53 protein-coding genes and 2 pseudogenes (2 of these 55 running past the window's edge) are annotated in these 57,671 nt (G+C 42.2%); 47 read left to right on the top strand and 8 right to left on the bottom strand.

The window, feature by feature from the left end; genetic code table 11:
- The 11 genes from EJP82_RS10045 to EJP82_RS09995 all read left to right on the top strand — a co-directional run.
- Positions 1 to 139 carry the 3' portion of a YqzE family protein gene (locus EJP82_RS10045; RefSeq protein WP_127191916.1) on the top strand. The gene continues 77 nt to the left of window position 1, outside the view, so only the last 139 of its 216 coding nucleotides appear in the window; its start codon lies beyond the left edge, outside the window; it ends in the stop codon at positions 137 to 139.
- A 311-nt stretch (positions 140 to 450) separates the two neighbouring features.
- Positions 451 to 1,824: a nitrogenase cofactor biosynthesis protein NifB gene (gene nifB / locus EJP82_RS10040; RefSeq protein WP_127191915.1), complete on the top strand. Its 1,374-nt coding sequence runs from the start codon at positions 451 to 453 to the stop codon at positions 1,822 to 1,824.
- Positions 1,825 to 1,830: 6 nt separating this feature from the next.
- Entirely contained in the window at positions 1,831 to 2,703 is an 873-nt protein-coding gene (gene nifH, locus EJP82_RS10035; RefSeq protein ID WP_127191914.1) for a nitrogenase iron protein, read from the top strand.
- A gap of 47 nt (positions 2,704 to 2,750) precedes the next feature.
- Positions 2,751 to 4,199, top strand: coding sequence for a nitrogenase molybdenum-iron protein alpha chain (gene nifD, locus EJP82_RS10030; protein WP_127191913.1), 1,449 nt, complete (start codon positions 2,751 to 2,753; stop codon positions 4,197 to 4,199).
- On the top strand, positions 4,196 to 5,728 hold the full coding sequence (gene nifK / locus EJP82_RS10025) for a nitrogenase molybdenum-iron protein subunit beta (RefSeq protein ID WP_127191912.1): 1,533 nt from the start codon (positions 4,196 to 4,198) through the stop codon (positions 5,726 to 5,728). The genes nifD and nifK overlap by 4 nt, the downstream gene beginning before the upstream one ends.
- 6 nt (positions 5,729 to 5,734) lie before the next feature.
- Positions 5,735 to 7,090, top strand: coding sequence for a nitrogenase iron-molybdenum cofactor biosynthesis protein NifE (nifE, locus tag EJP82_RS10020; RefSeq protein WP_127191911.1), 1,356 nt, complete (start codon positions 5,735 to 5,737; stop codon positions 7,088 to 7,090).
- The gene (gene nifN, locus EJP82_RS10015) at positions 7,090 to 8,412 is read left to right on the top strand and encodes a nitrogenase iron-molybdenum cofactor biosynthesis protein NifN (RefSeq protein WP_127191910.1); all 1,323 of its coding nucleotides are present in this window, start codon (positions 7,090 to 7,092) and stop codon (positions 8,410 to 8,412) included. The genes nifE and nifN overlap by 1 nt, the downstream gene beginning before the upstream one ends.
- Positions 8,393 to 8,803 (top strand): nitrogen fixation protein NifX, encoded by a 411-nt coding sequence (gene nifX / locus EJP82_RS10010; protein WP_127191909.1) that lies wholly within the window; start codon positions 8,393 to 8,395, stop codon positions 8,801 to 8,803. The genes nifN and nifX overlap by 20 nt, the downstream gene beginning before the upstream one ends.
- Positions 8,787 to 9,254: a DUF269 domain-containing protein gene (locus EJP82_RS10005; protein ID WP_127191908.1), complete on the top strand. Its 468-nt coding sequence runs from the start codon at positions 8,787 to 8,789 to the stop codon at positions 9,252 to 9,254. Before nifX ends, EJP82_RS10005 begins: the two co-directional genes overlap by 17 nt.
- A gap of 24 nt (positions 9,255 to 9,278) precedes the next feature.
- Positions 9,279 to 10,028: a HesA/MoeB/ThiF family protein gene (locus EJP82_RS10000; protein WP_246054028.1), complete on the top strand. Its 750-nt coding sequence runs from the start codon at positions 9,279 to 9,281 to the stop codon at positions 10,026 to 10,028.
- A 16-nt stretch (positions 10,029 to 10,044) separates the two neighbouring features.
- Positions 10,045 to 11,193, top strand: a complete 1,149-nt coding sequence (locus EJP82_RS09995) for a homocitrate synthase/isopropylmalate synthase family protein (protein WP_127191907.1) — start codon at positions 10,045 to 10,047, stop codon at positions 11,191 to 11,193.
- 82 nt (positions 11,194 to 11,275) lie between these two features.
- Here EJP82_RS09995 and EJP82_RS09990 read toward each other — a convergent pair whose 3' ends face one another.
- The 3 genes from EJP82_RS09990 to EJP82_RS09980 form a co-directional block, all read right to left on the bottom strand.
- Positions 11,276 to 12,235: a hypothetical protein gene (locus EJP82_RS09990; protein WP_127191906.1), complete on the bottom strand. Its 960-nt coding sequence runs from the start codon at positions 12,233 to 12,235 to the stop codon at positions 11,276 to 11,278.
- Between the two features lie 187 nt (positions 12,236 to 12,422).
- A complete protein-coding gene (locus EJP82_RS09985; RefSeq protein WP_127191905.1) occupies positions 12,423 to 13,424 on the bottom strand; it encodes a YqhG family protein in 1,002 nt (333 codons plus the stop codon).
- Positions 13,425 to 13,430: 6 nt separating this feature from the next.
- Positions 13,431 to 15,200 (bottom strand): DEAD/DEAH box helicase, encoded by a 1,770-nt coding sequence (locus EJP82_RS09980; RefSeq protein ID WP_127191904.1) that lies wholly within the window; start codon positions 15,198 to 15,200, stop codon positions 13,431 to 13,433.
- Between the two features lie 449 nt (positions 15,201 to 15,649).
- On the opposite strand from EJP82_RS09980, the gene EJP82_RS09975 reads away from it, so the two are divergent.
- The 4 genes from EJP82_RS09975 to EJP82_RS09960 all read left to right on the top strand — a co-directional run bounded on the left by EJP82_RS09975 (position 15,650) and on the right by EJP82_RS09960 (position 21,200).
- Complete coding sequence (locus EJP82_RS09975; protein ID WP_127191903.1) at positions 15,650 to 18,247, top strand: adenosylcobalamin-dependent ribonucleoside-diphosphate reductase; 2,598 nt, start codon at positions 15,650 to 15,652, stop codon at positions 18,245 to 18,247.
- Positions 18,248 to 18,877: 630 nt separating this feature from the next.
- Positions 18,878 to 19,678, top strand: coding sequence for a MerR family transcriptional regulator (locus tag EJP82_RS09970; RefSeq protein WP_211350073.1), 801 nt, complete (start codon positions 18,878 to 18,880; stop codon positions 19,676 to 19,678).
- Positions 19,675 to 20,487 (top strand): ABC transporter ATP-binding protein, encoded by an 813-nt coding sequence (locus tag EJP82_RS09965; RefSeq protein ID WP_127191901.1) that lies wholly within the window; start codon positions 19,675 to 19,677, stop codon positions 20,485 to 20,487. The genes EJP82_RS09970 and EJP82_RS09965 overlap by 4 nt, the downstream gene beginning before the upstream one ends.
- Positions 20,484 to 21,200 (top strand): ABC transporter permease, encoded by a 717-nt coding sequence (locus tag EJP82_RS09960; protein ID WP_127191900.1) that lies wholly within the window; start codon positions 20,484 to 20,486, stop codon positions 21,198 to 21,200. Before EJP82_RS09965 ends, EJP82_RS09960 begins: the two co-directional genes overlap by 4 nt.
- Positions 21,201 to 21,361: 161 nt before the next feature.
- Here the strand turns inward: EJP82_RS09960 and EJP82_RS09955 are convergent, their stop codons facing one another.
- The gene (locus EJP82_RS09955; RefSeq protein ID WP_127191899.1) at positions 21,362 to 22,405 is read right to left on the bottom strand and encodes a LacI family DNA-binding transcriptional regulator; all 1,044 of its coding nucleotides are present in this window, start codon (positions 22,403 to 22,405) and stop codon (positions 21,362 to 21,364) included.
- Between the two features lie 285 nt (positions 22,406 to 22,690).
- Here EJP82_RS09955 and EJP82_RS09950 point away from each other — a divergent pair, with 285 nt between their 5' ends.
- The 4 genes from EJP82_RS09950 to glpK all read left to right on the top strand — a co-directional run bounded on the left by EJP82_RS09950 (position 22,691) and on the right by glpK (position 27,527).
- Positions 22,691 to 24,154, top strand: a complete 1,464-nt coding sequence (locus EJP82_RS09950) for an L-fucose/L-arabinose isomerase family protein (protein ID WP_127191898.1) — start codon at positions 22,691 to 22,693, stop codon at positions 24,152 to 24,154.
- Positions 24,155 to 24,237: 83 nt separating this feature from the next.
- Positions 24,238 to 25,083, top strand: a complete 846-nt coding sequence (locus EJP82_RS09945; protein ID WP_127191897.1) for a transketolase — start codon at positions 24,238 to 24,240, stop codon at positions 25,081 to 25,083.
- A 2-nt stretch (positions 25,084 to 25,085) separates the two neighbouring features.
- Positions 25,086 to 26,021 carry a transketolase family protein gene (locus EJP82_RS09940; RefSeq protein ID WP_127191896.1) on the top strand — a complete coding sequence of 312 codons (936 nt, stop codon included), beginning with the start codon at positions 25,086 to 25,088 and terminating at the stop codon, positions 26,019 to 26,021.
- A 12-nt stretch (positions 26,022 to 26,033) separates the two neighbouring features.
- Complete coding sequence (glpK, locus tag EJP82_RS09935) at positions 26,034 to 27,527, top strand: glycerol kinase GlpK (protein ID WP_127191895.1); 1,494 nt, start codon at positions 26,034 to 26,036, stop codon at positions 27,525 to 27,527.
- A 92-nt stretch (positions 27,528 to 27,619) separates the two neighbouring features.
- On the opposite strand, the gene EJP82_RS09930 is transcribed toward glpK, so the two are convergent.
- The gene (locus EJP82_RS09930) at positions 27,620 to 28,513 is read right to left on the bottom strand and encodes an AraC family transcriptional regulator (protein ID WP_127191894.1); all 894 of its coding nucleotides are present in this window, start codon (positions 28,511 to 28,513) and stop codon (positions 27,620 to 27,622) included.
- 120 nt (positions 28,514 to 28,633) lie between these two features.
- Between EJP82_RS09930 and rhaB the strand changes: the two genes are divergently transcribed.
- From rhaB to EJP82_RS09870, 12 genes and pseudogenes are all read left to right on the top strand, one after another.
- Positions 28,634 to 30,091, top strand: coding sequence for a rhamnulokinase (gene rhaB, locus EJP82_RS09925; protein WP_127191893.1), 1,458 nt, complete (start codon positions 28,634 to 28,636; stop codon positions 30,089 to 30,091).
- Positions 30,092 to 30,125: 34 nt separating this feature from the next.
- Positions 30,126 to 31,382, top strand: coding sequence for an L-rhamnose isomerase (gene rhaA / locus EJP82_RS09920; RefSeq protein WP_127191892.1), 1,257 nt, complete (start codon positions 30,126 to 30,128; stop codon positions 31,380 to 31,382).
- Positions 31,382 to 31,537: a DUF418 domain-containing protein gene (locus EJP82_RS28820; RefSeq protein ID WP_170220168.1), complete on the top strand. Its 156-nt coding sequence runs from the start codon at positions 31,382 to 31,384 to the stop codon at positions 31,535 to 31,537. Before rhaA ends, EJP82_RS28820 begins: the two co-directional genes overlap by 1 nt.
- 258 nt (positions 31,538 to 31,795) lie before the next feature.
- Positions 31,796 to 32,563 carry a DeoR/GlpR family DNA-binding transcription regulator gene (locus EJP82_RS09910; RefSeq protein WP_307393060.1) on the top strand — a complete coding sequence of 256 codons (768 nt, stop codon included), beginning with the start codon at positions 31,796 to 31,798 and terminating at the stop codon, positions 32,561 to 32,563.
- 56 nt (positions 32,564 to 32,619) lie between these two features.
- Positions 32,620 to 33,531, top strand: coding sequence for a 1-phosphofructokinase (gene pfkB / locus EJP82_RS09905; RefSeq protein ID WP_127191891.1), 912 nt, complete (start codon positions 32,620 to 32,622; stop codon positions 33,529 to 33,531).
- Between the two features lie 39 nt (positions 33,532 to 33,570).
- Positions 33,571 to 35,520, top strand: a complete 1,950-nt coding sequence (locus EJP82_RS09900) for a PTS fructose transporter subunit IIABC (RefSeq protein WP_127191890.1) — start codon at positions 33,571 to 33,573, stop codon at positions 35,518 to 35,520.
- 278 nt (positions 35,521 to 35,798) lie between these two features.
- Positions 35,799 to 36,723: pseudogene (locus EJP82_RS09895) on the top strand (TauD/TfdA dioxygenase family protein).
- Positions 36,724 to 36,763: 40 nt separating this feature from the next.
- Positions 36,764 to 37,768, top strand: a complete 1,005-nt coding sequence (locus tag EJP82_RS09890) for an ABC transporter substrate-binding protein (protein WP_127191889.1) — start codon at positions 36,764 to 36,766, stop codon at positions 37,766 to 37,768.
- Positions 37,769 to 37,842: 74 nt separating this feature from the next.
- On the top strand, positions 37,843 to 38,613 hold the full coding sequence (locus EJP82_RS09885; RefSeq protein ID WP_127191888.1) for an ABC transporter ATP-binding protein: 771 nt from the start codon (positions 37,843 to 37,845) through the stop codon (positions 38,611 to 38,613).
- 29 nt (positions 38,614 to 38,642) lie between these two features.
- Positions 38,643 to 39,527: an ABC transporter permease gene (locus EJP82_RS09880; RefSeq protein ID WP_127191887.1), complete on the top strand. Its 885-nt coding sequence runs from the start codon at positions 38,643 to 38,645 to the stop codon at positions 39,525 to 39,527.
- A gap of 197 nt (positions 39,528 to 39,724) precedes the next feature.
- Positions 39,725 to 40,111: a CidA/LrgA family protein gene (locus EJP82_RS09875; RefSeq protein ID WP_127191886.1), complete on the top strand. Its 387-nt coding sequence runs from the start codon at positions 39,725 to 39,727 to the stop codon at positions 40,109 to 40,111.
- Positions 40,111 to 40,800, top strand: coding sequence for an LrgB family protein (locus EJP82_RS09870; protein WP_170220167.1), 690 nt, complete (start codon positions 40,111 to 40,113; stop codon positions 40,798 to 40,800). Before EJP82_RS09875 ends, EJP82_RS09870 begins: the two co-directional genes overlap by 1 nt.
- A 116-nt stretch (positions 40,801 to 40,916) precedes the next feature.
- On the opposite strand, the gene EJP82_RS09865 is transcribed toward EJP82_RS09870, so the two are convergent.
- The gene (locus EJP82_RS09865) at positions 40,917 to 41,333 is read right to left on the bottom strand and encodes a MarR family winged helix-turn-helix transcriptional regulator (RefSeq protein WP_127191884.1); all 417 of its coding nucleotides are present in this window, start codon (positions 41,331 to 41,333) and stop codon (positions 40,917 to 40,919) included.
- A gap of 137 nt (positions 41,334 to 41,470) precedes the next feature.
- Here EJP82_RS09865 and EJP82_RS09860 point away from each other — a divergent pair, with 137 nt between their 5' ends.
- The 12 genes from EJP82_RS09860 to EJP82_RS09805 all read left to right on the top strand — a co-directional run bounded on the left by EJP82_RS09860 (position 41,471) and on the right by EJP82_RS09805 (position 50,331).
- Positions 41,471 to 41,947 (top strand): DUF2798 domain-containing protein, encoded by a 477-nt coding sequence (locus EJP82_RS09860; RefSeq protein WP_127191883.1) that lies wholly within the window; start codon positions 41,471 to 41,473, stop codon positions 41,945 to 41,947.
- Between the two features lie 82 nt (positions 41,948 to 42,029).
- Positions 42,030 to 42,746 (top strand): PadR family transcriptional regulator, encoded by a 717-nt coding sequence (locus EJP82_RS09855; protein WP_127191882.1) that lies wholly within the window; start codon positions 42,030 to 42,032, stop codon positions 42,744 to 42,746.
- Positions 42,747 to 42,836: 90 nt separating this feature from the next.
- Positions 42,837 to 43,595 (top strand): ABC transporter ATP-binding protein, encoded by a 759-nt coding sequence (locus EJP82_RS09850; protein WP_127191881.1) that lies wholly within the window; start codon positions 42,837 to 42,839, stop codon positions 43,593 to 43,595.
- 4 nt (positions 43,596 to 43,599) lie between these two features.
- Positions 43,600 to 44,340 carry an ABC transporter permease gene (locus EJP82_RS09845; protein WP_127191880.1) on the top strand — a complete coding sequence of 247 codons (741 nt, stop codon included), beginning with the start codon at positions 43,600 to 43,602 and terminating at the stop codon, positions 44,338 to 44,340.
- Positions 44,340 to 45,359, top strand: coding sequence for an ABC transporter permease (locus EJP82_RS09840; protein ID WP_127191879.1), 1,020 nt, complete (start codon positions 44,340 to 44,342; stop codon positions 45,357 to 45,359). The genes EJP82_RS09845 and EJP82_RS09840 overlap by 1 nt, the downstream gene beginning before the upstream one ends.
- A gap of 231 nt (positions 45,360 to 45,590) precedes the next feature.
- Positions 45,591 to 46,229, top strand: coding sequence for a GGDEF domain-containing protein (locus EJP82_RS09835; RefSeq protein WP_127191878.1), 639 nt, complete (start codon positions 45,591 to 45,593; stop codon positions 46,227 to 46,229).
- A gap of 88 nt (positions 46,230 to 46,317) precedes the next feature.
- Positions 46,318 to 46,995, top strand: a complete 678-nt coding sequence (locus EJP82_RS09830; RefSeq protein ID WP_127191877.1) for an HAD family hydrolase — start codon at positions 46,318 to 46,320, stop codon at positions 46,993 to 46,995.
- 51 nt (positions 46,996 to 47,046) lie between these two features.
- The gene (locus EJP82_RS09825) at positions 47,047 to 47,694 is read left to right on the top strand and encodes an HAD family hydrolase (RefSeq protein WP_127191876.1); all 648 of its coding nucleotides are present in this window, start codon (positions 47,047 to 47,049) and stop codon (positions 47,692 to 47,694) included.
- An 18-nt stretch (positions 47,695 to 47,712) separates the two neighbouring features.
- Entirely contained in the window at positions 47,713 to 48,552 is an 840-nt protein-coding gene (locus EJP82_RS09820) for a P-loop NTPase family protein (RefSeq protein ID WP_127191875.1), read from the top strand.
- A 30-nt stretch (positions 48,553 to 48,582) separates the two neighbouring features.
- Entirely contained in the window at positions 48,583 to 49,116 is a 534-nt protein-coding gene (locus EJP82_RS09815) for a DUF4269 domain-containing protein (RefSeq protein ID WP_127191874.1), read from the top strand.
- A gap of 135 nt (positions 49,117 to 49,251) precedes the next feature.
- The gene (locus tag EJP82_RS09810) at positions 49,252 to 49,668 is read left to right on the top strand and encodes a YjdF family protein (RefSeq protein ID WP_127191873.1); all 417 of its coding nucleotides are present in this window, start codon (positions 49,252 to 49,254) and stop codon (positions 49,666 to 49,668) included.
- A 123-nt stretch (positions 49,669 to 49,791) separates the two neighbouring features.
- Positions 49,792 to 50,331, top strand: coding sequence for a GNAT family N-acetyltransferase (locus EJP82_RS09805; protein WP_127191872.1), 540 nt, complete (start codon positions 49,792 to 49,794; stop codon positions 50,329 to 50,331).
- Between the two features lie 36 nt (positions 50,332 to 50,367).
- Here the strand turns inward: EJP82_RS09805 and EJP82_RS09800 are convergent, their stop codons facing one another.
- Complete coding sequence (locus tag EJP82_RS09800; protein ID WP_127191871.1) at positions 50,368 to 51,261, bottom strand: helix-turn-helix domain-containing protein; 894 nt, start codon at positions 51,259 to 51,261, stop codon at positions 50,368 to 50,370.
- A gap of 175 nt (positions 51,262 to 51,436) precedes the next feature.
- Here EJP82_RS09800 and EJP82_RS09795 point away from each other — a divergent pair, with 175 nt between their 5' ends.
- Positions 51,437 to 53,215, top strand: a complete 1,779-nt coding sequence (locus EJP82_RS09795) for an ABC transporter ATP-binding protein (protein WP_127191870.1) — start codon at positions 51,437 to 51,439, stop codon at positions 53,213 to 53,215.
- Between the two features lie 166 nt (positions 53,216 to 53,381).
- On the top strand, positions 53,382 to 54,494 hold the full coding sequence (locus EJP82_RS09790) for a DUF4349 domain-containing protein (RefSeq protein WP_127191869.1): 1,113 nt from the start codon (positions 53,382 to 53,384) through the stop codon (positions 54,492 to 54,494).
- A gap of 136 nt (positions 54,495 to 54,630) precedes the next feature.
- On the opposite strand, the gene EJP82_RS09785 is transcribed toward EJP82_RS09790, so the two are convergent.
- Positions 54,631 to 55,881, bottom strand: coding sequence for a methyl-accepting chemotaxis protein (locus EJP82_RS09785; protein ID WP_127191868.1), 1,251 nt, complete (start codon positions 55,879 to 55,881; stop codon positions 54,631 to 54,633).
- A gap of 209 nt (positions 55,882 to 56,090) precedes the next feature.
- Here EJP82_RS09785 and EJP82_RS09780 point away from each other — a divergent pair.
- A pseudogene (locus EJP82_RS09780) lies at positions 56,091 to 56,969 on the top strand (glycoside hydrolase family 5 protein); the annotation flags it as partial.
- A 48-nt stretch (positions 56,970 to 57,017) separates the two neighbouring features.
- Positions 57,018 to 57,671, top strand: partial view of a class I SAM-dependent methyltransferase gene (locus EJP82_RS09775; RefSeq protein WP_127191943.1) — the 5' portion only. 102 nt of this gene lie beyond the right edge of the window; only the first 654 of its 756 coding nucleotides appear in the window; it begins with the start codon at positions 57,018 to 57,020; the stop codon falls past the right edge of the window.

The following is a 57,671-nucleotide window of genomic DNA, read 5'->3' as shown; positions in this document are numbered from 1 at the left end:
CCGGGAACAACGCTCAAAGACAAAGGAACCCTGGGCAAATCTGTGGTTTGGCATGATTCCTTTCTCGATCACGTTATGGTTGAAACGGTTTCCGACAAGACGTAAACGGGATAAGCAAGAATCCTCCCGTCATTTGTAGATGGGATTGAAAATAGGGTTCACAAAAAAACACAATGGTCGCTCCCCAGAATTATGGGATGCGACCATTGTGTTTTTTTGTTCTATCCATTTGACGAAAATCAAAAATGTAAGTGTTACCATGTTATGTACATGTAATAATTACTTACATAAAAATTGACAAAACGCCGAACTGGGTTCTTTTACGGGGGTTAATCGTGGAAAGTAAGTTGACGTTATAGTCACACGAAAATATACTTAATGTAAATAAAAGTAATATATTTACAAAAACATGACATCGGTAAGTAGAGAGTAGGAGGGAGGGAAGGGAAGTTGGAGCCGCGAACTTGCAGTGAAAGTGTGGAATTAGAAGAAATCAGTCGGCATCCCTGCTACAACGAAGAAGCTCATCGGTATTTCGCTCGAATGCATTTACCAGTTGCTCCGGCATGTAACATTCAATGTCGTTACTGCAATCGGAAGTTCGATTGCGTAAATGAGAGTAGACCTGGAGTAGTTAGTGAAGTTCTCACACCAGAGCAAGCAGGTCGGAAAGTAAAAGGAGTGGCAGCTCAATTACTGCAGTTATCTGTAGTAGGAATTGCGGGTCCAGGTGATCCACTCGCAAACGCAGACAAAACGTTTGATGCTTTCAACAGGGTAAAGGAAAGTTTCCCTGACGTGTCCCTCTGTCTAAGTACGAACGGTCTAACTCTTCTGCGTCATGTCGATACGATTGTAGAAATGGGCATCCGACATGTGACGATCACGATTAACGCCATTGATCCCGACATTGGAAGCAGGATCTATGCATGGGTATATGACGAAGGGATTCGTTATGAAGGAAGAGTAGGAGCAGAGCTGCTCATATCTCGCCAACTAGCCGGACTTAAAGCGCTCAGTGAGAGGGGGATTTTATGCAAAGTCAATTCGGTCCTGATTCCAGGTATCAACGACTCTCATCTACTGGAAGTATCCAAGACAGTGAAACTGTATGGAGCTACTCTGCACAATGTCACGCCGCTCATCGTCGCGCCGGGCAGTCAGTTCGAAATAGAGGGCCAGCGGGCACCTCGTCCCAAGGAACTTCATGCTCTGCAGGAAAGCTGTGCGGGGGAAGGGATGAAGGTGATGCGTCACTGCAGACAATGCCGAGCCGACGCCATTGGACTTCTGGGTCAAGACCGTAGCGCAGATTTTACATGGGATAACATTGAGCAGGCGCCACCCTTGAATAATGAAGCGCGGGAACAATTTCAAGCAAGTCTGGACGAGAAAATAAGGCAGAGAATGTTCAGAACAAAGAATAAGGATGTTTCGACAATGCAGGATAACCAGTCCATTCGTGTAGCTGTAGCCTCAAGAGGTGCGGGGAAAATTAATCTACATTTTGGGCATGCGCAGGAGTTCATGATATATGAGAGTGACGGCAATGCTGTAAAGTTCCTCGGTATTCGTAAAGTGCAGGCTTATTGCCACGGTCGTGCAGATTGCAATGGGGACAAAGAAGAGACGCTACGAGAAATATGCTCCATCTTAAAGGATTGTGGAATTCTTCTCTGTTCAGGTATAGGAGATTCCCCGCGCAAACTCTTGCACAGAAGTGGTGTTTTGCCGCTTGTTCGCAAAGGGGATATCGAAACTCTGATTCTAGAGAGTGTTAAATATAATAATTATTTTCAAAATACAACCATTTCGAAAGGATGATGAAACATGCGGCAAATCGCTTTTTATGGTAAGGGTGGAATCGGAAAGTCAACAACTTCGCAGAATACTTTAGCTCAATTAGCTACGAAATATGGTCAAAAAACGATGATCGTTGGTTGTGACCCAAAGGCAGATTCTACTCGGTTAATTTTGAATACGAAAGCTCAACAAACGGTGCTTCATTTGGCGGCGGAACGAGGAACTGTAGAGGATTTGGAACTTGAGGAAGTAGTGCAAGAAGGATTTGGGGATATCACTTGTGTGGAATGTGGCGGTCCAGAACCTGGGGTAGGTTGTGCAGGTAGAGGAATCATAACGGCGATTAACTTTTTGGAGCAACAAGGTGCATATGACGGACTTGATTTTGTTTCTTATGATGTACTGGGTGATGTCGTCTGTGGTGGGTTCGCAATGCCAATTCGCGAGAATAAAGCGCAAGAGATTTACATTGTTTGTTCGGGTGAAATGATGGCCATGTATGCAGCGAACAATATTGCGCGTGGAATTCTGAAATATGCAAATACCGGTGGGGTGCGTCTAGGTGGATTAATATGCAACAGTCGTAATACGGACCGGGAAGATGAGCTCATCATGGAATTGGCTCGGAGGCTCAACACGCAGATGATTCATTTCATTCCTAGAGATAATGTGGTACAGCATGCGGAGCTAAGAAGAATGACTGTGGCTCAATATGCACCAGATCACGCTCAAGCTAAAGAGTATGAAATTTTGGCTAACAAAATCCTTCATAACGATATGATGACGATCCCAACACCTATTACGATGGAGGAACTTGAGGATCTGCTCATTAACTTTGGAGTAATCGAGAATGAAGAAGAGCATGTCAAGAAAATAATTGCTCAACAAAAGGCGGTATAGTAGATCATTACGTCAATTACCGGAGAGAGATGAGGAGGGAACCCCGTATGAGTACAGACCTCGGCGGCAAACGGCAATTAATTGATGACATGTTGGAAGCTTATCCGGCCAAAGCAAAAAAAGACCGTAGTAAGCATTATGAGGTAAACAACGAAGAATTAATTAATTGCGGAAAATGTGCAATCAAATCCAATATGAAATCCCGTCCAGGTGTGATGACAGTCCGAGGATGCGCTTATGCAGGTTCAAAAGGCGTTGTGTGGGGACCCATCAAGGACGTAGTTCATATTAGTCACGGACCTGTTGGTTGCGGACAGTATAGTTGGGGGACTCGGCGGAATTACAGCAGTGGGACACTAGGGGTCGACAACTTTACAGCGATGCAAATCACGAGTGATTTTCAAGAGACGGATATCGTATTTGGTGGGGATAAGAAACTAGAAGTGATGTGCAGGGAGATCAAAGAGATGTTTCCGCTAGCCAAGGGGATATCTATTCAAACGGAATGTCCAGTGGGGTTAATTGGTGATGATATCGAAGCAGTCGCCAAAAAGATGTCAAATGAGCTGGGCATTCCGATTATCCCCGTACGCTGTGAAGGATTTAGGGGAGTCAGTCAGTCGCTTGGTCATCATATTGCCAACGATGCGATTCGTGATTTCCTCATGGGAAAAGGCGAACTAGAAGAGTGTGGACCTTACGATGTCAACATTATCGGAGACTATAACATCGGGGGGGATGCATGGGCTTCACGGATTCTGTTGGAAGAGATGGGGCTACGAGTAATTGCTCAGTGGTCTGGCGATGGAACGATTAATGAACTGATGATTGCTCATAAATCAAAACTGAATTTGATTCACTGCCATCGTTCGATGAACTATATGTGTACAACGTTGGAGCGGGAATATGGAATCCCGTGGATGGAATATAATTTCTTTGGTCCGACCAAAACGATCCAGAGTCTACGTGCAATTGCGGATCGGTTTGATGATCACATCCGTGCAAATTGTGAGAAAGTGATTGCTAAATATCAGGTTGAAATGGATGCCATTATCGGTAAATACAGACCACGTTTGGAAGGTAAAAAGGTGATGTTATTAATCGGGGGGTTGCGTCCTCGTCATACGATTGGTGCTTACGAAGATCTTGGAATGGAGATCGTAGCTTCCGGTTATGAATTCGGTCATAAGGATGATTACGAGCGGACCTTTCCTGAGCTGAAAGACGGCACAATCATTTATGACGATCCTTCTGCTTATGAATTAGAGGAGCTCGCTCAGAAGTTAGATATTGATCTCATGGGAGCTGGTGTAAAGGAGAAATATGTATACCACAAGATGGGTATTCCGTTTCGACAAATGCATTCTTGGGATTACAGTGGGCCCTACCATGGGTTTGATGGATTTAAAATATTCGCCAGGGATATGGATATGACTGTGAACAGCCCTGTATGGAATCTGATGGGCACTCCAGACAGGAAGACGGTGAGTGTATGAGAGATAAATTGGACATTGTAGACTTTAATACGTTGTTCAAAAGTGAGACATACGAGCAACAACGTGAGCGGAAAAGGGAATTTGAAGCCCCTTGTTCACCTTCACAAGTCACGGAGACATTAGAATATTCGCAGTCTCAAGAATACAAAGATAAGAATTTCTCTCGTAGTTCACTGGTTGTGAATCCTGCGAAAGCGTGTCAACCTCTTGGGGCAGTTATGGCCGCTCTCGGCTTCGAGAAGACACTCCCATTTCTACACGGATCCCAAGGGTGTGCCGCTTATTTCCGCAGTCATCTATCCCGGCACTTTAAAGAACCCGTACCGGCGGTTTCCTCATCGATGACGGAAGATGGAGCTGTATTTGGTGGTTTGAGAAATTTAGTCGACGGTTTGGAGAACTGCATGGCTTTGTATAAGCCAGAAATGATTGCAGTATCCACAACATGTATGGCGGAAGTGATCGGCGACGATTTACAAGCCTTTATTGAAACAGCCCGCCAAGAGGGAGTTATCTCGAGAGATATACCCGTGCCTTATGCTAATACCCCTAGTTTTTCTGGTTCTCACATTACGGGATATGATGCGATGTTGAAGTCGATTCTAAGCTTTTTATATAACGAATCTAAGGTGAAGTTGTCTACGGAAGAAGATTTGACCAAGTTAAATGTCATTCTTGGATTCGAACCCTATACCGGTAATTTTGCGGAAATCAAAAAGATACTCAGTGCTTTTGGACTTGAATATACCGTGCTTGGCGACCATAGCGGTAATTTCGACTCTCCTGCTGCTGGCGAATATAGCTATTATTATGGCGGGACAAAACTGACTGATGTGCCTAAAGCCGCCAGTGCTACAGGAACGATTTCTTTGCAGAAGTATGCAGTGAAGAAAACTATCGAATATATCCAAGGGGAATGGAATCAGCAAATAGTATCCACATATACTCCGATAGGTATAGGGGCTACAGATCGATTGTTGCAATCCATTGCTGATTTAACGGGCTCAGAAATTCCTGCAGAGCTACAAGAGGAAAGAGGAAGAGTTGTAGATGCATTAACTGACTCGCACAGTTATTTGCATGGTAAACGGGTAGCTCTTGTAGGTGACCCAGATTTGCTTCTTGGATTGATCGGTTTCTGTTTAGAGGTTGGGATGGAGCCTGTGCATATTGTATGCACTAACGGAGATAAGGAATTTCTTCAAGAAGCGGAGGAATTGCTAGCTTCTAGTCTATATGGTGAAGAAGCTACAGTGCATAATGGCCACGATTTATGGCATATGCGGTCTCTGTTGATTAGTAATCCCGTTGATCTGGCTATTGGTAGTTCGCATTTAAAGTATGCAGCGAAAGATGCCAATGTCCCGTTGATCAGAATTGGTTTTCCTATTTTTGATAGACATCATATGCATCGTTATTCAATTATTGGGTATCAAGGGACTCTAAATATATTATCCTTGATCGTGAATACAGTACTTGAGCAATTGGATCAGAATGCGCCTGAATACGGATTTGATCTCGTGAGGTGATGGAAGGTGGAGGAGAATTCTGGAATTCCAATTAATGATAATGATTGTTTGAAATTGGAGCCTAAGTCCAAAGCATGCCCTCGTCCCAAACCGGGGGAAGCAGCGGGTGGTTGTGCGTTTGACGGGGCACAAATTACTCTTCTTCCTATATCGGACGCAGCACATCTGGTGCATGGCCCTGCAGCCTGCATAGCGAATAGCTGGGAGAGCCGCGGGAGTCACTCCAGCGGCCCTCGGCTGTCAGCTTACGGATTTGGGACATCCCTAAGTGAACAAGATATTATATTCGGTGCAGAAAAGAAGTTAACTCGTAGCATCGAATATATTGCAGAACGATTTAAACCTCCAGCTATTTTTGTCTATTCCACATGTGTTACCGCCTTGATTGGGGAGGATCTGGACACAGTATGCGCAGATGTAAGTGCCAGGCTCGGGATTTCGGTCATTCCCGTTAATAGTCCTGGATTCGTTGGCAGTAAAAACTTGGGGAATCGATTAGCCGGAGAATCCTTAATCCAGTATGTCATCGGTAGAACTGAACCAGAGCGAATTAGCGCATACGATATCAATTTGATTGGTGAGTACAATATTGCTGGAGAGATGTGGGATATAGAGCGATTGCTGAACCGAGTAGGTATTTCGATCATGTCTAGAATTACCGGGGATGGCCGATTCAACGAGATTGGGCATGCACATAGGGCAAAGGTTAATATGGTCGTCTGTAGCCGGGCATTGCTAGGATTGGCAAAACGGATGGAGCAAACCTATCATATCCCTTATTTTGAGGGTTCATTCTATGGCGCAAAGGAGACTAGTTACTCCTTGCGCCAAATGGCATATCTACTGAATGATCGAGATTTAGAACGAAGAGTAGACCGTTTAATTAAACGTGAAGAAGCTAGACTCGCAATAGAGCTCCGGCCATATCGTCAAATTTTAAAGGGAAAAAAAGCGGTTCTTTATACAGGGGGGGTGAAAAGCTGGTCCGTTATTTCCGCATTGAAAGAGTTGGGAATCAAGGTTGTGGGGGTAGGAACGAATAAAAGCACGGCTGAAGATATTAACCGGATAGAGGACCGGGTCGGGGAAGACGTAGATTATATTGCAGAAGGTGGAGCGAAAAGCATAATCAAAGCTGTCAAGGATCGGAAAGCGGATCTGATGATTGCTGGGGGTAGAAATATGTATGTCGCACTGAAGGAGCAAATCCCATTTGTGGATATCAATCAGGAGCGGCATACCGCCTATGCGGGATATGACGGGTTACTTAGATTAGCGAAACAAATTACTTTCGCAATAAATCATCCGGTATGGGAGATGGTCGAACGCCCAGCTCCGTGGGATGTAGGAGGAGATAGGTAATGACGGTTAAGCATACAATGAAGCCGGTCTCCGTTAATCCGCTAAAAATCGGTCCGTCTTTGGGCAGCGTTCTGGCCCTACAGGGATGTTACCGGGGGATGGCTATTTTACATGGATCACAGGGTTGCTCTGCATTCTCTAAATCGCTGCTTACGCGCCATTTCCGAGACACGATTGCGGTTCAGACTTCGGCGTTACAGGAAATGGATGTCATTTTTGATACGGACCGTAATTTAGAAGAAGCATTAAATACGGTTATTACTAAACATCATCCTGACATCATCGGCGTGATTGGAACGGAACTGACAGATGTTGCGGGAAGTGATTACCCCTCATTTGTGAAGAAGTATACTCGTGAACGCGGAGTTAAGAACTGTCTTATTATCCCTGTTATTCTTCCGGATTTCAGCGGTTCATTGGAATCTGGATACAATGCAATGGTGGAAGGTATTCTTGATGCGGTCATTCAGGAGGAAGGATGCAAAGCACCTACTAAGCAGATCTACAGTCAAGTTAATTTACTGCCAGGCTCCTTCCTCACTGCAGGGGATATAGCCGAACTAAAAGAGATGATTAGTGATTTTGGTTTTGAAGTCATTACGATTCCTGATATATCAACGTCTTTGTCCGGACATTTGTTAACGGGTTTCTCTCCGCTGACACGCGGAGGGGTCCCGCTAGACTCCATCCGTCAGAGTTTGCGTTCCAGCTATACGATTGCTGTTGGCTCCAGCATGGAACGCCCTGCGAGAAGACTTCAGAATGCGGTGGGGATCCCTTATAAAGTATTTCATGGGATGAGTGGCCTTCGTGCAACTGACGAACTTTTATTATTCCTTCAGCAACTAAGTGGAGCCTCTGTTCCACAACGCTATCGGTGGCAACGTGAAAACTTGCTTGATAGTATGCTTGATGCTCACTTCCATTATGCGGGATCATCGGCGGTCGTCGCATTAGAACCGGATCACTTGATGTCGGTTGGATCTTGGTTGGGGGAGATGGGGGTGGAGATTAAAGCATTAATTGGTTCTTGTGAAACAGCTTTGATCCGGGAAACGGAACAGGAAGTTTGGGTTGGAGATTTGGATGATGCGGAGAACTTAGGGAATGGAGCGGATATTTGGGTTAGTAATTGTCATGGTAGACAAGGAGCCAAACGAATCGGTGCCTCTTTTCTATCAGCGGGGTTCCCGATCACCGATGAATTAGGATCCTATATGTCTGTGAGTGTGGGGTATAAAGGTGCAATGAATTGGGTTAATAAGGTAGGGAATTTACTGATCAGAAGGGAGGAGGCACGGAATGAAAGTCGCCTTTGCTAGTCATGATGGTGTCACAGTGAATGCCCATTTTGGTCAGTGTATACAGTTTGCCATATTCGAAGTTATTAAGGGGAGTTCCGTGCTTCTCGAAATAAGGCATGTGAGTGATATCCAGGGCGGTGATGAGAATGGGCGTATTGAGAGCAGAATTGGAGCGATTGGGGACTGTACGCTTGTTTTTATAATGCAGATTGGGGCTTCAGCTGCTGCTCGTGTCACTCGCAGAAAAATTATGCCCGTTAAAGTTCCAATGGGGAGCTCTATTGAAAGTCAACTGGGGCGCCTACAGGAATTGTTGTCTGGAAGGCCCCCTCTTTGGTTAGAAAAAATATTAAACAAGGAAAATAACGCCTTGGAAGAAAGGGAGGATTTAAATGATACAGCACGATGAGCATCTTGGAGAACTATTTTCACTGAGTCTGAATCGTTGTCTACATTTATGTGATCCATGGGGGAAGTACGACGATTTGCCCGTGGAAGAGAGAATAGCAAAGTTGTTCTTGTGTTCACCAGAGCAGAAACGAGAGCTTGCATCAGCATGCAGTGTTTCACCGGTTGTTAAAAAACAGGTCTCCTTCTTCTTCCAAACTGTTGCTACCGTGCTTGAACAACTAAGTGGAGAGATAATCCAAAGTATGGTGGAAATCAATGAGGAGGGTTTTGGGAGAGCGATTGTTTATTCTGGACGTACGGTCCTAGTGTCGGATAGTTTTCGTGGGGGTTCTTCATTTCCATTTGCAGAGTATTTGAAAGTACAGGTATATGGAGTCTCTTGTATTCGCGAAGGGTTGCAAAATCGGGAAAGATATCGCGAGTTGTTTTTGTTCGCTAATAAAGCTTAGTCGGACGTTAGGATAGGCGGTGAGATGATGAGTGGACATGGGATAGCTGAAATGGAGCAGGCCAGATTTACACGGCAGATTAAGCTGGTTGGCAAAGATGGACAGAGGAAATTGCAGGAAGCGACCGTAATGATTGCTGGTATTGGAGGACTGGGCGGAACTGCAGCTATTTATCTGGCGGCGGCGGGAATTGGACGGTTGATTCTGGCACACGAAGGTGAAATAGCTCTCCCTGATCTGAATCGACAAATTTTGATGGATTCTTCTCGGGTTGGAGAGCAGAGGATGGAAACCGCGATAGGGCAGCTTCAAAGATTGAACCCAGATGTCTGTATCGAAGGCTACCCACTGAGGATTGCTTATGAAACGGCAAGGCCATGGGTTGAGTCAGCTGATATCGTCATCGATGCTCGCTATGACTTTCCTGAGAGGTATGTGCTAAATAGCCTATGTGTGGACTGTCGTAAGCCGATGGTTGAGTCAGCTATGTACGGATTTGAGTTATCGCTCACAACGGTGGTGCCAGGAGAAACGCCTTGCCTTACCTGCATTTATCCGCATCAATCTTCTGAATGGGAGCCACTAGGGTTTCCTGTACTAGGGGCTACTTCTGGAATGGCGGGATGTTTAGCAGCGATGGAAGCCATTAAATATATAACTGGTATCGGCGAACCTTTTCTGGGGGTTATGTACCGAATGAATACATTGAATTTACAGAGCTACAGCTTTGGTTTGCAGCGTGATCCGAACTGTAGCTGCTGTGGAACTCTATAGAAAGGAGATGGGGAGTGTGAAGAGGCTTCGTATTTGTGACACTACGCTTCGGGATGGTGAACAATCGGCGGGAGTATCGTTCAATCGAAAGGAAAAGCTAAGTATTGCAACTCAGCTAGCTGAGTGTGGTGTTGAGCAAGCAGAGATTGGAATACCGGCGATGGGCAAGCGCGAGCAACTGGACATTTACGCTATTATGGATTTGAATCTTCCTATCACATTATTAACCTGGAATAGGGCGGTTATTTCCGATATCGACCGGGCTAAAGAGACGGGGGTGCCGTGGTGCCACATTTCAATCCCCGTCTCACTTCTTCAGCTTCAATCCAAGCTTGGATGGTCACAAGAACAAGGATTAAGAAGTATTCTAATGGCTGTCGAATATGCTAGAAATCGTGACATGATTGTGTCTGTTGGGATGGAGGACGCATCGCGAGCGAACTTGTCTTATTTGGTAGAACTCATCACATCAATACATCAGGAACAGGGAATTACTCGGTTCCGTTATGCAGATACAGTATCAATGCATCAACCGGTTGAGATGATGGGTCGCATTTCTGCTCTACTAGGTGAAGTAAGCTCAGAAATTGAGTTGGAAGTCCACTGTCATAATGATTTCGGACTGGCTACGGCTAATACTTTATGTGGAATTACAGCGGGTGCAGTATGGGCTAGCACGACAGTGTTAGGGTTAGGTGAACGCGCTGGAAATGCCGCACTTGAAGAAGTTGTAATGGCATGGTGCCATCTCTATGATGGGGAGTGCGGAGTGAGAAGAGATGCTCTTCAAGCATTGGCAGAGACGGTAACAAAGGCATCAGGTCGTAGACTTCCCGAAGCGAAACCAATAGTAGGATCGCTTGTGTTTACCCATGAATCTGGTATCCATGTTGATGGATTACACAAATGTGCCAGTACTTATCAAAGCTATGATCCAATTGAACTGGGGCGTGAGCACAAGGTGGTGCTTGGAACACATTCAGGAAGGAGTGCTCTTAGATATGTGTTGGACAAGGAAGGGATTAAACCTAATTCCCTTATCTTCGATAAGCTACTGTACCGAGTGCAACGATATGCCCGAAAGCAGAAACGTAATGTGGACCTCGCAGATTTAAAACAGTGGTGGGAAGAAGAGTACCAGGGCACAGAGATAGCATCATTTTGAAATCAAAAGCAGCTATCCCACAAGTAGCAATACTACTTAGGGGATAGCTGCTTTTAGTATTTCTCTTATTTATAGAAATAAATTATTCTTTATAAGCGACAAAATAGCCACAATCAATAAGTGCATGAAGTGAAATCCAGCGAGAAGAGGATTCTGATCCAGTAAGTACGTAAATGGCTTCATTGGAGTTTAATGAGGAATCTTCTGTCCATTTCTGATAGCCGTGTATAGGTAATGGGATGTTATAAGTGCGTTCCGCTCCGGAGGAGACAAAGACAAGTTTCTTACTAGCATTTAGTATGGCTTCGAAAGATTCCTTCTTAAATTTTAGGGATTTCTCCGTCATCCATAATATGTTGTCATAGGGATCGAACACTTTGGAAGTATATATGGTGCCTTCAGGTGACAGTCCTCTCTGGTTACTTCCAACTGCGAGCTCCGGGGCATGGTATTTAGCAGCTTGTTTGTCCCAGCTTTCTTTACTTTCCGGTAGAAGTTCCCCGGTTAAGGCATCCAGAAATTGAATCGAGTTTGCTACGCTCGGTTTGACTTTCCATTCTGCAAGAACCGGACCACCGTATAAAGGTACTACATTTTCGTTAGTTATTCCTTGTTTGGAGATTCCGCTAGCCTTGAGAGCGGAATCTAAGTTGGAACGAACGTATAAGGAATCGGGACCGCTCCCGTACTCGACGAGCTTGTATTCGTTATTTTCTGTAGAAGAAATGATGATATAACCGGGTGGAGCGTTCTTCTCTGTCTTCACAGTAACAAGCCAACTGCGTGTCCCTGGACCGAGTGGCTCAATCACATAATCTGCGTTTTTCCAAGAAGTTAATGGTTCACTTAAGGCTAGTTGTTGGATCACTTCAGCTGTATATTGGCGTAGATCTTCGGGTGCTGTGTCTGCTCGTTTCGTTGTTTGAGAAACATTTGCCTGTACGGGAATTGCTCCTGCTTGAAATTGGAGGACAACAGGCAGGAGTAGGGCAGTACACACCAATATTTTTACTAAAATTGAAGTCGGCTTCCAGATGTTCATGTCTCTACACCTTCATTTCATTGGAATGGTATATGGTATCCATCACAGCATTAAAAACTGCTGAAGCTCGGACCGCTTGTCCATTGTATTGGAGACAGCTCAAAAATGGTGTTACAACGTGTCGGGTTCGGGCAAGTTATTCTGCTTCTATTTTTGCGATCTTTTAGCGAGCAGGGTCAATTCATGGTTACCACGGCGAACGTAGATGAAAGATGCCGTAGTTTACGGTAGATACGACAATTCTCGGCTGGTACTGCCAGCGGATTTCTCCCTGTCTAGATTCGAATTGCTCTTGAATGGCCTTATTTTGTTCTTCGTCAGGTTGTTCCAACAGATCTCTATAGTAAGACTCAATGAGTGTAAGTTCGTCCTGAAGACGTTCGGAGGCTTCTTCGGCCCAGCTATGATCATATGACTCGACTTTGGTTCTTAATTTAGATTCCAGAACATCGCGGCCATCCGCGAGAGATAATCTTGAAGGTTCAATGTGAATATTCTCGGGTACACGTGGCATCCAGTTTTTATCTAATAATTGTGAATTGAAATCTTCATCCACCTTGCCATTTAGTAAGGATATTCCGTAGAAATGCAATTCCTCACGTTTCACATCACAGGAAAGTTCAACTTTGAAGCAGACACCAAGCCAAGGTTCGTAGGCAGCTGGGAGCAAAGTCATTCGCTGCTTTTGTCCAGGGTCTTCAAATAAGTAGACGCAGCGCCCCGAACGCTGAGCAGCAGCAAAGATTTGTTTAAGCCTGGGACTACCATAGGTTAACTCCTCACGCTGAATTCTGCCGGGTCCAAGTATAGGTAGGGGGCGAACCACCCCAAAGTACCTTCCGAGAATGCTGTCTTCCTGTGGTTGTGCATTTACTGGTGTTTCAATAGGATTAGAGGCTTCTCCCTCAGCAGCAATTCTCGAAGTTCGTTCTGACTCTGCTTTGGTTTGCCGATCGAGATCGGCCTGATGCCTCTCAGGATCAAAGATGAAAGAGAATGACATGGTCTCAGGTTCAGCTCCAGTGCGCTCAATAAAACCCCAATAATAAGGGCGATTCGTCAAATCACGATCCGCTTGGGGTGATAGTTTTACGGTGACGTGGGAGGGTGATTTTTCGATAATTTGACACTCTGTCGTTTCTAAATAAGTCATGACAAATTTCTGGATTTGCTCCGTTGTCATTGTCAATGTATGTTAACCTCCTAGCAATTGTTTGAAATCGCTACCATTATCAGTAACGGATAATTCCTCATTATCTAACTCATTCTTGATGGAATGAATGCTACGGCCAAGGGAATCCACGCGACTGGCAATTTCTTGGTCATCTTGAGATTCCAGTAGTATTTTATAGATGCTTTTTTCCAAAGATTCTTTTTTCTCGAAGCGCTCTAAAATCACGTCGAGTTGACCGATTACCATCTCAAACATGTTGATCTTCTCGTGCAGAAGATTGAGAATATGCTCCTCAATCGTCCCTTGGGTGGATAGGTTGTAAATCATGACATCATGCTCTTGGCCTAATCGGTGTATACGTCCGATTCGCTGTTCTACGCGCATAGGATTCCAGGGTAAATCAAAATTGATCATCTGATGGCAGAACTGTAAGTTGATACCTTCACCGCCAGCTTCGGTGGCAATCATAACTTGAGTCCGTCCACGGAAGAGATCCATCATCCAATCTTTCTTTCCTCTGTTCATTCCACCACGATACGGAACTGCAGTCATATTACGGTCTCTGAAATATTTCATTAAGTATTCTTGAGTGGCACGGTATTCGGTAAAGATGATCACTTTTTCGTTCATTCCTTGAATGATCTCCATTGTTTTTTCAGCTTTACTATTCGTTTGAATGGTCTTAATGATGTCTACGAGTCCCCATATTCTTTCCCGAAGCGGAGAATCTAGAGGTAATTTCTTCGATAAATTAACGAGTGTTACAAACACGGCATCCCGGCTACTACACACTTCGCGTTGAAGAGTGATAAGTGAAAGCATACTACTAAGATTACCACCTGCCGCCTGATATTGATCTCTGACAAAGGAAGTGACGCCATCGTATAATTTCTTCTCTTCATCAGAAAGTTCAACGTGAACATTTCGAACGATCCGCTTGGTGAAATCTAGTTCGCCGTCACCACGCCGATTGCGAATCATAACTTTAGCGAGTTCACCTTTCAATTGACCTTCGTTCTTTGGAATCCGTTTATCGACGACGAAATTAGCCGAGAAATCATTCGATCCTCCGAGTTGACCTGGTTTGAGTAGATTGATAAGATTGAACAATTCGCCCAGATCGTTCTGCACTGGAGTAGCGGTAAGTAGTAGACAGTATTTTTTTCGTAGTTGTAACATGAATTGATAATTAGTGGTCTTCTTGTTCTTGAGTTTATGTGCCTCGTCAACGATAACCATGTCGTACTCACCATTGATTAAAATATCTTTGTGAGGATTGCGTTTGGCTGTATCCATTGAGGCTACAACAATGTCATTCTGCCAAGAATACTCCTTTTTCTGCGCAACGGCTGGAATACCGAATTTCTGATTTAACTCTCGCACCCACTGGAGAACCAGTGAGGCGGGTACAAGTATAAGCACTTTGCGTACTAGGCCGCGAAGGAAGTATTCTTTCAGAATCATTCCGGCTTCGATTGTTTTACCAAGACCAACCTCATCGGCTAGTATGGCGCGGCCCCGCATTTCGAATAATACTTTACGTGCGGTTTCGGTCTGATGTGGTAATGGAGTCACGTTCTGCAGATGTTGAAGACATAGCATCTCGTCAAAACTAGTGACCAGTGAAGCAGTCTCTGCTTGTGCAGCTAGGTTGAATAACTTCCAATCGTCCCAAGGGCCGCCTTTATTTAGGCGAGTTTCGAGATCTTCGAACCAGCTATGATCGAATTCAACAGAAACTGGGATCGGACTTGTCGAATTTACAGCAGGTCTTGGGGGATGAGGACACATGGTAATAAACCTCCATTAGTAATTGCGTATTCTTGCAGATGTAGGTGTAGTATGGACGAAAAAGAGGAAGTTCATAACTTTAAAGATTTCCAGTGTCTAAGGTAGGGATTAATTTGTCGAATTTAAGTATGTTTTTTTCTCAAAACAGGCTGTAATATCGATATGTAGTATAGTATAATAGTACTCGCACACAATATATGGTGATCTTTATTTATTGTTAAAATACTTATAGATACTTAAACGCATGCAATCACAGAGTTAGTTTTGATGTAAAGTTAGACTCATGATGCAACGCTCACAAAACTTAAGCGTATGCTTTCGGAGTAGTTTTGAACGAAGATTGCTCAGGAAGCAACGCTCACAAAACTTAGGCGTATGCTTTCGAGGTAGTTTTGTACGAAGATTACTCAGGAAGCAACGCTCACAAAACTTTTAGGAGGGTGTTTTTTTTGAATAAACAGCAGAAGCAAAAATTAGAAGGCCTAAGTGAGAAAATCTTCTTGGACCGTTACGCTTGGAAAGACGCTGATCCAAGTCATGCAAAGGTAGGGGACGTTGTTCTCGTACTTACTAAAGATGATCCGAAGTTTCCGACAAAGGAAGTTGGGGAAATCGTTGCTCGCGAAGGACGTAAGGTTACCGTCAAGACTCGCCAAGGCGAATTGGTGGAATCTGATGTAGAGAAGCTGACGCTGAATATAGAGAAAACACCTGAGGAAATGTGGGATCGTCTGGCTACCGCTATAGCATCAGTTGAACAAACCCCAGAACTTCAGAAGGATTGGGAAGAGAAGTTCCGTTACATTTTGGATGATTGGAAATTAGTTCCGGGTGGACGAATCGCTGCAGGTGCAGGAGCGAGCGATGAATTGACCCTATTTAACTGCTATGTCATTCCTTCACCAAAGGATAGCCGCGGGGGAATTATGGAAACTTTGTCAGAAATGACGGAGATTATGGCTCGTGGTGGTGGTGTAGGGATCAATCTTAGTTCGCTCCGTCCTCGCCGTGCCATAGTAAAAGGCGTGAATGGATCTTCTAGCGGTGCGGTGTCATGGGGTGGATTGTTCAGCTACACGACAGGCCTGATAGAGCAAGGTGGAAGCAGACGTGGTGCACTAATGCTGATGATGAATGATTGGCATCCGGATATACTCGATTTCATCACGGTCAAACAAAGTATGGGACAAGTAACGAATGCAAACTTATCGGTCTGCGTAAGTAACAATTTTATGAAAGCTGTCAAGGAGGACCTCGATTGGGATCTCGTCTTCCCGGATACAACAGAAGAGGATTACAACGAGGTATGGGACGGCGATCTCGATAAATGGAAGGCTGCGGGTCGCAAGGTAGTTCATTATCGTACAGTTAAAGCACGTGAGATCTGGCATACGATTATTGAATCTGCTTGGAAATCGGCCGAGCCAGGCGTTGTATTTATGGAGTATTACAACCAAATGTCTAACAGCTGGTACTTCAATCCGATCATCTGTACAAACCCGTGTGGAGAACAGGGTTTACCTGGTTGGGGTGTCTGCAATCTGTCAGCTATTAATTTGTCTAAGTTCTATGATGAAGAGAAACACGACATTGATTGGGATGACCTAGCGACAACAACACGATATTCCGTTCGTTTCTTGGATAATGTTATTGATCGGACTCCTTATCACTTCGAAGAGAATAAGGAGAATCAGAAGAAAGAGCGCCGCGTTGGTCTAGGGACAATGGGTCTCGCTGAACTGATGATTAAATTGCATATCCGTTATGGTAGTCCTGAATCATTGGAGTTTTTGGATAAACTATATGGTTTCATTGCCAAAGAAGCCTACCTAGCCTCCGCTGAGATAGCGGAAGAGAAGGGAGCATTCCCAGCATTTGAAGCTGATCCGTATTTACAAAGTGGGTTTATGAAGGTACTATGCGAAGAGTATCCTGAAGTTGGCGAAGCTGTGCGTGAGAAAGGTGTCCGTAACGTAACGCTCATTACACAAGCACCGACAGGTAGTACGGGCACGATGGTGGGAACTTCTACAGGAATTGAACCTTATTTCGCTTTCAAATATTATCGTCAGAGTCGTCTTGGTTTCGATGAGCAGTTTGTACCGATTGCTCAAGATTGGCTAGATGCTCATCCAGGCGAAGAACTTCCTGATTATTATGTAACTGCGATGAATTTATCGGCTAAGGATCACATCCGTACACAAGCTGCGATTCAGCGTTGGGTGGACAGTTCAATTTCGAAAACAGCGAACTGCCCAGCGGATTTCACTGTTGAAGAAACGAAGGAACTCTATGAATTGGCATTTGACCTTGGTTGTAAAGGGGTAACTATCTATCGCGATGGTAGCCGTGATGTACAGGTATTGCAAACAGAGAAGAAGGAAGAGAAAGCTGTAGCAACAGAAGTTCCTTCAACGGATGGAGTTGCAGAACAAGCTCAGGTAGAGAACTTCACGCAATCATTATCTGTGAATACAGAGGTTGATGATAAAGGAGCATTAGATAAGCAATATAAAAAACGTCCTCAAGTTCTCCGGGGGGCTACGTATAAAATCAATACTCCGTTTGGTATGGCGTACATTACCATTAACGATCTGGGTGGTATCCCGAGTGAAATCTTCCTGAATGTTGGGAAGGCAGGTTCAGATGTATTCGCTATGGCGGAAGCTTTAGGGCGAGTGTGCTCATTGTTCCTACGCTATGGCGATCATGGTCACAAGGTAGAATTATTGATCAAGCACTTGAAAGGTATTGGGGGATCCGGAGCGATTGGATTTGGTGTGAATCGTGTGGAATCCATAGCTGATGCTGTGGCCAAAGCGTTGGAAACTCATGTGCAGATTGGACCTCATGCGGATCATGACTCCGCACCTGTAGCGGCTACAATTGATCATCACGAAGATCATGCTAATAACTCAGTAGGAAACTTACAGGGAAGTGGTATGAATACCTCTCGTGATTTGTGCCCATCATGCGGTGGCGCATCACTTATCAACATTGAGGGCTGTAAAACATGCAGCAACTGCGGATATAGCAAGTGCTCGTAGGTGTGTTGAGGTGAAATAAAGAACATTGTGGATATTGTTCGCTGTAATTAGTTTTGTCATATAAAATGTCACCATAAATTGAATGTTAATGTCAAAGCCCAAACCCTTGATGGTTTGGGTTTTTTTGATTTTGGAGTTCACTTTAACTGACAAGAGGAGTCGAAATTTCAATCGTATTATTGGATCCAAGCCTAGCAGAAAGATGGAGCGGCATTTCCCGTATGAATCTTACCCTCAACCAGTATCTATTCATTACCACAAACTGAATTCAAACTTTGTTATAGTAAAAAAAGAGCATAAACCGGACACTCTGGTTTTTCGACAAGGCTGTAAACCCCATCTGTTCAGGGAAAAGGAACCTCGTTGAAAAACTCGCAATAAAACACAGTTATTCTCGAAGGTACATCTAAATACTCATAATCGTTATACAACCATAACGTGCCGTAGCGAATCTTTACATACGGACGTGTGCGATGGAGATGGTGAACAGCGAAATTATTTACGCATAAGACAAAGGTGGCAGGGAGAAGTCTCTTCTGCTTTTACTATATGGAAATGGAAAAATTGAGAAAAAGGTCTTTCTTATGACGTAGCGTAATGAGTTAGAATATGAAACAGGAGGTAATCAATATGGGCAAATACAGAGCGATACCAGAAGGCTATATGACAGTTGGCGAGGTTGCAAAGAAAATTGGAATTACCATTCGCACCTTGCAATATTACGATAAAGAGGGAGTGTTTTCTCCTTCAGCAGTGAGCGACGGTGGACGCAGGCTTTATACAGATAAGGACTTAATTAAGCTCCATCAAATTCTATCATTAAAATCTCTTGGCTTTTCATTGGATGACATCAGAGGGAGATTAATTTCTCTTGATACTCCGGCGGAAGTTGCTAATGCACTAAACGAACAAGCTACCGATATACGAAGAAAAATTGAAGCTTTGGCGGACTCTTTGACAGAGATTGAAAAATTAAAAGCAGAAGTATTGCAGATTCAGACGGTAGATTTCAAAAAATATGCGGACATTATTGTTAATCTTCAAATGAAAAACGAATTTTATTATCTCATTAAACATTTTGATGATGAAACCCTTGACCATATCCGTGATCGTTTTGATAAAGAAAGTGGTTTGGCTTTTATGAATAAATTCAATCGGCTGAGTGATGAAGTAATGCAACTGCAAAAAGATAATGTACCACCCGAAAGTGAAAGGAGCCAACATCTTGTCAAAGAATATTGGGATATGATTATAGAATTTACTAACGGAGATATGAGTATGTTGCCCAAACTAATGGAAATAGGTAACTTTGACGGCACAAAGAATGAGTGGGAACAAAAGCAAGCACTTGCCAATACCTATCTTGAGCCTGCTTTAGAAATATATTTTTCGAAGTTGGGTGTTAATCCATTTGGGGAGGAAACGAAATGACTAATGCGATTCAAATTAGCGGATTAAAGAAAAGTTACGGCAATCATACCGTACTCAAAGGGCTTAATTTTAACGTTAAAAAAGGCGAAATTTTTGCCTTGCTCGGTGTCAATGGTGCAGGGAAAACAACCGCACTTGAATGTATTGAGGGTTTGAGAAAGTATGACAATGGAAACGTCACGATAAATGGTAAAATGGGTATTCAGTTACAATCATCCTCTCTGCCTGCTCACATTAAACCAATGGAGGCAGTGAAATTATTTGCAAAATGGAACAAAACCCAAATAGATTATTCTATGCTTGAAGCTCTCGGTATCAACGAATTAAAAAAGCAATATGCTGAACTGTCAACAGGGCAAAAACGACGTTTACACCTTGCTCTTTCCTTAATCAATAATCCAGATATTGTTTTCCTTGATGAGCCAACAGCAGGACTTGATGTAGAAGGAAGAATATCACTTCACGACCAAATTCGCAAACTAAGAGCGCATGGAAAAACAATCATTTTGGCAAGTCACGATATGGCAGAAGTTGAAGCGCTGTGTGATAGAATTGCTATCTTGAATGACGGAAATATCGTATTTTGCGGTACTGCTTCAGCATTAACTGACAGAATAAGCAAACGATACGCCATTCATATAAAAACGGAACATGGGAACGAAATCTTTGAAACTGACAAAATTGTAGATATGTTGCTGACTTTACTTGAAGATTTAAAACAAAAAAATGTTGAGGTGTTAGATATTAAAGTGGACAGAGGTACACTTGAACAACATTTTATTGAAATAGCAAGGAGGACGGAGGAATGAGTGCTTTTCTATATGGCGTATCATTACAATGGAAATTAGATATAAGAAGTAAATCGTTGTTGGTTACTTGTTATATAGTACCGCTTATATTTTTTGCTCTTATGGGTGGTATATTTACTTCAATAACTCCAGAAATGAAGCATACCCTCATACAGTCAATGGTTGTGATGGGCGTGTCAATGGGAGCGTTCATAGGTTTGCCGCCTTCTCTTATTGAAACATACGGAAGTGACATTAAGAAAGTCTACAAAGCTAATGGAGTGCCACTATATCTCGGTTTGGTATCTATGTTTATTTCAGCATTTGTCCATTTGATGATTATGTGTGTTATTATATTTCTGATTGCACCTATCGCTTTTGATGCCACGCTACCGACCAATATTCCCTTATTTTTTGCGGCACTTGCCATTTATATTGCCGTATCTTTAAGTATTGGAAGTATTTTAGGTTTAGTGGTTAAAAATCAAGCAAAGCTAACAATGATAGCACAACTGATATTTTTACCGTCTATTATGTTATCTGGAATTATGTTTCCGATTAACTTACTTCCTAAAGCTCTTGAGGTTATAGGAAAAATATTTCCTGCTTCTTGGGGATATCAATTGATCTTGAATAATGGATTTCAGTTTAAAAATTTATGGTACTTATTACTTGTGATTTTTGTGGCGTTAATGCTATGTGGTTTACTGCTGAAAAGACAGAAATCAAATTAGTTAAGAGTTCACTTATACTCAAGTCGGATCAATCGTCGGTGCTAATATAATGTTAGATGAGCAATATGCTTATTGAAGCAGTGTGAAAAATTAAAAAGGTACCCACACACGGGACACTAAATAGTGTTTCGTGTGTAGGTACCTTTTTGTATATAAATGCTTTAGTTAACTGGTAAAGGGACACAGGAATTACGTTCAATAAATGTGGTATCCACCATAATTTTAATTTTAAGATTCTCACCTTGTTCAATATTATCAGTTAGTAAGTCAACTGCATGAGCTGCTATTTTCTCTTTCTCAACTTGAACGGTCGTTAATTCAGGCGTTACTACCATGGCTTCGGTTATATTATCAAATCCAATAATGGAGCATTCCTGAGGAACTTTAATGCCTAGTTCAAACATGGTCTTCATCGCGCTTATTGCAATATAATCACATTCACAGAACCAGGCGGTAGGTAATGGAAGCCCGCTTGTCATATAGGTGCTTAGTTGCTTCTTTAAAGCATCTTGTGAACTTAGTATTGTTGGAGCAACCGAGAGTCTACATTCATCGGAGATGCTAAGGTGATGTTCATTTAACGCCTTAAGAAATCCTCGTTCCCGTTCATCAAAATTATGGATTCGGACATTTGAAGCAATGTACCCGATGGAGGTATGTCCATTATTAATAAGATATTTGCCGGCATGATATGCACCCATCACATTGTTAATTTGTATGAATGAAACAGGCAGTATTTCAAAGCAAGTATCAAGCACGACCAAATTTGATATCCGTTCTCCGATAACCGAGATTTGCTCTTCTGTTAGATTTGTTCCAAGCACGATCACCCCGTCACTGCGGTTCTCCTTGGCCAAATTTTCAATGCCCTGCTCAAAAGATTCCATATCTATAGTTGAAAAAATAAGCTCGTAATTTTTTTGACGGCAACGCTCCCCGACAAAGTGAATCAGTTCTTTAAAAAAAGGCTGCTGATAATATTCCTCCAAGACAATTCCAGAGTTTGTAAACACAAGGAAAAGCAAAGAATTAGTAGACTTTGAATTTGATGTGGTTGTTCTATTTTTGGGTTTATATCCGGATTCATGGGCAATTTGGAGAATACGCTCACGAGTTTCTGGTCCTATCCCCGGCTTACCGCTAAAGGCTAAAGACACGGCCGCTTTCGATACATTCGCTAATCTAGCAATGTCCTCCATTTTCATTGTTATATTCTCCGCTCTCATTAATTTATATAAACAATAAACTGAGTTTATATTATTTTAGTTCGTTAATCAAGTGATAAAGAACTTATTTAAGTGAAAAAACATTAGTTTAGTTTATTGTTAAGTTAATATACGCTAAAAATAACTAAACTATTGATTGACCTGTTCCGGGATGAATGGTACTATTTGAGCGAGAAGAAGATCGATTATATGTATGTTTTAGTTGTTAAGTTTATTTTGCTTTACTTTAGATCTTAACTTAAGTGAAAGAGGAGGCGTTAGTTTATGAAAAAGCTAAAACTTGGTTATGCACCAACACGTCGATTTACGTTTAGTGCTGAGGACGCATTCAAGTACAAGGTGGAAATTCGCAAACAAATTGAAAGCTTCGGCATGGATATCGAAATTGTCGATCTGGAAGGTCTCAACCAGGAGGGGCTGCTTTATGATGACCATATTAATGCAGATCTGATTGCTAAGCGCTTTAAAGAGGAGGAAGTGGATGCTGTCTTTTTCCCACACTGTAATTTTGGTACTGAAGATACAGTGGCTCGCGTAGCAAAGGAGCTGGGGAAACCTGCACTACTCTGGGGCCCTCGTGATGAAGCTCCTCTAGCCGATGGAATGCGCCTGCGCGATACCCAGTGTGGTATTTTTGCCACCGGGAAGGTGCTTCGCCGTTTTAACGTCCCTTTTACCTATATTACGAACAGCTGGGTTACTGATCCTGTATTTGAACGCGGTTTTACTAACTTTATTGCTGCTGCCAATGTAGTTCGTCAATTCAAGAGTTTGCGCATTCTACAGATTGGTCCACGTCCAGCTTCGTTTTGGACGATGATGTGTAATGAAGGCGAACTGTTAGAGCGTTTCGGTATTGAGATTCATCCGATTACCTTGGTTGACATTCATCTGCGTACAAAGAAGATTGCCTCAAGCAACAGTTCGGCACTTATGGAAACGATCGATTATATCAAAGCAAAGCTCGATTACAGTGAAGTAACTGAAGAGGATGTAAGACGAATAGCCGCGTTGAAAGTTGCAATGAAATCTTTTGCTCAGGAGACCGGTAGCAGTGCTATTGCCATCCAATGTTGGTCAGCGCTACAGGAAAGCTTATCCATTATGCCGTGCTTGGCGAATGCTATTCTCACCGATGAACAGATTCCTGTAACCTGTGAAACGGATATTCACGGGGCAATAACCTCGATTATGGTGCAAGCTGGAGCCATGAACGAGATGCCGACTTTCTTTGCCGATATCACTGTTCGTCACCCGGAAAATGATAACGGAGAGCTGTTGTTTCACTGTGGGAATTTCCCGGTCTCGCTTTCGAAGGAACAAACGCCGAGGCTCCGCAAGCATTTCCTGTTCGATGACCATGCACCGGGAACTCACGAGGGTCAGATAAGGGGGGGAGATATGACAATTGCCCGTTTTGACGGTGACCATGGCGAATACTCTATGTTCCTTGGACGTGCCCGTGGAATTGAGGGACCTTATACCCGAGGTTCTTATGTGTGGGTGGAAGTAAACGATTGGCCGCTTTGGGAGGAAAGGCTTGTGAAGGGGCCATATGTTCATCATTCGGTTGGCATCCACGCCAATGTCATTCCAGCTATCTATGAGGCTTGTAATTATATTCCGGGTCTGACACCGGATCCAGTCGATCCCACCGAACAGGAAATTCAAAGATGGTTAAGAGGCTCTGATTTGGCGCGTACTTCACATTCTAATATTCTGGTCTAGTTGAAAGATTGGATTCGTCGCGTTCCAGAAGAATTAATAGGTGTTTTCAAGCATTCATCATTATTTTTATCGAGGAGGACAACATGGAGATTCGGGAGCTAAAAATCAAAGCAGCGCAAATACGTATGGATTTGCTTACCATTATCCACCGAGCGAAGACGGGACATACAGGTGGATCACTTAGCAACACCGATATTTTAACAGCACTTTATTATGAAATTATGAATATTGATCCAGCACAGCCGAAGTTGAAGAATCGTGACCGTTTTATTGCCAGTAAGGGCCACTCTGTGGAATCAATCTGGTGTATTCTCGCCGACAAAGGTTTCTTCCCCAAAGAAGAACTGGAAACGTACAGTCAATTTGGCACCCGTTTGATTGGCCATCCCAACAATAAGGTACCTGGCATTGAAATGAATACCGGTGCGCTTGGTCATGGGCTACCTATATCTGTCGGAATGGCGCTTGCAGCCAAACGTGATGGTCTCTCGTACCGAGTATTTTGCTTAATGGGTGACGGAGAGCAGGCGGAAGGTTCAAATTGGGAAGCTGCCATGTCAGGCGCTCATTATAAGCTGGACAATTTAATCGGCATTATTGATCGCAATGGGTTGCAGATCAGTGGGACCACAGAGGAAGTTATGGGTCTTGAGCCATTGGAAGACAAGTGGGCTGCTTTTGGCTGGAATGTGGTATCTATCGATGGAAATGATATGGAATCGCTGGTGAAAACCTTCCGTGAAGCTCCAACTGTATCAGGAAAACCTACCCTTGTTATTGCGAACACAGTTAAAGGCAAAGGTGTGTCATTTGCTGAGAATGTTCCTTCATGGCATCATCATGTGCCGAGTGATGAACAATTGGCTACCGCTCATGCGGAGCTTAAAGCTTCTATAGAACAATTCCGGAACGAAGGGCTGGTGCATTAGCAATGAACAACATACCTAATAGACAAGTGATTTGTGAAACTTTGCTTGAACTGGCTAAGGATGATCGCGATATTATGGTACTGGCCAGTGATTCGCGTGGTTCCGCGGCGATGGCGCCGTTTGCCAAAGCTTTTCCGAAACAGTTTGTGGAAGTAGGTATCGCTGAGCAGAACATTGTAGGAATGTCGGCCGGTCTTGCCCACAGCGGGAAGAAGCCCTTCGTAACTTCCCCAGCCTGTTTTCTTAGCATGCGTAGCATTGAACAGGTAAAGGTGGATGTTGCATATTCACAGACGAATGTAAAGCTGATCGGCATTAGTGGTGGTGTGAGTTACGGAGCGCTGGGGATGTCTCACCACTCGGTCCAAGATATTGCTGTAGCTAGAGCAATTCCGGGTTTGGCGATCATACTTCCTTCCGATCGCCATGAGACTAAGAAAATGACAGAAGCGCTTGTGAAGTACGATGGAGGAGCTTATGTGCGAATCGGCCGGAATGCGGTTGAGGATGTATATGATTCGGATGACTATCCCTTTGAAATCGGGAAAGCGGTGACCATGAGGGAAGGTCAAGATGTGACGATTATCGGGGTTGGGGAAACCGTGCGTGTTGCCCTAGATGCAGCGGATCGACTGATGGAAGAAGGAATTACCTGCCGGGTGATTAATATGCATACGATCAAACCGTTAGATGATGCGGCAATCATTGCCGCTGCCAAGGAGACAGGTGGAATTATTACAGTCGAAGAACACAGCATTTACGGAGGACTGGGTGCAGCGGTTGCGGAAGTTGTCGTGCAGAACCACCCTGTGCCGATGAAGGTAATCGGTATTCCAGATGAACCGGCTATTGCCGGTAAAACGGCGGAAGTGTTCCGTCACTACGGAATTACCAGCGAGAATCTGAAGCAGGTTGCGTTGGAACTGATTAAGAAATAAAGGGCGGGAAATATGAAGATGCAAGAAAAGTATATTCTATCGATCGACCAGAGCACGTCGGGCACGAAAACACTCTTAGTCGACCATCATGGGAACATCATTTCCCGCGCTGCCAAGGAACATAGACAGTATTATCCAAAGCCCGGATGGGTGGAGCATGACCCACTGGAGATTTATGAAAATGTTAAGCTGACTGCCAGGCTTGTGCTGAATCAGGCTGGTGTTGAGCCGTCCATGCTTGCTGCACTGACCATTACCAATCAGCGTGAGACGGCGTTAGTGTGGAATAAGCGTACCGGTTTGCCGATATACAACGCTGTTGTATGGCAATGCCAACGCACTGCAGATGTTTGTACTGGACTTAAGGAGACCGGCCTCGAGCCCGTGGTTAGGGCCAAAACAGGACTTATGCTTGATCCCTACTTCTCGGCGACCAAGTTCAAATGGATCTTAGATCATACGGAAGACACTGACCAAATGCTGCGTAAAGGCGAATTGCTGGCAGGAAATATGGATAGCTGGCTCATCTGGAAGTTGACTGGCGGACAGGTTCACGCAACGGACTACAGCAACGCCAGCCGTACTTCCTTGTACAATATCCATAACCTTTCTTGGGATGAGGAACTTGCCGATGTGTTTGGCGTGCCTCTCTCGCTGATGCCAGAAGTCAAATCCTCGGATAGCCTGTTCGGATATACAGCAGATCATGAATTATTTGTGGAGAGGATCCCGATTTCGGGTATTATCGGAGATTCACAAGGCGCACTTTACGGTCATTTATGCGCTGAATCCGGAACTGCCAAAGCTACTTATGGGACCGGGACCTCTATCATGATGAATACAGGGGAGCAGCCGATCAATGGGGGAGAGGGACTTGTTACTACCATTGCCTGGGGAGCGGGCGGCACGGTGATCTATGCTTTGGAAGCGGTTATCCGTACGACTGGGGACAGTATTAAGTGGATTCGTGATAATCTGGGATTGTTCGCAACTTATGAAGAAATGGACAATATTCTTAAACAGGTTATTGACAGCGAGGGAGTCTATCTTGTGCCTGCTTTCGGAGGTTTGGGCGCACCTTATTGGAACCCAGATGCACGTGCCGCAATACTAGGGATGAACAGGGGAACCGGTAAGGCCCATATCATTCGGGCAGCGATCGAAAGCATTGCTTATCAAGTCAATGATGCCATAGATCTCTTGCAGTCAGTTTCGGACAATAGTTTGCGCGAACTTCGTGTTGACGGAGGAGCTACTGATAACGATATATTGATGCAATTTCAAACGGATATTCTTGGGAAGTGTGTTCGTCGATCAGGAGTAGCTGAACTCTCTGCAATGGGATCGATTTACATGGGTGGTCTGGCAATCGGTTTTTGGGATTCCCTTACGGAAATTCCTGTTCAATCAGAGAACTCCACATTCAATCCTTCTATGGATTATAAGAAGAGAGCATGTTATGTGAACGGATGGAAGCAAGCGGTTACTTCCGTGATCGGTACTTGAGTAAATGCTAGCACGATGTGTGCGGGAACAGAAATTGGAGAAGAAGAGGGAATGCCGCAAGTGGCCTTCCCTCTTCTTTATAGTACATGTATCTAACGTGAAAATTCACTCTTCAGTTGGTTCTTCCATGTTTTTCGAAAGGATAGCGGCGTTAGCTCTGTCCGGTCTTTAAACAAATTGATAAAGTGGCTTACATTATCAACTCCAATTTTTTCACTGATTTCAGCGACCGTGAGCTCAGAATACTTAAGCAGTTCTTTGGCCCGAGTAATACGTAAATTAATGATATATTCACCCGGAGAGAGCCCGGTATGTATTTTGAACAATTTAGATAAGTGATATTTATTCACAGATAATTTATTTGCTAAATAATCTAATGATAATTTTTCATTGTATCTTTTATAGATGAAGTCAAGAGCCTCCATTACTAACTGCGGTGTATCCATAGTTGAATTATCGGTTAGAGGGCTCGAAAGGATGACTTCCGTCAGTAGCTCGACAATGAGTTTGGAGGATAATAATTCATTCCTTAAACTTTTATAATAATGCAACTCGATTAAATTTCGTAATATCTCAGGTATGGGAGTCTCCTGCGAAGTTGAACGAACCGGTCCGTCTCCCTGTGAAAACTGTTCGTAATAAGCTCGCGCAGACGCGCCATGCAGGTGAACCCATAATTTTTCCCATACATGACCTTTAGCGGGCGCATAATGCTGATAATTCATACAGTCTATTAGAAAAATCTGTTGTGGGAGTATAGGGTACACTTTCCCGCCATAACTCAACCTACCTTGGCCTGAAATGGTGTAAACCAGGAGAAAGGAATCCAAATATTCGCGCTCAGTATAATACGTAGATAGCGTCTTAAAATGACCGATTTCTTGAACATAAAAAAGAGCAGTTCTGGCAAAATCAGAAGGCGTATTAATTAAACGAATTGAATCTTCTGACCACGCATGTTCTGCGCTCTCCCAATAGGCTTGCATCTATAAAATGCCTCCCAAGATTCTATGATTTTTCAACAATAAAGTTGGATGTATTCATAAATATAAGCAATTACAATATGAATATATACTATTATCGCATAGGCGGGAGGAAACATAAATATGCCATCTAATCACATCGCTGTCGATATTGGGGCCTCTAGCGGACGACTTGTGCTCGGTAAATTAGAGGATGGTAAAATCTCGTTGGAAGAAATCCATAGGTTTAGTAACGGTTTTACTGAACGAAACGGTTCCTGCTTCTGGGATATTGACTATCTATTTGATCAAATCATTACTGGATTACAAAAAGCCAAGACTTATGGCGTTCAAAAATGTTCACTAGGTATTGATACTTGGGCCGTTGATTATGTGTTAATCGATAAAAATGGTGAAAAAATTCAAGAAGTATACTCCTATCGTGACAATCGTACAGAGAATGTTATGGAAAAAGTGGCAGCTCACATATCTCCAGAAGAAGTGTACAAGAAGACTGGAATTCAACAACTAACCTTTAATACGCTGTACCAGTTTTATGTCCATGATCAACGAGAATTGGAGAAAGCCGATAAAATACTGATGGTGCCGGACTATTTATATTACAGGTTATCAGGCCGATTGATTAATGAAGTAACTAACGCATCCACGACACAATTACTGAATCTACATACGCGTGATTATGATACTGACTTATTAAAACTCTTGCATCTTAAAAGAGAGCAATTCGCCGAACTAACAGAACCTGGGGAAGTGCTTGGATTTGTTAGGGAAGCTATAGTACAACAATACGATTTACCAGAGTGTCTGCTCATTTGTGCCGCAACACATGACACAGCTTCTTCCGTACTTGGCGTACCTGTACAAGAGGGTCGTTCATCAGCTTATATAAGCAGTGGCACCTGGTCATTGCTAGGAGTTGAGTTAAACCATCCAATAAATAATCATCATGCGAGGACAGCGAACTATACAAACGAATGGGGAGCATTTGGTACTTATCGCTTTTTAAAAAATGTTATGGGGATGTGGCTTATTCAAGAAGTCCGTCGTCTAGAAAACGATCGCTACAGCTTTGCAGAATTAGCCGAACTCGCAGCAAATGAGGAAGGATTTCGAAGTTTGATTCCCTGCAATCATACTAGGTTCTTAAACCCCCACAATATGATTGAAGAGATGCGTAGATCTTGTCAGGAAAGTGGTCAACATGTGCCGGCAACAATTGGCCAAGTGGCACGCTGTATCTTTGACAGCCTGGCACTTTCATATTATTCCTATCTCAATGAACTTGAAGAGCTTACGGGTACACCCGTTGATGTGGTGCAAATCGTTGGTGGTGGTTCGAATAATGAACTGCTATGTCAATTGACTGCTGATGTTACGGGGAGAGAAGTTTTAGCTGGACCGACAGAATCTACAGCTCTGGGGAATATAGCAGTACAACTCATTCGTACTAGGGATATCTCGGGAATTCACGAGGTTAGAAAGATAATAGGAAATTCATTTGAGATTAAATCCTATCTGCCAAGAGAAGTGCTCAATTTCAGTGAACTCACCAACCGTTGGAACTTAGTATCGCGGTTTTAACGGATACAACAATAATTTTAGGAGGAATAAAATCATGGATCAAAGTATCATCAACAGCTATAACGAAGCCAAAAAACTATATGCCTCTCACGGTATCAATGTGGATGAAGTATTAGAAAAACTGTCTCAAATTAAAGTTTCACTGCATTGCTGGCAGGGTGACGACGTTAGAGGATTTTTGTTCAAAGACAAGGAACTCAGCGGTGGTATTGCTGTAACTGGTAGCTACCCAGGTCGTGCTAACACCCCAAATGAACTCCGTCAGGACTTGGAAATAGCATTATCGCTTATTCCAGGCAAACACAAAGTAAATTTGCATGCGATTTATGCTGATACAACCGAGAAAGTGGATCTGGATGAATTGGAACCACGACACTTTGCATCATGGGTTGATTGGGCTAAGGAACAAGGTATTGGGCTGGACTTTAATCCGACTTGCTTCTCCCATCCGAAAGCAGCAGATGGTTTCACTTTAAGCCATGCGGATGATGATATCCGTAACTTTTGGATCAAACATTGCAAAGCCTCCCGCAAAATTGCCGAATCTTTTGGTCGTGAATTAGGTCAAACATGTGTGACTAATTTCTGGGTGCCGGACGGATACAAGGATACACCGGTGGATCGCTTAGCCCCTCGTGAACGGTTGAAAAATTCACTCGATGAAGTATTTAGTGAGGAAATTAATCCGCAATACAATATTGACGCTGTGGAAAGCAAGTTGTTCGGTATTGGATCTGAGAGTTATGTCGTAGGGTCACATGAGTTCTATATGGGGTATGGTCTAACTCGTGGTAAAGCAATTTGCCTCGATGCAGGACATTTCCATCCAACCGAAGTGATCTCGAACAAACTGTCATCCATACTGATGTTCAGCGAACAACTCTTGTTGCATGTAAGCAGACCGGTGCGCTGGGATAGTGACCATGTGGTAACGATGGATGATGAACTACTCGAAATCGCTCGTGAACTGGTGCGTGGAGATTTGTTGCCACGCACAAATATTGGCCTCGATTTCTTTGATGGTAGCATTAATCATATTGCCGCTTGGGTTATCGGCACCCGCAACACCATTAAGGCCTTGCTCCGTGCAATGTTGGAGCCAGTCGAGGAACTCAAGAAAATCGAATTATTGGGTGACTACACTACCCGGCTAGCACTAGTGGAGGAATTCAAATCTTATCCATTTGGAGCGGTTTGGGATTACTATTGTGCTTCTCAAGGTACTCCGGTACGGGAACAATGGCTGGCTGAAGTCAAAACTTATGAACAGGAAGTATTATCTGCAAGATAGTGGATTGCAAAAATTTTACGTTACAAATACAATTCGTTTATTGTATCGTATTCCTAATTATTCAAGTCTATATCTCAACAATTATTATGAAAAAACATAGATATGGACCATTTGAGTTTATATGGAGAAAGTTGGTTTTTTGGAATATCACATAAACATGAAAATATATAAGATCAGGTATCCATAATTGAAAAATGGGTCTTGATCTTATTTTTTTGATCGTTTTGTGGTAATTAATTCAGGTAAATGACCCATTTACATATAATGAAACCGCTGTTACAATCATAAATGAGCGCAAATGATCAATAATGATCACAATAAATTGTGCATTGATCATTTGGTGATCATATAAATCAATAAATAAAACGATTGTAAGAGATATAGCCTGCACTAGTCCCTGAAGGAGTGAGAGCATGATGTTGTTTGAGGAAGAAAGAAAGAAAAGAATCGTGGAGTTTCTGGAGAAGCACTCTAGGGGATCGGTACAGGAGCTTAGTCAGGAAACAGGCGTATCTGAGTCAACTGTTCGACGCGATCTTAAGGAACTCGAAGAAGCTAAGCTGCTGAAACGTACGCATGGCGGAGCAGTTTCAATTCAAAGCGTTAACTTCGAAGCGCCTTATTCCGATAAGGAAGATCGTTTCTTGGAAGAGAAACTGCGGATTGCCCGCAAGGCTGTAGAGATGATCAAGGAAGGTGATGCGATCCTGCTGGATGCAGGAACGACAACATTGCAGATTGCCAAAGAATTAAAGAATTTCTCAAATATTAAGGTTATCACCAACTCGATCATGGCCCTAAATGAGTTGAAGGATTGCCGCAATATTGAAGTCTCGATAACTGGTGGGATGTTGCGTCCGGATACGATGGCTTTTGTTGGACCTATGACCGAGAGTTCTTTAGATATGGTGAGAGTAGATAAAGCATTTCTTGCTACAAACGGTTTGGATTTACAAGAAGGTATCTCTACACCGAATATCATAGAAGCAGCTACGAAGCGTAAAATGATTGCGATAGCAAAGCAGGTAATTCTGGTTGCTGATCATAGTAAAATCGATCAGGTTTCTTTCTGCAAAGTGGCTGACATTTCCGAAATAGATCATTTGATTATGGATTCGGGTGCGCCGGACAGCTTCATTCAGAAGCTCATAGAAATAGGCGTTGGTATTACTTTAGTGTAGAACGATGCGAAATTCGAAAATCAAAACAGAAAATAAAAACAATTGAGGGATAAATCATGATCTATACAGTGACACTTAACCCTTCCATTGATTATATCGTGGAAGTTGAAGATTTCAGACTAGGTGATTTGAACCGGATGAAACGAGATTTGAAGCTTCCGGGAGGGAAAGGCATTAACGTTTCACGTGTGTTGAATCAGCTTGGGATTCAGAATAAAGCCATTGGTTTTCTCGGAGGATTTACCGGGCGATATATTGAGGAATGGTTGCATGAAGAATCGATTTCAAGCGATTTCGTGTTCGTCGCTGATGATACCCGGATTAACATTAAGCTTAAAGCTGGGCATGAGACAGAGATCAACGGCACTGGCCCAGCCATTCGAGAGGCTGAAGCTGATGCCTTAGTGCAGAAGCTAGCCATGTTGTCCGCCGATGATATTGTTATTTTGTCCGGAAGCGCTCCTCCATCACTTGGTGGAGATTTCTATGACAAGTTAATTTCTGTATGCAAGCAGAGTAAGGCAGAATTTGTTATAGATACTACCGGTACTGCATTGAAAGAAGCACTGGCCCATAAGCCTCTGCTCGTCAAACCGAACCACCATGAGCTCGCAGAACTGTTCGGTGTAACGATAAACTCTCGGGAAGAGATTATCACTTACGGACGTAAGTTACTAGAAGCGGGAGCAAAGCATGTGCTGGTCTCGATGGCAGGTGAAGGGGCGCTGTTCATCACAGGAAATGAGGTCTACCACGCAAATGCACCTAAGGGTAACGTGAAGAATTCGGTAGGTGCAGGTGATTCTATGATCGCCGGTTTCGTCGGTACTCTTTCGCTAACCGGAGATTTGCTAGAAGCTTTTCGGGCAGGGGTTGCTTCGGGAAGTGCGACTGCGTTCTCTGACGATTTGGCAGAACGAGAACACATTGAGCACCTACGCCCGTTGATTCAGATATCACAACTGTAAGTCAGTCAGAACTCTAAGTATTCAAAGGAGCTGTAAAAAATGAAAATTACGGATCTAATGATCAAAGATACAATGATCATGGATTTAAAGGCTACAACCAAAGAAGCGGCAATTGATGAATTGATTGCTAGTCTTGTAGCACACGGACGTATAAGTGATCCTGTCCTATTTAAGGAAATGATTTTGAAGCGTGAAGCAGAGTCCAGCACCGGGATTGGTGGTGGGATTGCTATGCCGCACGCCAAAACCAAAGCTGTAAATGAACCAACTGTTGTATTTGCAAAGAGCATAAATGGTGTGGACTTTGAATCGTTGGACGATGAGCCAGCGCGAATTTTCTTTATGATTGCCGCTCCTGAAGGGGCTGGTACTATGCATCTTCGCACATTGGCCGCATTGTCCAGACTATTGATCGATAGTGAATTTATCGAGAAGTTGATGGCTACTAAGACACCTGATGAAGTATCAGAGTTGTTTGATGCTAAGCAGGAGGAACAATTTGCTAAAGAGCAAGAGAAAGAGAAAAGAAAGAAAGCAAAGGAACTCGAAAAGGTAAATGAGAAGTCCGAGCCTGAACGTGAAATTATTGGCAATCCGGACTCACAAGCCTTCGTTGTCGCTGTTACTGCATGCCCTACGGGAATTGCCCATACCTTTATGGCAGAAGATGCGCTCAAGAAAAAGGCTCTAGAAATGGGAGTTAACATTCGCGTGGAGACGAATGGTTCAGAGGGTGCCCAGAACGTACTGACCGCTGATGAGATCCGGCGCGCAAGCGGTGTTATTGTCGCAGCTGATAAAAATGTAGAGATGGCCCGTTTCGATGGAAAACCAGTGCTGCAAAGACCGGTAAGTGACGGTATCCGTAAGTCAGAAGAGTTGATTCGGAAAGCGATGAATGGTGAAGCTCCGATCTACCACAGTGAAGGACGCGGTGGCAGTACTGAGGAGACAGCCGAGAAATCCGTTAGTATTGGTGGCAAAATATATAAGGATTTGATGAACGGAATATCTCACATGTTGCCGTTTGTAGTCGGTGGTGGTATCCTTCTGGCAATTTCCTTCCTGATCGAACAGATAGGGGGCGAAAACCACCCATTATTCCAGCTATTACAGACGATTGGTGGAGGGGATGGTGCTTTCCATTTCCTAATTCCGGTGCTTGCTGGATTTATAGCTATTAGTATTGGTGATCGTCCGGCCCTGATGCCGGGTATGGTTGGTGGTATTATGGCCCTGAATTCCAATGCTGGATTCCTTGGCGGCCTGGCTGCAGGTTTCTTGGCAGGTTATGTCATCATTGGATTACGTAAAGTGTTCGCTGGTCTGCCAAAAGCGATCGAGGGCTTGAAGCCGATTATGTTATATCCAGTATTCGGTCTACTGATTACTGGGGGGATCATGTATTATCTGATTGATCCAGTTTTTAGTTGGATTAACGTGGGTTTAATTGATGGACTTAACAACCTTGGAACTACGAATGCAGTTATTCTAGGTATGGTTCTCGCTGGAATGATGTCCATTGATATGGGTGGTCCCTTTAATAAAGCGGCTTATACATTCGCTATCGGGGTATTCACTACCAGTGGAAATACAAATGGGTTTATGATGGCTGCTGTAATGGCGGGCGGGATGGTTCCACCACTTGCCATAGCGCTTGCAACTACGTTTTTCAAGGATAAATTCACCGAATCGGAACGCAAATCAGGATTAACAAATTATGTACTTGGACTGTCATTCATTACCGAAGGAGCGATTCCATTCGCCGCAGCTGATCCGCTTCGTGTACTGTCTTCCTGTATTTTGGGTTCGGCCGTTGCTGGTGGTCTCACTCAACTGTGGAATATTAACGTCCCGGCACCGCATGGTGGGATCTTCGTAGCCGCTCTTTCGAGTCATGCATTACTGTTCCTATTGGCTGTTATCATCGGTTCGGTCATCTCAGGATTGATTCTCGGGTTGTGGAAGAAACCGTTAACAGCGAAGTGATTTAATTCCGATCCGAAAAAAAGGGATTGACAGTAGTTCGATCTCCCAGTATGATCAGAATCACAACAAAAGCAAATTGATCATGAATCAACTAGTTTTCTAGAGATTCAACGGAAAGCCGATGGCTGCGACTCAATCCTTGAGTATGCGACTTAGGCTAACGTTGAGTCTTTTTTTATTACCATGATTCTAAAAATCAGAAGAAAGGGAGTTCTCACGCTGTAAAACCAAGTAATTGCATACGAATAGTAAAAAAACAAAACGAGGGGGAAATTTAAATGAGCATTCAGCCAAATGAAAGTGTGGAATTACTGGAGATTGTACCTATTGGTGGGCGTGTGGGCGCAGAGGTTAGGGGAGTAAGATTATCTGGTGAGCTGGATGCTCCTACCCTAGATTCGATTCGGGAGGCCTTGCTTAAGCACAAAGTTTTGTTTATCCGTGGTCAAGAACACCTGGATGATGCCGATCATGAAGCCTTCGCCAAATTGTTGGGAGAACTTTACAGCCACCCAACGGTCCCCACAAAGCCAGGAAGTCAAAGTATTCTGGAACTGGATTCTCAGCATGGCGGGCGTGCAAATGCATGGCACACAGATGTCACGTTTATTGATGCATATCCAAGTGCTTCGATTCTGCGGTCTATCGTAATCCCTGCTACTGGTGGTGATACGGTATGGTCCAATACTGCTGCTGCTTATGATAGTCTTCCACAAGAATTAAAAGTTCTAGCGGAAAGTCTGTGGGCGATCCATACCAACGCTTACGATTACGCGGCAACCTTTCAGTTAAAGGGAGAGGCAGCGCGCCTGTATGGGAAGACTTTTGCAGGTATATGAAACTGAACATCCACTCGTTCGCGTTCATCCAGAAACGGGTGAAAAATCGCTGTTGCTCGGCAGCTTTGTCAAACGAATTTCTGGTGTTTCCGCCACAGAATCCACGCGACTGTACGAAATTTTTCAAGAACATATTACACGACTTGAGAATACGGTTCGTTGGCATTGGGCTGTTGGAGATGTGGTCATCTGGGATAATCGCACTACACAACACGTAGCTGTTAATGATTATGGCGACCAACATCGTGTTGTGAGACGCGTAACGCTGGCCGGAGAAGTACCAATTAGTGTCGACGGTAAGCGGAGTGTTACCCATTTGCCATTGGCTCTAGTTTCAGACGAATCTACAGAATCCGCTTCATAGACCTAATTCTTAATAAAAAATAAAAGGAGACTTCCTACTTATGAAAAAAAATAATGTGTTTAATAAAGTTATATTTACTCTTCTGGCATCCTTCTTACTTCTGGGCACGATATTTGTTGGAAGTGCTACTCCTGCCCAGGCGGCCAAGGCAGACAAAGATAAGTTGACGATTAACGTTGCGGACAATGGTGGAGGAAGCATCTTATCGATCATTAAGGAAAAGGGTTGGTTAGAAGCGGAATTCAAAAAGTACAATGCCACGGTTACTTGGTCTGAATTCCCAAGTGGTCCTCCAATTCTCGAAGCGTTTGCTGCTAAGCGTGTGGATTTTACCTTCTTGGGTGATGGTGCTGCGCTGCAAGGGCAAGCCGCTGGACTTAAGTTTAAGAATATCGCACTCATTAGCGATGGCAAGGGGATTTCCAAAATCCTTATTCCTACAGATAGCAAAATTAAGAGTGTAAAGGATCTCAAAGGCAAAACAATAGCTGTGGCCAAAGGTACAACGTTTCACGTGTTTTTGCTTAAAGCACTGATCAAAAATGGGTTAAAAGAAAGTGATGTAAAGCTTGTTAATCTCCAGTTAGCCGACGGATTGCCAGCTTTCGTTAGCGGAAAAGTAGACGCTTGGGTAACTCCGGAACCATATGTAACCCAACTAATTAGCGCAAAAACAGCAAAGTTGTTACCTGGATTGGATACTACCATTCCTGCACCATCAGCACTTATAGCCCGTTCTTCAATTATCAAAAGTCATCCAGAGTTGGTAACGGCCTTCTTGGAGGTGTACAAAGAAGCGATCGCTTGGCGTGATGACAATCTAGAGGAAGCGGCACAATTAGTAGCTGATAAGAAAAAGTATCCAATTGAGATAATTAAAATACTCAATAATAGCTTTAACTATACGCTGACTCCGATTACAAAAGAGGCAATTGACGCCCAACAGAAAACGGTAAATCTTTTGTACGATGCTAAATTTCTAAAAAAGAAAGTCAAATATTCTGATTCTATCGACAACTCATTTATAAACAAGGTTCTTAAATAATAAAGGATATACACGGCAAAGAGAGGATAGTCACCTGTCCTCTTTAGCCATTTATATCACAAGGAGGTATTCTAATGTCTACAGCTTTGCTGCAAATCAGAGAGGTAAGTAAAACCTTCCATTCAGATGGAGGAGATACAGTAGCTTTGGATCAAATTGGTCTAGCGGTGAATACAGGAGAGATTGTATCTATTATTGGGCCGAGTGGCTGCGGTAAGAGTACATTGCTCAAAATTGTCGCAGGTTTAGACATAGATATTGAAGGAGATGTGTTGTTGGAAGGAGAACCCATTACTCGTCCTTCCCGTGAAAAGGGTTTTATTTTTCAGGAGCATCGTTTATTCCCTTGGTTAAATGTTGAACGTAACATTGCTGGAAATCTTTCTCTGCGTGACCCGGCTGTACGCCGTCAAGTGGATGATTTGATTACACTTGTTAAATTGCAAGGATTCGAGAAGACATATCCGAAACAGTTATCCGGTGGGATGGCCCAGCGGGTAGCTATTGCCCGAGCATTACTGCGTAATCCAAAGGTATTGTTACTTGATGAACCTTTCGGCGCTTTAGATGCTTTCACGCGGAGTCATATGCAAGAAGCACTTCTTGATATATGGCGAGAAAATCGTACGACGATGCTATTCGTCACTCATGATATAGATGAAGCGGTTTTCTTATCCCATCGCATTGTTGTACTAGATTCTCGGCCGGGACGGATTAAGTCGATCATCACAAATGACTTGACCTTACCGCGTAAACGTACGAGTACTGCATTTCAGGAACTACGTACCGTTGTCCTGCGAACATTAGAGCATACAGAACCGGAAAAGGAAAGCTGGGAAATATAAATTCAACATAGAAAGGTAGATGATTTATTATGTCCTTAACCCCTTCTGATACGGCATCTAATTTGATAGAGAAGTCTGGTAAGCCCGTTCTGAAGACGCTAAAAAACCAGAGCAGTGCTCCCGCCTTAAGAATAACCCAGAAGAATCGTAGTTCAAAGGTGAGAAAACTCGTCTTAGGTAGCGTGCTGCCAGTGCTAACTTTGGTAGTGTGGCAATATGCTAGCGCAAACGAGATTGTAGATGCGACCTTGTTTCCAGCTCCAACTACCATTGTGAAATCATTTTATGATTTGATTGTGACTGGTGTTCTATATGAACATTTACAGATCAGCGTCGTACGAGCTATACTCGGTTTCCTACTTGGCGGTAGCTTAGGGTTATTGTTAGGTCTCATCGTGGGGATGTTCAACCGAGCAGAGGAAGTATTCGATCCCACTGTGCAAATGCTGCGGACAGTTCCGCTACTTGCGATTACTCCGTTGTTTATCCTCTGGTTTGGTTTTGGGGAATTGTCTAAGGTATTGTTAATTGCGCTTGGAGCTTTTTTTCCGTTATATGTGAACACATTTCTTGGTGTTCGAAATGTTGATTCGAAGCTGTTTGATGTGTCTAAAGTGCTGGAATTCAGTCGTATTCACCAAATAACTCGCCTTGTTCTTCCAGCCGCCATGCCTAACGTGTTACTCGGCTTGCGCTTGTCAGTAAGCGTTGCTTGGCTTGTACTAGTCGTTGCGGAGCTAATGGGAGCTGACAAAGGGGTCGGCTATATGATCCAAGATGCACGTTCGTTCATGCAGACGGAGGTAGTGTTCGTTGGTATCATTCTATTCGCGGCTGTCGGCAAACTGACAGATTCTTTCGTTCGTTTATTAGAGCGGAAACTCCTCAAATGGCAAGATAGTTATAAGGGGTAGAAGTGGAAATTAGCGTAACTGCTATATCGTAATTGAATAGATATTAAGATGATAAAGGCCGTAAATCTCAATTCTAGTTGAGAGTTTACGGCCTTTATGAGTTTATAGATTGAAAGTTTCATGAAAACTCTGTTACTCTAATAGAGTCAGTATTTTTACCAATAGACACTATTTCACTAATGAAGGGATTTTACGTCATGAGAATTATGCGCATCATCGCCCAAGTTGTGTTGTTGTATTTATTTTACCTCTTAGGTGATTATCTACAACAGCTTCTTCATCTCCCGATTCCAGGCAGTATTGTGGGCCTATTAATACTTTTTGTATTATTACTATGTAAGATCGTACCTGTAAAATGGATTGAGGACGGATCGACTACGGTGATTGCTTACCTTCCGTTATTTTTTATTCCAGCAACAGCTGGGATTGTGAATCATATGGACATTTTTAGCGGAAGAGGGCTACTGTTGATCGTTATTATTATTGTGAGTAGCGTCTTAACCATGGTAGCAGCAGCGCATTCCAGTCACTGGATTGCCGTGTTGAGTAAGAAGAGTAAGAGAGAAAAGGGGAACGAATCATAATGTTTTTTATTGCAGCTGGAATTGTTCTACTTAATGTAACTATATATTTGGTGATGTCTAGGATTTACAGAAGATTTCACATTCCTATACTTTTGCCTGCCCTAACGGCAACCGTTGCTGTTGTAGTACTGCTATTATGTTTTGAGATTCCATATGATACATACATGATCGGTGGTCAATGGATTAATAAATTATTAGGCCCTGCTGTAGTATCTTTAGCGTACCCTCTATATAAGCAACGCCATGTACTGCGTCACAATCTTCCTGCCATCTTGGGAGGAACGATTACGGGTCTACTCGTAGGGATGTTAAGCGGGATGTTGTTGGCGGCGGCAGCTGGATTTTCGAAAATGTATGTTCTCTCCATGTTACCTAAATCGATTACGACACCTGTAGCCATACAGATCTCTAGTAATCTGGGCGGCGATTCTTCCTTAACTTCAGTATTTGTCATGATTGCCGGATTCACGGGTGCAATTGGAGGACCTTACATTATTAAATGGTTTAGAATAAAAAGTACAGTGGGAATCGGGATCGGTTTGGGGGCTGCTTCTCATGCTCTAGGTACTGCAAAAGCGCTAGAATACGGTGAACAGTCCGTATCGATGAGCTCAGTGGCAATGACCGTATGCGCGATTGTTGGCTCGATTGTTGGTCCACTGGTTGCGTGGATGATCTATTCATTGTAGGAATATTGAAGGAGGAGGGAGAAAGCGTATGAGAACTTATATTTATTTAGTTCGACATGCTATTTCTCCATTTTCCCTGGAGCATATATGAAACTCGGGGCTACCCAAAGACATGATTAGAGCCATTCCTGTTTTAAAATATTTTTAAGTGAATCGACTTGTTCTTTGCCGATTTTATCTTCTATTTGTTGCACAAGTTGTTGCCTCACTACCCGCAATCTTTCACAACATTGTATACCTTTTTCTGTGAGGACAATATGTTTATCACGGAGATTCCCATCTACAACTACCCCCTCAACATATTCATTAACCAATAAACCCTGCACATTTTTATGTGTACCTTGTCTGGATATCCCAATTATTCTGCTAAGCTCAGAGATGGAAAGTCGTTCATACACTTCTAACATAGCCAATATATGTGATTCAGTTTTATTAATTTCATCCACGCTTTTTTCACTTATCTTTTTCCGTAAATAGGAATGCTTTTCACTAAGTAAATCTATTAGGTCCAGGTGTTGTATATAGTTCTTCATTGTAAATGTCTCCAGTACGTATTTTCTGATAGTATAAATTACAGATTTTTTATTGTCAACTTAGTTGACGATAAAACTCTTTTTGTGATAATGTAAACCAAGTTGACAAAAAACATTACACAAAGGGGTTTTTAATTTTGGGCAAGAATAAAAAAGAAGCATTTGTATTCACATTAATGATGTGCGCTTTAATGGTATTGGGAATGAGTGGATATAATGTGATTTTGATCAAGGGATTCACGAACGAAGTAATAAAGGATGTCTTGATTGGCTATATTCCAACCTTTATTGTTGCATTAATAGTAGAGGTATTTATAGTTGGCAAGATAGCTAAAGGAATTGTCCATAGAATGCTGAAAGACAACGATCCATTATTTAAAAGAATCTTATTAACTTCATTATTTATGGTCTCAGGTATGGTTCTTTGTATGTCGTTATATGGAGCACTCATCCATGGAGGTCTTTCATCTGAGTTACCTAGGGCGTATCTTACAAACATAGGTAGGAACTTTATATTCGCGTTACCGCTACAATTGATCATTGTGGGACCCATATCAAGATGGCTATTTTCAACCATTTTTTCAGCAAAAGTAGAAAGCACTCCATCAGTATAGATGGAGTGTTCTGAACACCTTGACAATATCCAACGTTGGATATAATATATCCAATATAAGGTATATGGGAGGAGTTAGTTAGGTGATTCGTGCTCTGATTTTATATTATTTAAGTATCAAACCGACCCATGGATATGAAATTCAGAAATTTATCCAAGTTTCAGGTGCAGATACGTGGACCAAGATTCAGTCTGGCTCCATTTATTATGCCTTGGCAAAATTAGAAAAAGAAGCATGCATTCAAACTTTGCGAGAAGAGAGAACCGGTTCACGGGTGCGAAAGATTTATGAGATAACCGAGACTGGGCAGAAAGAATTAGTCCATGAATTGAAGCAAGAATTATCCAAACCCATCGTATCAGCAGATGCAGATAAATTTTTAATTGGGAGTATGTTGAATGAACTACCCAAAGATGTGTTGCAACACGCCTTAAGAAGTCATATTACTGAATTGCAAGAGAAAAAAGCTTTTTGGGAAAAATGGAAACAGGCCAAAATAAGTGAGAAAAGCTTATTAGCAGATAAAATTAGTTTCGACATGACGATCGATAGTTTGAATTATCAAATCCTCTGGCATGAGGAAATATTGAATAATACAGACTCATATATTGAAGTGGGTATCGAAATGCAAAACTTAATCAAGTCTATTGATTTTTCCAATATTGATGATAAGTATTCTTCTACAACTGAGCTAAATGAAACAGTCTATATTCAGGAGTTAAGAAATGAGATTATCAATAATCCTGCAAGCGCTGCTGAGAATTTAGATAAATTAATTGAAGAACTTAAGAAAAAATAACTTAAATCACACGAGTCTCAAGCTCGTGTTTATTTAAACCATAATATCCAACGTTGGATATGCAAGATTAATTATATAGGAGGGGTAATAATGAGTAATGCAGTGCTTGAAGTGAAGAACTTACATAAACAATACGAAGGGAAGGCCGTTGTGGACGGGATTTCATTCGAAATTAATGCGGGCGATATTATTGGCTTTATTGGTCCAAATGGAGCAGGGAAAAGTACATCAATTAACTTGATATCGACTATTGTTGAATTTGATCAAGGTAATGTTATGTATCTGGGTAGGGAGATTCGCAGACATGAAAAGGACTATAAAAAAGCTTTAGGAATTGTTCCTCAGGACCTCGCTATTTATGAGGATTTGAATGCTTATGACAATGTTAAGTTCTTTTGTTCCTTATATAACATTAAGGGCAATCAATTAAAGGAAAAGGTTAAAGAGGCTTTAGAATTTGTTGGATTGTGGGATCGACGAAAGGAGCTTCCGGCTAAATTCTCCGGGGGGATGAAGAGAAGGTTAAATATTGCTTGCGCCATAGCACATAGCCCTAAGCTTTTAATAATGGATGAACCTACTGTAGGAATTGACCCACAATCTAGAAACAACATTATGGAGGCAGTGTTGAGACTTAATAAAGAAGGAACAACAATAATTTATACCTCTCATTACATGGAGGAAGTTGAGACTTTGTGTAACCGAATTGTGCTTATGGATAAAGGGGTTATTGTAGAGGATTTGGATAAGCAAGTTTACAAGAGCAAGTATGCTGCTCAAGGGCTCCATAGCCTTGAAGAAATTTTCTTGCATCTTACAGGCACAGATCTTAGAGATATGGAGGTATAACCAGATGGATCACTTTCTTCCATTACTGAGTCTAGGTTTGAAAAGAAGAAGCAAAGATTTTTTTGTCCTATTTTATAGCATTGTATTTCCGATGATTGTTATATTGCTGCTAGGCTATCTATCTTCGAAATCTTACGGCAATGTGCTGTCCTCTTATCACTATTATGCCATTGTTACGGTTCCGTTTTGCAGTCTAATGGCTGTTAGCACCGTTTCCTATGCTACTCAAGATGAAAAGATGGCTAATACATCTCTTCGATTTCTAACAGCACCTATTACCAAAGTCGAATTGATTTTATCGAAATTATTTTCTTGTGCGATTGTATTGTCTTTATGTAACGTGGTCACTTTGGGAGCTGCCAAACTATTATTTCAAATGGACTTTAAAGGTAATTTTTTTAACATCATAATTTTGCTAACTGCTGAGACATTCATGGTTTCAGGGATAGGTGTTTATCTAGGATTGGCCTTTAAAAACTTGAATGCAGTTCGCAATTTTCTAAATTTGCCACTCTGCATATTTGGCTTTCTAGGAGGTGCTTTCTTCCCTATCGGTTCGTTAAATCCAATCTTCGCAGGTATTATAAACACCTCCCCTTTAACTTGGGTGAACCGTGGAATCGTATCGAGTATCTATGATAATAATGCGCAGATCCTATGGACAGTAACGATAATTTTTGTTCTAATAGGTGTTATTTTTACCGGCTTAACGATTCTGTTCTTTAAAAAGGAGGCTTTCAAATAATGAGCACATGTATCGTATTTACTAATAATTTCAAAAGAGGTTTGAGCAATAAAGTCACATTTCTAATCACAGCTTTCATTCCAATAGTGGTTATTATTCTTGGTATATGTGCTAATTATTTCAGTCAACCTTCTTTCAATATTGGATTACTAAATTCGGAACAATCGGATGTATCTCAGAAAGTCGTTCAATCATTGAAGGACACAAAGGGAATACAAGTGGGTTTCGCCAGCAGCAGTACACTTCAAACAGATCTGATAACGGGTAAATTTACTGCGGTAGTGGACTTTTCAGGAGAAGAAGGCCATTTCACACTTTTATCGAGTAAAAATGAATCCGTAACAAAAGAACTGGAACAATTGATCAATCGTTATATGGCTGATCCAGTGTCCATCATCGATATCAACAGCCTACAAGAAACTTCCTTAGGTATTCCTCAACGAACAATGGCCTTTATCGTCATGGTGCTAATGCTTACATCCACAGTAACGGCTTCAATCATGATCAAAGATAAGAACACTGGAACATTTACAAGATTTTTGTATTCTCCGCAAAAGGTAGCCACCTATATAGTAGGAAATATTCTTTATAATTTTACAATCTCTTATATTCAATTTGTGATTGCCATACTTATGATTTCTCTCTTTCGGGTAGATATAGGTATTCATTATTACAATCTACTATTGATGGGAATATGGGTATCAGCTTTAGCAACTGCCTTTGGCACATGCATCGCTTCATTATTTAAGAAAGAAATGTATGCTAATTTGTTCTCATCTTGTATAGCGCTAGTGTTATCCCTTATTGGAGGAACATTTGTAGCTGTTGATAGAATGCCAACCCTGTTAACGTACATCAGTGTAATTAGTCCAACAAGATGGGTAATAGAAGCAACAACTTATATGGAAAAAGGACATTTATGGTTTTCGACTCCTAAATATATATCGATATTAACCTTATTTATTCTAATCTTCGCTATCATTGCGATTATAAGTAATAAAAAAGGAGCTAGGAAATGACCTTGAGATATACTTCCTGTATATGGGTGTACAGGAAAGTTACTCTTTTTTATCCTTTATAAAAGGGATTATATAAACTCTTGTCGAATCAATATATAGATATGAGATATTGGTGTGTTAACATGGATATAACGCTTACAACTGGTCTATTACATAGATTTACGGCATATAAATAAATAACTAGATTTAGCGCATTACTCTATATAATGAATATAGGCAGGTGATAAGGTGATGATTCTCTTTATTTCTATCGTATCTATCGTAATGTTATTAAGTTTTATAGTTATTTTGCGAGTGCTATTAATGGAGAGAACCCTACTTAAGAAACTTGCCTATCGAGACGGGGTTACTGGGGTATTGAACCGTAATGCGATGGATCGTTTCTGGGGGAAATGTTCTGACAAAAGAGCACTTGCGGTACTATTTCTCGATTTAGATCACTTTAAAGATATCAACGATACATTAGGCCATCAGGCTGGTGATTTGCTGCTGAGAGAAGTAGGTCAGTGTTTACAAGAAGTAATGCAACATAACAAGCAGGTATTTCGATTGGGTGGCGATGAATTCGTTATCATCATGACGAATGTTACTCTAGAAAATGCTGAATCCATGGCGGCACGAGTGTTAGATAGATTAAGTAATCCGTTTGTCATTCAAGGACAGAAGGTAATTATTTCAGGAAGTATTGGCATTAGTTTCAATCGGGCGAGCAAGGTAAAGCGTTCCGAATTATTCAAAGAAGCGGATATGGCTATGTATCAAGCCAAACGACTTGGCAAAGGTCGCTATTCTGTATTTAATGAGGACAAGCATAGCTATTACAAGGCGACTGAACTTATAACTGTGTTAAAAAAATCAGCTAATTCATAATGAAAGAACATTACAAGGGGTGCCGACGTTAATATCGGGACTCCTTTGTTTATGTTATATAGAAATAAAGATTGTGGGGGGAGTAGGAATGGGATCATTTGAAGTAATTAGCTTGGATATGTTCCAAACCTTGGTGAATGTAGAAAGTCGTAGGGAACAGATTTGGAAGAGGATTTTACAAGAGTCATATACATATGAAATTGCATGTCAACATGGTAGATCATTGTTAAGTCATTATTATTCTGTATCTACCGAGGCAAGGAAGTCCAATCAATTTGTTCTAACGAGTGATATATATAGAAGCAGTTTTGAGAGGATATTTATGAATCATAATATTTCGTATGATAGCCTTGCTGCTGTGGATATATTATTTCAGGAGCATCGATTGTCAGCATTTTATGAGGAGACAGAGGCTGTCCTGGAGCGTTTAATTAAAGAATTTCAAGTTTGCATTGTAAGTGATACGGATATTGTCATGTTACCTGATTTTTATAAGAACTATCCTATTCATTTGTTTGCTTCCGAGCAATATCAGTCTTATAAGAATGATCATGACAACAAAATGTTTAAGGAAGTCATTCAACATTATGGTGTCGACCCGTGCAAAGTAATTCATATCGGTGATACCGCTTCGGATGTGTTAGGAGCCAAGCGAGCTGGAATAACTGCTTGTTGGATTAACCGAGATCAGCAGCCATGGAACCAAGATATTAAGCCTGATTATATTATTAAGTCATTAGATGAATTATTCCAAATTGTAGTATAGTTGGAGTGTATGAATAAATATTGTTGAACCATATAATAAGGAGTGATTGAAATGTTACAAGCCTTTATTTTTGATATGGACGGCGTAATTATCGATAGTGAACCAATACACTTTGATGTGGATATCCAGACGATGAAGTATTTGGGACATGATATTACGGAGGCAGAATTGGAAATATACGTAGGTATGACGAATCCCGCAATGTGGAAATCCATTAGACAGGAATTCAATCTGAATCAAACGGTAGAGGAGATTATTGAATATCAATTAGCTAAGAAGATCAGCACGCTGCGAGGGTTGGCAATTGAACCTATTGATGGGATCAAAGAGCTGCTAATCAATTTGAAAGAGTTTGATATCCCGGTAGCCATCGCCTCTTCATCTCCAAGGATTTTCATTGAAGAAGTATTGTCCAAGTTTGGAATGGAGAATGATTTTGATTGTGTGGTTAGTGGTGAAGAAGTTGACAAAGGGAAGCCCGCACCAGATGTGTATATTGAAGCAGCACGGCAGCTAGGTGTAGATGTGAAGCATTGTATGGTATTAGAGGATTCACGAAATGGGATTACCGCAGCTAAAGGGGCCGGGATGAGATGTATTGGATACGTTAATCCAAACTCGGGTAATCAGGATCTATCCCAAGCTGATTTTATTGTAGAGGACATCGGTGAGATTATACTTGAACCTTTTATGGATTAGAAAGGACGTTCTATAACTATGAATAGCAAATTAGTGATGATAGAGGGATTACCAGGTTCGGGCAAATCTACCCATGCCAAGTGGGTACAGGAGTTATTGATGGAGAAAGGAATTGATGCAAGATTATTTACTGAAGGAAACCTGGATCATCCCGCGGATTACGATGGAGTGGCATGTTTTGAACAGGATGGATTTATGAATTTGCTATCAGAATTTCCGAGCTATAAAGACATTTTAGAAGATAGAACACTAAGACAAGGACAACACTATCTGATCCCTTATCGCAAACTGCAGGAGGAGGGGGTTGATTTTCCAGATGAACTAATGAATAAGATCTTTCAAAAGGATATTTATGAACTACCATTTGCGGAACATGTGCAACTAATTACAGATAAGTGGGCTCGATTTGCCGAAGAAGCAATTCAGGGGTCCGTCACGTATATCTTCGAGTGTTGCTTCATTCAGAATCCAATGACCATAGGGTTAGTGAAGTATGATACACATCAATGGGATATTTTCAATTACATATTACAGTTAGAAACAGCGATCAAAGATTTAAAACCATTAATAATCTATATGAATCAAAGTGATGTAAAGGCCTCTTTCGAGAAAGCAGTCGGGGAGAGACCTAAGGAGTGGTCAGACGGATTTATTGATTATTATACGAATCAAGGGTTCGGTAAAAATGAAGGGTTAAGCGGAATAGAGGGAACGATTGAGGTGCTTCGGCAAAGAAAGAAACTCGAACTACATATATTGAGCTTGCTCAAAATGAACAAAACTTTATTGGACAATTCGCAATTAGATAGTAATAGAAGCAAACAAGAGCTTAGAACTATTATTAATGAGATGGTGTGAAAAAATAGAGTAGCTGCTCCGAGGGGGGATTTGAACATCAATTACATGAATATTGAATATTTAGCTGAGGGCACTCCGATTCAAAAGGAAGTATATCAGCTACTTAAACAAGAACGAATCATGGAACAGCTAGAGGGTTATTCGCCGATTCTCGTGGGGACGATTCCGCTAGATATCAACGTCGAGGGCAGTGATTTGGATATTATCTGTGAAGTCAGTGACTTTGATTCTTTTGAGCGATATGTTGAAATAAAGTTTGGTTCGTACGAGGGTTATACTTGTATTCGCCGTTATGTAGATGCTGTACAACGAATCAAAGTTAATTTTCAGTGTGGGCACTGGCCGATTGAACTCTTTGGTCAAGACATTCCCACGCAGGAGCAGAATGGTTACCGACATATGATCATTGAGCATAAAATATTGGAGGTACATGGGAAGCAATTTAAGGACAGAGTGAGAACGCTGAAACAAAGTGGAGTGAAAACGGAGCCCGCTTTTGCTCAGATTCTTGGTTTGGAAGGCGATCCATATCAAGCGCTTTTAGAATATATTGATTGGGAGTAGTTGTTAATTTATAATGATTAGCAGAACACAAAAACACATTCTGGTCGGTAGTCCAGAAGCATGGAGTAGTCCAGGTCAGTAACCTTCCCCCCTCGGGATGTCCATTGTTCTGATCGGTTGTAGAGGGGGATTCACTTGAAGTTAACTGTTTATTTTGAAGGTCAGTACTGGGTTGGGGTAGTAGAGGTTACGGTGGAAGGGAAACTTAAGGCTTATCGGTATATTTTTGGAGCTGAGCCTAAGGATCCTGAAATTCTGGAGTTTGTGAATTTTCGTTTATTGTCAGTGATTAACGGGATAACGCAAGCTGTAGGAGTAGAGGATGTTATGAACCCAACCGGACGAATAAGCCCGAAGCGACTGGCACGATTAGCGGCTCGGGAGACAAGCGCACGGGGGGTATCCTCATTTGCTCAGGAAGCTCTTAGACAAGAATATGAACAACGGAAGAAAGAAAAACAAGTGAAGAGCAAGGAAGAGCGAGAGCGTGTGGATGATTTCAAACGGAAATTAAAAGTGCAAAAGGCGAAAGAGAAACATCGTGGTAGATAAGCAAAAATCGGGGTTATCCCGATTTTTGCTTTTTTTGAATGAATGATAAATGTCTCTATGTTTAGTAGTTACTATAGGATATAATATCCGAAATATTATAAATGGAAGAAAGAGGGTCAGCTTATGGCACACATTACGGGAAATCGGATTACGCTTAGGGAATATCGGATCGAAGATTTGGAATCCATACGTCAGTGGGTTAACGACCCGGACATCGTCGACAATTTGAGCGATATTTTCACATATCCTCAGACTCTTCATAGTACGGAGTCCTTTTTACGTATGATGATTGAAGGTCAGACGCAAAGTAAAGGATTTATTATTTCTGAAAAAGAAAATTTAAACTATATTGGGCAGATTGATCTACATAAGCTAAATTGGATAAATCGATCAGCAGTTCTCGGCATCGTTATTGGCCGTAAAGATTTGCTGGGACAAGGCTATGGCGGAGAAGCTATTAACTTAATGAAGTCATTTGTGTTTGAAACTTTGAACCTGAACCGACTTGAATTGGAAGTATATGATTTCAATGAGCGAGCCAAAAACTGTTATCTCAGTTGTGGCTTCAAGGAAGAAGGTCGACAACGGCAAAAGTTGTTTAGAAATGGTAAGTATGTCGATGTCATTATGATGAGTATTCTAGCTGACGAATATCGCAAGTAACTTGAAACTGACTCCATAACTCGCCTCCATATAGAATTAATTCTTGAATTCGAAGGATTCCGAGGAGTTATTCTTCCGAAACACCCCCGGTGTACAGCCAGCCCACGACGTAAATTGGCGACTGAAGCTTTGTACGTTCTCGTAACCGATACGGTGAGCAATGCGCTCAATTGAATCGTTGCTCGTTACGAGCATATGCATCGCTTCTTGCTGTTTCAACATCATTAAATACTTCTGCGGCGGTATGCCGTAGGATTCTCGGAATAGCCGGTGACAGTGTCGCCGGCTTATTCCTAGTTTCCGTGCAATTCCCTCCAGCCAATCACCTGTTAGATTATCCTCTGTTAAAGTGATCGCATCATCGGATCTAAGGACTAAACTTTGTATCTCTCGGGCGACCCGGGAAGATAGTTCGGAATGATAAGCAGGGTGAAATCTATTACTTCCAGAGATCATATAGTTTTGCAATTCGTCAAGAATGGTGTACAAACCCCGTAGCAAGGACATTTTTGAATCAGGGCGTTCGAATAACGTATCCATCAAGTTTCTAATATATGGAACCAGTGTTTTATTTAATGGATGATCCGTTGGATAGAACCCTTGATTCTCCGCCCCGATTAAATGCAGGAGCCAAGGTTCTTCGATATGAATATGAAGGGTGAAGAAGGAGACCTTTTCTGCTTGACGAACTTGGAAATCGTGAGGCTGCATTGGAGAGACGATAATTAAGTCGCCTGCTTGTTGTTCATATTCAGAGGCTCCAAGTATGGCAGTTTGAACGCCATCCAGCACCAGTAAAACTTCGAACATCATATGATGGACATGTCGTCCGCAGATCCAGCCTTTGTCGACCGTTCGAGTATGCGGAGCAAACAAACAAATTTCAGAACGAATATGAGGAAACATAATATCGGGATAGATTGTATTCATAGATGAAAGCTCCTTGATGTCCGATTTGGTTAATGATTATGCGTAATACAGACCGAATATGTTATAGAGAAAGAGAACTAGGAGTTCTATACTTAACTCTGGTGTTATTGCTGGTCGAAAGCGGCTAAGCTCATAGACATACTATTTTATTATAAGCTATAGGTGGGTGGATTACATGAGTAAGACCGAGATTTCATTAGATTATTCCAAAGTATTTGAGAACGAGCAGTCGGCTAAAATGAAGCCATTTAGTTTACTAACCAAATTATTCCGTGAACATTTCGGAAAAGTCGCATTATCAGCCCTATATTATACGGTTAAAGCTTCACCAATGTGGGTGCTTTCAATCATAACAGCCAATATTATTAACATCATCAGCTATCCTGATAAGCATTCTATGAATGAATTTTGGATTAATCTGGTGGTTGCTATTGTAGTGATTGTTCAGAACATACCAACACATACACTTCATGTTAGTTATGTCAGTAAAGCAGTTCGGCATGTTGAAGCGGGGTTACGGAGTACCTTAGTTAGGAAAATGCAACAGTTGTCGTTAAGTTATCATGGAGATATGAATGCTGGGCGATTGCAGTCCAAAGTGCTTCGAGATGTCGAGGCCATCGACTTCCTTTCTCGACAGATGTTGATGACAATCATTCCAGCCGGAATCAATCTTTTAATTGTAATTGGCCTAACCTTATATCATAGCTGGATCGTTGCTCTATTCTTTGTGTTAATGGCGCCAGCATCCATTTTTTTGGTGCGTTTCTTCAGTGCTCAAATGTCAAAACGCAACCACGATGTTCGGAAAAATATAGAGGAAATGTCCGGCAAGGTCTCCGAGACGGTAGAGATGATTCCGGTTACGCGCGCACACGGTCTGGAAGATGTGGAAATCCGCAAAGTTGATGCTGCCCTGGAAGGGATTCGGGAACGCGGGCATCGTTTGGATGTACTCGAAGCCTATTTCGGCTCATCGAGCTGGGTTGTATTTCAGTTGTTCCAGGTAGGGTGTTTGTTCTTCAGTGCTTACCTGGCTCACCTTGGCTATATGCAAATTGGTGACATTGTTATGTACCAAAGCTTCTTTAACATGATTATTGGATCAGTTACATCTATTCTAAATGTTTACCCGAATTTGGTGAAAGGTTTCGAATCACTGCACTCTGTGACCGAAGTGCTTATGTCCGATGAGACGGAAGAGTACAAAGGGCGTCAGAAACCTGAATCTGTTCGTGGTGAATTCAAATTTGAGAACGTAAGTTTTCAATATAAAGATTCAGACAGACACGTATTTGATGATTTCACCTTGAAAGTGAAACCGGGGGAGACGGTTGCATTTGTTGGGGAGTCAGGTTCAGGGAAATCAACTATTTTGAGTCTGATTATTGGTTTCTACAAGCCGCAAGGTGGGAATATTTGGATAGATGGTATTTCTATGAGTGAACTGAGCATGGCAAAATACCGACAATCCCTCGCGATTGTACTGCAGGATAACATCCTGTTCTCTGGAACCATCCGTGAGAATATTACTTATGGGTTACCGCATATTTCAGAAGAGAAGGTTCAGCAAGCGATCTGGATGGCGAACTTGCAGGACGTAATCGAGAATTTGCCAGACGGACTTGAGACGTCTGTCGGCGAGCATGGTGGGCGTTTGTCAGGTGGACAACGTCAACGTATTGCGATTGCACGCGCTTTGGTCCGAGATCCACAAATTATCATTTTGGATGAAGCAACTTCGGCTTTGGATAATTTATCTGAACGCCATGTGCAGCAGGCCATGGAGCAATTGATGAAGGGAAGAACTACATTTATCGTGGCTCACCGCTTATCTACGGTGAAGAATGCCGATAAGATCGTCGTGATGAAGAAGGGGCGCATTGTTGAGAGTGGAACTTATGAAGAACTTCTCAAACAAAAAGGTGAATTCTATAAACTCAAAAATTTATAATATTCTGTTCATTAAACCCGCATTTTTTGCGGGTTTTTATTATTTTTCGGCAACATTCCAAAGTATGGAAACGTCAAGAGATACAAGAGGATATTTCCAGTCATGAAGTACATAAAGTGAAGTCGCATCGTGGAAGAACCTCAAGATATATATAGGGGGCATAAAAATGCGCAAATGGGGAACATTTTTCACCGTTATGATTTTAGCTTTATCTTTATTGCTTGGGGGTTGCGGGAGCGCTAACAAAGACATGGCCAGTAGTTCTAAGGCGAATAGTGGAAGTAGTACAGAAACTTCAGATATGATGTTGAACACTACCACTTCTACGGAAAGCTTATCGTTATCTCAAGAGGCAGAAGCTCCTGCAGCAGCTCCTGCAGCAGATCTTGGTGGAGAATCGCAAGTTTCAGATACATCTGCTGCGGAAGCTTCTGATCGGGCTGCTTCAGGATTTATGCCTGCGGATTCGGCGGCTGGTCTGAACAAGAAGTTGATGTATAAGGCGAATGTTGTTATGGAAGTGACTGATTACGGTAAAGCTCAATCCGCGGTACGTAACCTCGTTACTTTAACGGGGGGGTACATTGTTGAGTTCTCAGAGAGTCAATCGCAGGATGAACGTGGAGGTACCTTTATTCTCAAAGTACCAGCATCCGGCTTCTCTTCCTTTCTGGATCAACTGGAGAAGATGAAATCTGAATCACAGCAACGCAGTATCCAGGGTCAGGATGTTTCTGAAGAGTATGTGGATATGGAGTCTCGCCTAAAAGTAAAGGAAGCGATGGAAGCTAGGTATCTTAAATTTATCAATGAAGCGACCAAAACGAATGAATTAGTGGAGTTTGCCAACGAACTTGAACGAATTCAAACGGAGATTGAGCAAATCAAAGGTAGAATGCGCTATATTGATAAGAATGTTTCTTTCTCAACAGTTGAGATTCGATTGTATCAACCGGAAGAGAGTCTTATTACAAAATCGAAGGAAGATACTCCATTGTTGGAGCGGGCTAAAAACGCCTTAAGTGGAAGCCTTGAAGTATTGTCTATGATCCTACAATGGGGAATTGTCGTATTGTCGGGAGCTTTACCAATTATTATCATCGGTGCAGTGATAGGTATCCCATGGTGGTTACTACGCAGAGACCGTAAGCGTAAAGAAGTAAAGATAAATCATACTATATTGTCGGAAAAGTTCAAACCAGAAGTCGGAGAATTATTAGATTCTCATTCTGATCCTAGCAGTGAAGTGAAGGAAGTTAAGAACGACCTTGAGAAATGATAATAGATAATCCATGATCCAGTGGCAGGTGAACAGTGTCCCTTTGCAGGGTATATAACAACGAAAGAGGCTGACCCTTTAACATGTGGGTCAGCCTCTTTTATCACATTATGTGATTGTCCGTTTAACTATAGAATTAGAATTTGAAAATAGTTATGGTCTTTTGTAATTGGAATACAGCATTTTTCATCGCTTCTGTATCTTCGGCCATTTGCTGAATAGAAGTAATCTGTTCATTCATGGATGCGGACACTTCTTGCGTTCCTGCAGCAGATTGTTCCGTGATAGCAGATATATTCTGGATGGATGAAGAAATACCGTGTGCAGCTACCAGCATGGCTTCGCTTTCCTTGGTGAATTCAGCAATTTGCTCGCTGATATATTGTACACTTTGGACAATCTGTTGAAAAATTTCTTCCGATTCCTTGATCATCTCGCTTTGCTGGCGAACTACTTCTTCATTAATCTTGATGTTCAACCCAGCTTGCTTTACATCATTGTCGATACTGCGGACCAGATTGAAAACTTCTTTCGTAGCAGAGGTAGACTCCTCTGCCAGTTTGCGAACTTCTTGTGCAACTACCGCAAAGCCGGCCCCGTGCTCACCAGCTCTGGCAGCTTCGATGGATGCGTTTAGAGATAGTAGGTTCGTCTGTTCGGCAATCTCTGAGATTGTCGCAGTAATTTTAGTAATACCCTTTGCGTTTATGGCGAGTGTTGCGATGGAACTGGATACCTTCTCCGTAGCTTCAATATTCCTCTGCATACCTTCAGCTTGCAGGGACACGGATTCACGGCCCTTTTCTACTAGCTTCAGTGTATCAATAGAACGATGGTTCATTTCTTGCGTAGAGTTCGTATAATTCGTTACTTTCTCTTCAATATCGCGGATAGAATCGGTCATACCGCTAACATCTTCGGAGATTTCATTGGAACCAAGCGCCAATTCATTTGACGATATGGCAACTTGTGTCATAACACCGATTAGATTCTGATTCTTCTCAGATATACCACGGCTAGAATCCATAACTTTGCGGGTAATATCAGATGTTTCTTGTAGAATCTTACGCAGCTTGTCCACCATACTGTTGAAGGAGAGGGTAAGGCTGTCCATATTATTAGACTCTGCGATTTTGCTTGTGAAATCACCTTTTGCAATTTTAGCGGAAGCATTGGAAATTTCGGTAAAAGTATCCGTTAATGCTGTTTTGAAATAATTGGAAATAGGGTAGGTAAGCGCTGCCAATAAAACGATAAGTATTATTCCGATTAGGGCTTTACCTGCGAGAATAAATGCTATCAGCGTAGGTATTGCAAATAACGCAGCAATTAGGTAACAGGCAGTTGTGATCTTCTGAGAAAAGGGTAGTTTGTTAAACCATGACATAGGTATTAGGACCTCCCTGAGATATTGGATATGTATACCATGATTATAGCATTGAGAGACAAAAGGGGATACACTGTTTTTTTGTAATAAGTATTTATACCTAATAAGAACGATTTTGGACTAGTAAATGCTCCTCTTAAAAATTAAAATATATGTGAAATATATAAAACACACGAAAACTATGGAAGGAGAAAATAATTATGCCTTTAGGAAAGCTGCATGTCAAAGGTACAGGACTGTATGATGAGCAAGGCGAAAGGGTACAATTGCGGGGGATTAGCTCACATGGACTTCAATGGTATCCTCATTACGTTAACAAGGAAACGATCCAGTGGTTGCGTGATGATTGGAATATCAACGTGTACAGGGTTGCGCTGTATACAGGGGAGAACGGATATATCGAGCACCCTGAGCTTAAGAACGAGGTTAAAGAAGCTGTAGAGGCTTCCATTGAACTTGGGCTATATGTAATCATTGACTGGCACATTCTATCAGACAATGATCCCAACTTACATAAAGAAGAAGCCATGGTCTTTTTCGCCGAGATGGCCCAATTGTACGCAGGATATCCAAACATCATATACGAAATTTGTAACGAGCCTAATGGAGTCAACGTGACTTGGAATGATGTGATTAGGCCCTATGCAGAGGAACTTATTCCGGTCATTAGACAGTACGATAAAGACAATATAATTTTGGTAGGCACGGGTACATGGAGCCAAGATGTTCATCATGCAGCGGATCACCCACTTGCGGAGGATAATATTATGTATGTCGCTCACTTTTACGCTGGAACCCATGGTCAGGAGCTCCGCGATAAGATCATGTATGCGCTTGATAAGGGGGCAGCGATTTTTGTAAGTGAATGGGGCACTACACTAGCATCCGGTGATGGAGGAGTATTTACGCAAGAGTCTGATGTGTGGTTGAACTTTCTAAATGAGAAGGGGATTAGTTGGATCAATTGGAATTTGTCCGACCGTATTGAGGATTCGGCAGTATTATTGCCTGGAGCTGCATCACAAGGGAACTGGAGCGATCAAGATCTGACACCCTCTGGTAAATATGTACGATCCAAGCTTCGTGAGAGCATGTAACAGAAACGCTATCATTACTAAATGAAAGGTTTGATAATTATATATAGTTCATATGGAACCCTCTGTACGGAAGTTTACGAACTTAGTAAACCAGTCGGTTATTCTACTGGCGATGTCGAATATTACAAAGAGAGACTGACTGGACGTGAGGGAAAGACGCTTGAGGTAGGATGTGGTACTGGTAGAGTGCTGGTGCCATTATTGGAATCTGGGATTGCAATCGAAGGAATTGATTATTCTGATGCCATGCTTGAATCTTGTCGTAATCAGTGCCATGAACGAGGATTATCCACCGTATTATATCATGGCAATATGCAGGATTTTTCACTCGATGAAATGTACGCTGACATTATTATTCCGGCGGGATCTTTTCAATTAATAGAAAACAGAAGGGAAGCCGTTCAAGCTCTACAAAATTTTTATAACCATTTACAATTTGGTGGACGGTTAACGCTTGATTTATTTCTTGATGTCGAGCTTGAGGTAGGAAAGGTGTCTATGCGGACATGGGAAATTCCGCCTCGTGAGGTCATTACGTTAGAGAGTCGACTCATTGAACTAGATTTTCTTAAGCAAAGAACAGTCTCTCTATTGAAATACGAGAAATGGAGCGAGGGGAATCTACTTCAGTCGGAGTTACAGAGGTTTCCACTTTGCTGGTACGGAATTCACGAATTTAAACTACTTCTTGAA

The sequence above is a fragment of the Paenibacillus anaericanus genome (assembly GCF_003994475.1).
GTDB classification, from domain to species: domain Bacteria; phylum Bacillota; class Bacilli; order Paenibacillales; family Paenibacillaceae; genus Fontibacillus; species Fontibacillus anaericanus.
Note: the sequence above shows the minus strand (reverse complement) of the source record. Positions and strands in the feature narration are given on the sequence as shown.

Excerpts from the sequence above, each read along its gene's own strand:
- nifH (WP_127191914.1), top strand. The coding sequence starts at position 1,831 with ATGCGGCAAATCGCTTTTTATGGTAAGGGTGGAATCGGAAAGTCAACA.
- nifD (WP_127191913.1), top strand. The coding sequence starts at position 2,751 with ATGAGTACAGACCTCGGCGGCAAACGGCAATTAATTGATGACATGTTG.
- nifK (WP_127191912.1), top strand. The coding sequence starts at position 4,196 with ATGAGAGATAAATTGGACATTGTAGACTTTAATACGTTGTTCAAAAGT.
- nifN (WP_127191910.1), top strand. The coding sequence starts at position 7,090 with ATGACGGTTAAGCATACAATGAAGCCGGTCTCCGTTAATCCGCTAAAA.
- nifX (WP_127191909.1), top strand. The coding sequence starts at position 8,393 with ATGAAAGTCGCCTTTGCTAGTCATGATGGTGTCACAGTGAATGCCCAT.
- EJP82_RS10005 (WP_127191908.1), top strand. The coding sequence starts at position 8,787 with ATGATACAGCACGATGAGCATCTTGGAGAACTATTTTCACTGAGTCTG.
- EJP82_RS10000 (WP_246054028.1), top strand. The coding sequence starts at position 9,279 with ATGATGAGTGGACATGGGATAGCTGAAATGGAGCAGGCCAGATTTACA.
- EJP82_RS09990 (WP_127191906.1), bottom strand. The coding sequence starts at position 12,235 with ATGAACATCTGGAAGCCGACTTCAATTTTAGTAAAAATATTGGTGTGT.
- EJP82_RS09980 (WP_127191904.1), bottom strand. The coding sequence starts at position 15,200 with ATGTGTCCTCATCCCCCAAGACCTGCTGTAAATTCGACAAGTCCGATC.
- EJP82_RS09970 (WP_211350073.1), top strand. The coding sequence starts at position 18,878 with ATGGGCAAATACAGAGCGATACCAGAAGGCTATATGACAGTTGGCGAG.
- EJP82_RS09965 (WP_127191901.1), top strand. The coding sequence starts at position 19,675 with ATGACTAATGCGATTCAAATTAGCGGATTAAAGAAAAGTTACGGCAAT.
- EJP82_RS09960 (WP_127191900.1), top strand. The coding sequence starts at position 20,484 with ATGAGTGCTTTTCTATATGGCGTATCATTACAATGGAAATTAGATATA.
- EJP82_RS09955 (WP_127191899.1), bottom strand. The coding sequence starts at position 22,405 with ATGAAAATGGAGGACATTGCTAGATTAGCGAATGTATCGAAAGCGGCC.
- EJP82_RS09950 (WP_127191898.1), top strand. The coding sequence starts at position 22,691 with ATGAAAAAGCTAAAACTTGGTTATGCACCAACACGTCGATTTACGTTT.
- EJP82_RS09945 (WP_127191897.1), top strand. The coding sequence starts at position 24,238 with ATGGAGATTCGGGAGCTAAAAATCAAAGCAGCGCAAATACGTATGGAT.
- EJP82_RS09940 (WP_127191896.1), top strand. The coding sequence starts at position 25,086 with ATGAACAACATACCTAATAGACAAGTGATTTGTGAAACTTTGCTTGAA.
- glpK (WP_127191895.1), top strand. The coding sequence starts at position 26,034 with ATGAAGATGCAAGAAAAGTATATTCTATCGATCGACCAGAGCACGTCG.
- EJP82_RS09930 (WP_127191894.1), bottom strand. The coding sequence starts at position 28,513 with ATGCAAGCCTATTGGGAGAGCGCAGAACATGCGTGGTCAGAAGATTCA.
- rhaB (WP_127191893.1), top strand. The coding sequence starts at position 28,634 with ATGCCATCTAATCACATCGCTGTCGATATTGGGGCCTCTAGCGGACGA.
- rhaA (WP_127191892.1), top strand. The coding sequence starts at position 30,126 with ATGGATCAAAGTATCATCAACAGCTATAACGAAGCCAAAAAACTATAT.
- EJP82_RS09910 (WP_307393060.1), top strand. The coding sequence starts at position 31,796 with ATGATGTTGTTTGAGGAAGAAAGAAAGAAAAGAATCGTGGAGTTTCTG.
- pfkB (WP_127191891.1), top strand. The coding sequence starts at position 32,620 with ATGATCTATACAGTGACACTTAACCCTTCCATTGATTATATCGTGGAA.
- EJP82_RS09900 (WP_127191890.1), top strand. The coding sequence starts at position 33,571 with ATGAAAATTACGGATCTAATGATCAAAGATACAATGATCATGGATTTA.
- EJP82_RS09890 (WP_127191889.1), top strand. The coding sequence starts at position 36,764 with ATGAAAAAAAATAATGTGTTTAATAAAGTTATATTTACTCTTCTGGCA.
- EJP82_RS09885 (WP_127191888.1), top strand. The coding sequence starts at position 37,843 with ATGTCTACAGCTTTGCTGCAAATCAGAGAGGTAAGTAAAACCTTCCAT.
- EJP82_RS09880 (WP_127191887.1), top strand. The coding sequence starts at position 38,643 with ATGTCCTTAACCCCTTCTGATACGGCATCTAATTTGATAGAGAAGTCT.
- EJP82_RS09875 (WP_127191886.1), top strand. The coding sequence starts at position 39,725 with ATGAGAATTATGCGCATCATCGCCCAAGTTGTGTTGTTGTATTTATTT.
- EJP82_RS09870 (WP_170220167.1), top strand. The coding sequence starts at position 40,111 with ATGTTTTTTATTGCAGCTGGAATTGTTCTACTTAATGTAACTATATAT.
- EJP82_RS09865 (WP_127191884.1), bottom strand. The coding sequence starts at position 41,333 with ATGAAGAACTATATACAACACCTGGACCTAATAGATTTACTTAGTGAA.
- EJP82_RS09850 (WP_127191881.1), top strand. The coding sequence starts at position 42,837 with ATGAGTAATGCAGTGCTTGAAGTGAAGAACTTACATAAACAATACGAA.
- EJP82_RS09845 (WP_127191880.1), top strand. The coding sequence starts at position 43,600 with ATGGATCACTTTCTTCCATTACTGAGTCTAGGTTTGAAAAGAAGAAGC.
- EJP82_RS09840 (WP_127191879.1), top strand. The coding sequence starts at position 44,340 with ATGAGCACATGTATCGTATTTACTAATAATTTCAAAAGAGGTTTGAGC.
- EJP82_RS09835 (WP_127191878.1), top strand. The coding sequence starts at position 45,591 with ATGATTCTCTTTATTTCTATCGTATCTATCGTAATGTTATTAAGTTTT.
- EJP82_RS09830 (WP_127191877.1), top strand. The coding sequence starts at position 46,318 with ATGGGATCATTTGAAGTAATTAGCTTGGATATGTTCCAAACCTTGGTG.
- EJP82_RS09825 (WP_127191876.1), top strand. The coding sequence starts at position 47,047 with ATGTTACAAGCCTTTATTTTTGATATGGACGGCGTAATTATCGATAGT.
- EJP82_RS09820 (WP_127191875.1), top strand. The coding sequence starts at position 47,713 with ATGAATAGCAAATTAGTGATGATAGAGGGATTACCAGGTTCGGGCAAA.
- EJP82_RS09805 (WP_127191872.1), top strand. The coding sequence starts at position 49,792 with ATGGCACACATTACGGGAAATCGGATTACGCTTAGGGAATATCGGATC.
- EJP82_RS09800 (WP_127191871.1), bottom strand. The coding sequence starts at position 51,261 with ATGAATACAATCTATCCCGATATTATGTTTCCTCATATTCGTTCTGAA.
- EJP82_RS09795 (WP_127191870.1), top strand. The coding sequence starts at position 51,437 with ATGAGTAAGACCGAGATTTCATTAGATTATTCCAAAGTATTTGAGAAC.
- EJP82_RS09790 (WP_127191869.1), top strand. The coding sequence starts at position 53,382 with ATGCGCAAATGGGGAACATTTTTCACCGTTATGATTTTAGCTTTATCT.
- EJP82_RS09785 (WP_127191868.1), bottom strand. The coding sequence starts at position 55,881 with ATGTCATGGTTTAACAAACTACCCTTTTCTCAGAAGATCACAACTGCC.